The organism is Nocardia sienata NBRC 100364 (assembly GCF_001613205.1).
GTDB classification, from domain to species: domain Bacteria; phylum Actinomycetota; class Actinomycetes; order Mycobacteriales; family Mycobacteriaceae; genus Nocardia; species Nocardia sienata.
On sequence record NZ_BDBX01000050.1, the window covers coordinates 1 to 57,671 of the forward strand.

48 protein-coding genes and 1 riboswitch (1 of these 49 running past the window's edge) are annotated in these 57,671 nt (G+C 69.3%); of the genes, 27 read left to right on the forward strand and 21 right to left on the reverse strand.

Annotated elements, in window-relative coordinates; all coding sequences use genetic code 11:
* Nucleotides 1–474: 474 nt before the first annotated feature.
* On the reverse strand, nucleotides 475–2,946 hold the full coding sequence (locus NS4_RS24450) for a phosphoketolase family protein (protein WP_084487671.1): 2,472 nt from the start codon (nucleotides 2,944–2,946) through the stop codon (nucleotides 475–477).
* Nucleotides 2,947–3,455: 509 nt separating this feature from the next.
* Between NS4_RS24450 and NS4_RS24455 the strand changes: the two genes are divergently transcribed.
* The 6 genes from NS4_RS24455 (at nucleotide 3,456) to NS4_RS24480 (ending at nucleotide 9,624) form a co-directional block, all read left to right on the forward strand.
* Entirely contained in the window at nucleotides 3,456–4,031 is a 576-nt protein-coding gene (locus NS4_RS24455) for an FKBP-type peptidyl-prolyl cis-trans isomerase (RefSeq protein ID WP_063061850.1), read from the forward strand.
* A 305-nt stretch (nucleotides 4,032–4,336) separates the two neighbouring features.
* Nucleotides 4,337–5,728, forward strand: a complete 1,392-nt coding sequence (tig, locus tag NS4_RS24460) for a trigger factor (protein WP_063061907.1) — start codon at nucleotides 4,337–4,339, stop codon at nucleotides 5,726–5,728.
* A gap of 376 nt (nucleotides 5,729–6,104) precedes the next feature.
* On the forward strand, nucleotides 6,105–6,695 hold the full coding sequence (locus NS4_RS24465; RefSeq protein ID WP_063038080.1) for an ATP-dependent Clp protease proteolytic subunit: 591 nt from the start codon (nucleotides 6,105–6,107) through the stop codon (nucleotides 6,693–6,695).
* Between the two features lie 56 nt (nucleotides 6,696–6,751).
* Nucleotides 6,752–7,417 carry an ATP-dependent Clp protease proteolytic subunit gene (locus NS4_RS24470; RefSeq protein ID WP_063038045.1) on the forward strand — a complete coding sequence of 222 codons (666 nt, stop codon included), beginning with the start codon at nucleotides 6,752–6,754 and terminating at the stop codon, nucleotides 7,415–7,417.
* 360 nt (nucleotides 7,418–7,777) lie between these two features.
* Nucleotides 7,778–9,058 (forward strand): ATP-dependent Clp protease ATP-binding subunit ClpX, encoded by a 1,281-nt coding sequence (gene clpX, locus NS4_RS24475; RefSeq protein WP_030523255.1) that lies wholly within the window; start codon nucleotides 7,778–7,780, stop codon nucleotides 9,056–9,058.
* A gap of 101 nt (nucleotides 9,059–9,159) precedes the next feature.
* The gene (locus NS4_RS24480; RefSeq protein WP_157106214.1) at nucleotides 9,160–9,624 is read left to right on the forward strand and encodes a hypothetical protein; all 465 of its coding nucleotides are present in this window, start codon (nucleotides 9,160–9,162) and stop codon (nucleotides 9,622–9,624) included.
* A 15-nt stretch (nucleotides 9,625–9,639) separates the two neighbouring features.
* Here the strand turns inward: NS4_RS24480 and NS4_RS24485 are convergent, their stop codons facing one another.
* Nucleotides 9,640–10,209, reverse strand: a complete 570-nt coding sequence (locus tag NS4_RS24485; RefSeq protein ID WP_063061852.1) for a carboxymuconolactone decarboxylase family protein — start codon at nucleotides 10,207–10,209, stop codon at nucleotides 9,640–9,642.
* 212 nt (nucleotides 10,210–10,421) lie between these two features.
* Nucleotides 10,422–10,799, reverse strand: coding sequence for a nuclear transport factor 2 family protein (locus NS4_RS24490; RefSeq protein ID WP_063061908.1), 378 nt, complete (start codon nucleotides 10,797–10,799; stop codon nucleotides 10,422–10,424).
* Nucleotides 10,800–11,254: 455 nt separating this feature from the next.
* Here NS4_RS24490 and mihF point away from each other — a divergent pair, with 455 nt between their 5' ends.
* Complete coding sequence (mihF, locus tag NS4_RS24495) at nucleotides 11,255–11,569, forward strand: integration host factor, actinobacterial type (protein WP_063061853.1); 315 nt, start codon at nucleotides 11,255–11,257, stop codon at nucleotides 11,567–11,569.
* A gap of 174 nt (nucleotides 11,570–11,743) precedes the next feature.
* Complete coding sequence (locus tag NS4_RS24500; protein ID WP_063061854.1) at nucleotides 11,744–12,181, forward strand: DUF6841 family protein; 438 nt, start codon at nucleotides 11,744–11,746, stop codon at nucleotides 12,179–12,181.
* A gap of 184 nt (nucleotides 12,182–12,365) precedes the next feature.
* Here the strand turns inward: NS4_RS24500 and NS4_RS24505 are convergent, their stop codons facing one another.
* Both NS4_RS24505 and NS4_RS24510 read right to left on the reverse strand, forming a co-directional pair.
* The gene (locus NS4_RS24505; RefSeq protein ID WP_169811809.1) at nucleotides 12,366–12,740 is read right to left on the reverse strand and encodes a nuclear transport factor 2 family protein; all 375 of its coding nucleotides are present in this window, start codon (nucleotides 12,738–12,740) and stop codon (nucleotides 12,366–12,368) included.
* Between the two features lie 171 nt (nucleotides 12,741–12,911).
* A complete protein-coding gene (locus NS4_RS24510) occupies nucleotides 12,912–13,658 on the reverse strand; it encodes a TetR/AcrR family transcriptional regulator (RefSeq protein ID WP_063061856.1) in 747 nt (248 codons plus the stop codon).
* Nucleotides 13,659–13,765: 107 nt separating this feature from the next.
* Between NS4_RS24510 and NS4_RS24515 the strand changes: the two genes are divergently transcribed.
* Nucleotides 13,766–14,938, forward strand: a complete 1,173-nt coding sequence (locus NS4_RS24515) for an FAD-dependent monooxygenase (protein ID WP_063061909.1) — start codon at nucleotides 13,766–13,768, stop codon at nucleotides 14,936–14,938.
* A 135-nt stretch (nucleotides 14,939–15,073) separates the two neighbouring features.
* On the opposite strand, the gene fdhD is transcribed toward NS4_RS24515, so the two are convergent.
* The 3 genes from fdhD to NS4_RS24530 form a co-directional block, all read right to left on the reverse strand.
* Nucleotides 15,074–15,901: a formate dehydrogenase accessory sulfurtransferase FdhD gene (fdhD, locus tag NS4_RS24520; RefSeq protein WP_063061857.1), complete on the reverse strand. Its 828-nt coding sequence runs from the start codon at nucleotides 15,899–15,901 to the stop codon at nucleotides 15,074–15,076.
* Nucleotides 15,898–18,198: an FdhF/YdeP family oxidoreductase gene (locus NS4_RS24525; protein ID WP_063061910.1), complete on the reverse strand. Its 2,301-nt coding sequence runs from the start codon at nucleotides 18,196–18,198 to the stop codon at nucleotides 15,898–15,900. Before NS4_RS24525 ends, fdhD begins: the two co-directional genes overlap by 4 nt.
* 242 nt (nucleotides 18,199–18,440) lie before the next feature.
* Nucleotides 18,441–19,550, reverse strand: a complete 1,110-nt coding sequence (locus NS4_RS24530) for an FHA domain-containing protein (protein ID WP_063061858.1) — start codon at nucleotides 19,548–19,550, stop codon at nucleotides 18,441–18,443.
* A 300-nt stretch (nucleotides 19,551–19,850) separates the two neighbouring features.
* Between NS4_RS24530 and NS4_RS24535 the strand changes: the two genes are divergently transcribed.
* On the forward strand, nucleotides 19,851–20,372 hold the full coding sequence (locus NS4_RS24535; RefSeq protein ID WP_063061859.1) for a GNAT family N-acetyltransferase: 522 nt from the start codon (nucleotides 19,851–19,853) through the stop codon (nucleotides 20,370–20,372).
* 2 nt (nucleotides 20,373–20,374) lie between these two features.
* Here NS4_RS24535 and NS4_RS24540 read toward each other — a convergent pair whose 3' ends face one another.
* Complete coding sequence (locus NS4_RS24540; protein ID WP_063061860.1) at nucleotides 20,375–21,925, reverse strand: glycerol-3-phosphate dehydrogenase/oxidase; 1,551 nt, start codon at nucleotides 21,923–21,925, stop codon at nucleotides 20,375–20,377.
* A gap of 101 nt (nucleotides 21,926–22,026) precedes the next feature.
* Nucleotides 22,027–22,596 (reverse strand): TetR/AcrR family transcriptional regulator, encoded by a 570-nt coding sequence (locus NS4_RS24545; protein ID WP_157106216.1) that lies wholly within the window; start codon nucleotides 22,594–22,596, stop codon nucleotides 22,027–22,029.
* 119 nt (nucleotides 22,597–22,715) lie between these two features.
* Here NS4_RS24545 and NS4_RS24550 point away from each other — a divergent pair, with 119 nt between their 5' ends.
* Both NS4_RS24550 and NS4_RS24555 read left to right on the forward strand, forming a co-directional pair.
* Entirely contained in the window at nucleotides 22,716–24,293 is a 1,578-nt protein-coding gene (locus NS4_RS24550) for an FAD-binding oxidoreductase (RefSeq protein ID WP_063061862.1), read from the forward strand.
* Nucleotides 24,290–25,219 carry a diacylglycerol kinase family protein gene (locus NS4_RS24555; protein ID WP_063061863.1) on the forward strand — a complete coding sequence of 310 codons (930 nt, stop codon included), beginning with the start codon at nucleotides 24,290–24,292 and terminating at the stop codon, nucleotides 25,217–25,219. The genes NS4_RS24550 and NS4_RS24555 overlap by 4 nt, the downstream gene beginning before the upstream one ends.
* Before the next feature lie 9 nt (nucleotides 25,220–25,228).
* On the opposite strand, the gene NS4_RS24560 is transcribed toward NS4_RS24555, so the two are convergent.
* Entirely contained in the window at nucleotides 25,229–25,951 is a 723-nt protein-coding gene (locus tag NS4_RS24560) for an AAA family ATPase (RefSeq protein ID WP_245665687.1), read from the reverse strand.
* A 337-nt stretch (nucleotides 25,952–26,288) separates the two neighbouring features.
* Here NS4_RS24560 and NS4_RS24565 point away from each other — a divergent pair, with 337 nt between their 5' ends.
* From NS4_RS24565 to proB, 9 genes are all read left to right on the forward strand, one after another.
* The gene (locus NS4_RS24565; RefSeq protein WP_063061864.1) at nucleotides 26,289–28,967 is read left to right on the forward strand and encodes a valine--tRNA ligase; all 2,679 of its coding nucleotides are present in this window, start codon (nucleotides 26,289–26,291) and stop codon (nucleotides 28,965–28,967) included.
* 50 nt (nucleotides 28,968–29,017) lie between these two features.
* Complete coding sequence (gene folC, locus NS4_RS24570) at nucleotides 29,018–30,424, forward strand: bifunctional tetrahydrofolate synthase/dihydrofolate synthase (RefSeq protein WP_439955809.1); 1,407 nt, start codon at nucleotides 29,018–29,020, stop codon at nucleotides 30,422–30,424.
* A gap of 37 nt (nucleotides 30,425–30,461) precedes the next feature.
* Nucleotides 30,462–30,881 carry a DUF4233 domain-containing protein gene (locus NS4_RS24575; protein ID WP_063061865.1) on the forward strand — a complete coding sequence of 140 codons (420 nt, stop codon included), beginning with the start codon at nucleotides 30,462–30,464 and terminating at the stop codon, nucleotides 30,879–30,881.
* Nucleotides 30,882–31,014: 133 nt separating this feature from the next.
* The gene (gene ndk / locus NS4_RS24580) at nucleotides 31,015–31,431 is read left to right on the forward strand and encodes a nucleoside-diphosphate kinase (protein WP_063061866.1); all 417 of its coding nucleotides are present in this window, start codon (nucleotides 31,015–31,017) and stop codon (nucleotides 31,429–31,431) included.
* A gap of 405 nt (nucleotides 31,432–31,836) precedes the next feature.
* Nucleotides 31,837–35,562, forward strand: coding sequence for a translation initiation factor IF-2 N-terminal domain-containing protein (locus NS4_RS24585; RefSeq protein ID WP_063061867.1), 3,726 nt, complete (start codon nucleotides 31,837–31,839; stop codon nucleotides 35,560–35,562).
* A gap of 357 nt (nucleotides 35,563–35,919) precedes the next feature.
* The gene (gene rplU, locus NS4_RS24590; protein ID WP_030523233.1) at nucleotides 35,920–36,231 is read left to right on the forward strand and encodes a 50S ribosomal protein L21; all 312 of its coding nucleotides are present in this window, start codon (nucleotides 35,920–35,922) and stop codon (nucleotides 36,229–36,231) included.
* 45 nt (nucleotides 36,232–36,276) lie between these two features.
* Nucleotides 36,277–36,543, forward strand: coding sequence for a 50S ribosomal protein L27 (gene rpmA / locus NS4_RS24595; protein ID WP_063037944.1), 267 nt, complete (start codon nucleotides 36,277–36,279; stop codon nucleotides 36,541–36,543).
* A gap of 233 nt (nucleotides 36,544–36,776) precedes the next feature.
* Entirely contained in the window at nucleotides 36,777–38,234 is a 1,458-nt protein-coding gene (obgE, locus tag NS4_RS24600) for a GTPase ObgE (RefSeq protein ID WP_063061868.1), read from the forward strand.
* 39 nt (nucleotides 38,235–38,273) lie between these two features.
* The gene (gene proB / locus NS4_RS24605) at nucleotides 38,274–39,395 is read left to right on the forward strand and encodes a glutamate 5-kinase (RefSeq protein WP_063061869.1); all 1,122 of its coding nucleotides are present in this window, start codon (nucleotides 38,274–38,276) and stop codon (nucleotides 39,393–39,395) included.
* 40 nt (nucleotides 39,396–39,435) lie between these two features.
* Here proB and NS4_RS24610 read toward each other — a convergent pair whose 3' ends face one another.
* From NS4_RS24610 to NS4_RS24635, 6 genes are all read right to left on the reverse strand, one after another.
* Nucleotides 39,436–40,095 (reverse strand): endonuclease V, encoded by a 660-nt coding sequence (locus tag NS4_RS24610; protein ID WP_063061870.1) that lies wholly within the window; start codon nucleotides 40,093–40,095, stop codon nucleotides 39,436–39,438.
* Nucleotides 40,096–40,120: 25 nt separating this feature from the next.
* The gene (locus NS4_RS24615) at nucleotides 40,121–41,035 is read right to left on the reverse strand and encodes an alpha/beta fold hydrolase (RefSeq protein WP_063061913.1); all 915 of its coding nucleotides are present in this window, start codon (nucleotides 41,033–41,035) and stop codon (nucleotides 40,121–40,123) included.
* A gap of 10 nt (nucleotides 41,036–41,045) precedes the next feature.
* Complete coding sequence (locus tag NS4_RS24620; RefSeq protein WP_063061871.1) at nucleotides 41,046–41,966, reverse strand: hypothetical protein; 921 nt, start codon at nucleotides 41,964–41,966, stop codon at nucleotides 41,046–41,048.
* 209 nt (nucleotides 41,967–42,175) lie between these two features.
* The gene (locus NS4_RS24625; RefSeq protein ID WP_063061872.1) at nucleotides 42,176–42,946 is read right to left on the reverse strand and encodes an ABC transporter ATP-binding protein; all 771 of its coding nucleotides are present in this window, start codon (nucleotides 42,944–42,946) and stop codon (nucleotides 42,176–42,178) included.
* A gap of 46 nt (nucleotides 42,947–42,992) precedes the next feature.
* Complete coding sequence (locus NS4_RS24630) at nucleotides 42,993–44,045, reverse strand: FecCD family ABC transporter permease (protein ID WP_063061873.1); 1,053 nt, start codon at nucleotides 44,043–44,045, stop codon at nucleotides 42,993–42,995.
* Nucleotides 44,042–44,959: an ABC transporter substrate-binding protein gene (locus NS4_RS24635; protein WP_084487683.1), complete on the reverse strand. Its 918-nt coding sequence runs from the start codon at nucleotides 44,957–44,959 to the stop codon at nucleotides 44,042–44,044. Before NS4_RS24635 ends, NS4_RS24630 begins: the two co-directional genes overlap by 4 nt.
* Before the next feature lie 134 nt (nucleotides 44,960–45,093).
* Nucleotides 45,094–45,253: riboswitch (cobalamin riboswitch) on the reverse strand.
* A 129-nt stretch (nucleotides 45,254–45,382) separates the two neighbouring features.
* On the opposite strand from NS4_RS24635, the gene NS4_RS24640 reads away from it, so the two are divergent.
* Nucleotides 45,383–46,120, forward strand: a complete 738-nt coding sequence (locus tag NS4_RS24640) for an SDR family NAD(P)-dependent oxidoreductase (RefSeq protein WP_063061874.1) — start codon at nucleotides 45,383–45,385, stop codon at nucleotides 46,118–46,120.
* A gap of 201 nt (nucleotides 46,121–46,321) precedes the next feature.
* Here NS4_RS24640 and NS4_RS24645 read toward each other — a convergent pair whose 3' ends face one another.
* The gene (locus NS4_RS24645) at nucleotides 46,322–47,110 is read right to left on the reverse strand and encodes an aminoglycoside adenylyltransferase family protein (protein ID WP_063061875.1); all 789 of its coding nucleotides are present in this window, start codon (nucleotides 47,108–47,110) and stop codon (nucleotides 46,322–46,324) included.
* 267 nt (nucleotides 47,111–47,377) lie between these two features.
* Here NS4_RS24645 and NS4_RS24650 point away from each other — a divergent pair, with 267 nt between their 5' ends.
* Nucleotides 47,378–48,739 (forward strand): hypothetical protein, encoded by a 1,362-nt coding sequence (locus NS4_RS24650; RefSeq protein ID WP_063061876.1) that lies wholly within the window; start codon nucleotides 47,378–47,380, stop codon nucleotides 48,737–48,739.
* A gap of 17 nt (nucleotides 48,740–48,756) precedes the next feature.
* On the opposite strand, the gene NS4_RS24655 is transcribed toward NS4_RS24650, so the two are convergent.
* The 3 genes from NS4_RS24655 to NS4_RS24665 form a co-directional block, all read right to left on the reverse strand.
* Complete coding sequence (locus NS4_RS24655; RefSeq protein ID WP_063061877.1) at nucleotides 48,757–49,830, reverse strand: hypothetical protein; 1,074 nt, start codon at nucleotides 49,828–49,830, stop codon at nucleotides 48,757–48,759.
* A 64-nt stretch (nucleotides 49,831–49,894) separates the two neighbouring features.
* Entirely contained in the window at nucleotides 49,895–50,269 is a 375-nt protein-coding gene (locus NS4_RS24660) for a hypothetical protein (RefSeq protein WP_063061878.1), read from the reverse strand.
* A 79-nt stretch (nucleotides 50,270–50,348) separates the two neighbouring features.
* Nucleotides 50,349–51,047 carry an ESX secretion-associated protein EspG gene (locus NS4_RS24665; RefSeq protein WP_063061879.1) on the reverse strand — a complete coding sequence of 233 codons (699 nt, stop codon included), beginning with the start codon at nucleotides 51,045–51,047 and terminating at the stop codon, nucleotides 50,349–50,351.
* A 349-nt stretch (nucleotides 51,048–51,396) separates the two neighbouring features.
* Between NS4_RS24665 and NS4_RS24670 the strand changes: the two genes are divergently transcribed.
* From NS4_RS24670 to NS4_RS24685, 4 genes are all read left to right on the forward strand, one after another.
* Nucleotides 51,397–52,914: a PEP-utilizing enzyme gene (locus NS4_RS24670; RefSeq protein WP_063061880.1), complete on the forward strand. Its 1,518-nt coding sequence runs from the start codon at nucleotides 51,397–51,399 to the stop codon at nucleotides 52,912–52,914.
* A 10-nt stretch (nucleotides 52,915–52,924) separates the two neighbouring features.
* Nucleotides 52,925–53,851: a nucleoside-diphosphate kinase gene (locus tag NS4_RS24675; protein ID WP_063061881.1), complete on the forward strand. Its 927-nt coding sequence runs from the start codon at nucleotides 52,925–52,927 to the stop codon at nucleotides 53,849–53,851.
* A gap of 99 nt (nucleotides 53,852–53,950) precedes the next feature.
* Nucleotides 53,951–55,810 (forward strand): Na+/H+ antiporter, encoded by a 1,860-nt coding sequence (locus NS4_RS24680; RefSeq protein ID WP_063061882.1) that lies wholly within the window; start codon nucleotides 53,951–53,953, stop codon nucleotides 55,808–55,810.
* Between the two features lie 63 nt (nucleotides 55,811–55,873).
* Nucleotides 55,874–57,671, forward strand: the 5' portion of a protein-coding gene (locus NS4_RS24685) for a RecQ family ATP-dependent DNA helicase (protein ID WP_245665689.1). The gene runs 332 nt beyond the window's last position; 1,798 of the gene's 2,130 nt are visible here — the first part of the coding sequence; it begins with the start codon at nucleotides 55,874–55,876; its stop codon lies off the right edge, out of view.

The following is a 57,671-nucleotide window of genomic DNA, read 5'->3' on the forward strand; positions in this document are numbered from 1 at the left end:
CGATGGTCATGGTGTGCTCCGTTCTGTTCCGGCAGTTAGAACTTCTACGGTGAGTCAATGTATGTGGGACCGTAGTTCTATGTGCCGCTGTTTAACGGTACGGTACACGAGTGTTTGGATAAGCGGCTATGCATTTCCCACGATTGGGAAGGGTTGACTGCTCCGCAAGGACGTCCCCCACGGGCGGAGCTCGGCCGGTTCGAACTCCGGCAGCGGCGCCACGCACAGTGCCGCGTGTGAACGGCACAGAGCTCACCGGTCACTAACCGGTTCGGGCGGCCCCGTATCCAGGCCATTCATTCCGAGCGCCGCCACTGTTTCGGTGCGGCCCGCGGTAACGCGGCCGGCGCGGGTTCTCCTTGTCGAAGGGCTCGAACGCGTGGGCATTCGCCGGTGCCCGGTCTATGACCCTTGGCTAGGGGGTGGGGGCGGACGGCCGACCGGATAAACCGATATCGGCTGGTCAGGTTCGTTTCAGGAGGAGGACCGGCCGGGCCAGCGCCAGTTCGCCACCTCGGGAATGTCTGCACCGTGCTCGCGGGTCCAGGCGCGGGCCCGCAGGCGCGCGTCGACCATCTGCTGGCGCAGCCCCGCCGCCTGCTGCCGCAGCGCGGGCACCCGGTCGATCACATCCATCACCAGGTGGAAGCGGTCGAGGTCGTTGAGCATGACCATATCGAACGGGGTCGTAGTGGTGCCGCGTTCCTTGTAACCCCGCACGTGCAGACCCGCGTGATTGGTGCGGCGGTAGGTGAGCCGGTGGATCAGCCACGGATAACCGTGGAAGGCGAAGATCACCGGGGCGTCCCGGGTGAACAGGGTGTCGAATTCGCTGTCCGGTAGCCCGTGGGGATGCTCGTCGGCCGGTAGCAACCGCATCAGATCGACCACGTTCACCACCCGCACCCGCAGCCAGGGCAGCTCCGCACGCAGGACCGCCGCGGCGGCCAGGGTTTCCAGGGTCGGTACGTCACCGGCGCAGGCGAGCACCACATCGGGGGTGGTGGCCGGTTCGTCGCGATGGCCCGCCCACTCCCAGATACCGATACCCCGGGCGCAGTGCAGTGCGGCCTCGGTGGGCCCGAGCCAATCCGGTTGCGATTGCTTACCGGCCACCACCACGTTCACATAGTGCCGGGAGCGCAGGCAGTGGTCGTACACCGACAGCAGAGTATTGGCGTCCGGCGGCAGATACACCCGCACGATCTCGGGTTTCTTGTTCAGCACGACGTCGAGGAAACCGGGGTCCTGATGGGTGAAACCGTTGTGGTCCTGCCGCCAGACATGCGACGACAGCAGATAGTTCAGGCTCGCCAGCGGTTGCCGCCACGGCACCGCCGCGCTCGCGTCCAGCCATTTCGCGTGCTGGTTGAACATGGCGTCCACGATGTGGACGAATGTCTCGTAGCAGGTGAACACCCCATGTCGGCCCGTGAGCAGATACCCCTCCAGCAGGCCCTGGCACATATGCTCGGACAACACTTCGATCACCCGGCCACAGCGATCCAGCTTCTCGTCGTGGGCGCCGACCTCGGCCTGCCACTTGCGGCCGGTGACCGCGAGAATGTCCTGCAGCCGGTTGCTGGCCAGCTCGTCCGGGGCGAAGGTCAGGAAATTGTCGGGGTTGCGCGCGGTGACCTCTCGCAACCAGCCGCCGAGCACCCGGGTCGCCTCGTGCGTGGTCTGCCCCGGTTCGGCCACGTCGATCGCATGACCGCGCCAGTCGGGCAATCGCAGATCCCGCACCAGCGCGCCTCCGTTGGCCACCGGATTCGCGCTCATCCGCCGGTCACCGGCCGGGACGAGCCGGCACAGTTCCGAGACCGGGGCCCCGGTCTCGTCGAACAATTCCTCGGGCCGGTAGGAGCGCAGCCATTCCTCGAGCACCGCCCGATGCGACTCGTCCTCCCGGGCGCCCGGCAACGGAACCTGATGGGCGCGGAACGTGCCCTCCACCGGATCGCCGTCCACGATCGGTGGTCCGGTCCAGCCTTTCGGGGTGCGCAGCACGATCATCGGCCAGTGTGGGCGGGTGGTATCGCTGCCGTCCCGGGCGGCGCGCTGGATCTGCGCGATCCGCTCCAGACAGGTATCCATGGCGGCGGCCATGTCCTGATGCACAGGGGCCGGTTCGGCGCCGGCGACGATCAGCGGCTCGTAACCGTAACCCCGCAGCAGTGAGACCAGCTCGTCCTGCGGAATACGGGCCAGCAGAGTCGGATTCGCGATCTTGTACTCGTTCAGGGCGAGAATCGGCACGACCGCACCGTCGCGTGCCGGGTCGATGAACTTGTTGCAGTGCCAACTGCCCGCGAGCGGGCCGGTCTCGGCTTCGCCGTCACCCACCACGCAGAACACGGTGAGATCCGGGTTGTCCAGGGCGGCCCCGAACGCGTGCAACAGCGAATAGCCCAGTTCGCCGCCTTCGTGGAACGAACCCGGAGTCTCCGGCGCGCAATGGCTGGGAACCCCGCCGGGAAAGGAGAACTGGGCGAACAACGCGCGCATGCCCTCGCCGTCGTAGGGCACATGGCTGTAGAACTCGGAATAGGTGCCCTCGAGCCAGGCGCAGGCGTTCGGACCCGGTCCGCCGTGCCCCGGCCCGGCGACGAACACGGCGTTCAGATCGCGTGCCAGGATGGCGCGATTGGCGTGCACCCAGACCAGGTTCAGCCCCGGCACGGTGCCGAAATGGCCGAGTAACCGGGGTTTGATGTGCTCTGGTGCCAATGGTTCGCGCACCAGCGGATTGGCCATCAGGTAGATCTGCCCGACCGACAGGTAGTTCGCAGCCCGCCACCACGCGTCCAGGGCTTCCAGCTCCTCGGCATCCAAGGGGCCGGGGGCCGCCGACAGCACATAGGGCCGGGGGGCGACGGATTCGCCACCGTGACTGCCCACATTGTCGGCACTGGTGTCCCCGCCTGCACTGGCCAACTGCGTCATACGCCTAACCTCCTGGAGGTCGTGGTCGCGCCGGGCTACCGCACGCCGAGTGCGGACTGCCACCACGATAGCTGGAGGTGTGCCATACTGCCCTCGGTTCGCCGATGGCGGCCGGCGGAACTTTCTGCTCTCGTTCGCGCTTACCCGTACAGCGAAGCGGAAACCGGTGCCGGTGCCGGGATCCGGCGGCTCCGATCCGCGCGGCGGCTCTACTCCGGCTCGGCACCGGGCCCGGCGACACTTCGGCCGGCGGCTACCGGACCGTGGACACCTCTGCCGATCGCTGCCACGCGACCGGGAGCTGCCGATCTCGCCGTCGGTCCTGCGGAGGTCGTTCATCGACAACTCGCGGTGGGTTGCCGGCGCCGAGCGGCGGGGTCTGGGGAAGAGCCGAGATCTCGCCGGGCGCGCTACCCGATCGGGGCCGGGTCCGCGGAGCCGAGGAGTTGCCGCGGGCCGAACCGGCTCTTCGTGACAGTGCCCCGGCAACCGGCGGTAGGGTGCGGCACATGCAGACAATCGGCAGGATCCTCGCCGTCACCGCCGTCGCCGCGGCCGCCTTCGGTCTCAGCGGATGCGGCTCCGACGACTCCGGCGGCACCGCGACCACCTCCACGGCGGCCGATTCGTCCGGAGCCCCGGGACAGGTCGCGCCCGCCGAATCGAAGGGCCGCGAATGCGCGGCCGACGATATCGACGTGCAGGGCGGGTTCGGCGAAGTCCCGCAGATCACCCTGCCCGACGACTGCGACCCGCCGAAACAGCTCATCACGAAGGACCTCGTACCCGGTTCGGGCCCCGGCGCCGCCCCCGGACAGCAACTGACCATGAACTACGCCCTGGTCACCTGGTCGGACAAGCAGAAGCTGGACTCCTCGTTCGACCGCGGCGAACCCTTCGAACTCACCCTCGGCGACGGTATGGTCATTCCCGGTTGGGAACAGGGACTCGAAGGCGTGCGGCAGGGTGCCCGCCGGTTGCTGATCATCCCGCCCGACCTGGGCTACGGCGCGGGCGGCAACGGAGTGAAGCCGAACGAGACGCTGGTCTTCGTCACCGATGCCGTCTCCGTACCCCAAGGATGAGGCGCGCCGGCGTGGTACTCGCCGGCATCCAGGATCGGTCGCATCATCGCGCGGGCGCCGACCACACGGCGCCGGAGGCACCGCCGAGAACACAGCACCGGACTGCACGGCGCGTGACCCGGTCAACTACCCTGGTCGGGATGCGTATCCCGGGCGCGTGAAACCGCAGGTGCTCGCCGCTTCGGACGGTACGCCGAGGGCGCGTCCCCGCGCGCCGTCGCCAGACCACGCGCCATCATCCGGCCACCAGCACAAATATCGTGCGGGCCGGCGAACACGAACCGACGAGAACAAGGAGCATGTCCGTGAAGAGCACCGTCGAGCAGCTGAGCCCGACCCGGGTCCGGATCAATGTCGAGGTGCCCTTCGAGGAGCTGAAGCCGGACTTCGATCGCGCCTACAAGGCCCTGGCCAAGCAGGTGCGCATTCCCGGCTTCCGTCCGGGTAAGGCGCCGGCCAAGCTGCTCGAGGCGCGCCTGGGCCGCGGCGCGGTACTGGAGCAGGTCGTCAACGACGCCCTGCCCGGCCGCTACAGCGAGGCCGTCACCGCCTCCGAGGTCAAGGTCATCGGGCAGCCGGAGATCGAGATCACCAAGATCGAGGACGGGCAGGAACTGGCCTTCACCGCCGAGGTGGACGTCCGGCCGGAGATCACCCTGCCCGAGGACTACAGCACCATCGCCGTGACCGTGGACGCCATCGAGATCACCGATGCCGATATCGATGAGCAGTTGCAGTCGCTGCGCCAGCGTTTCGGCACCCTCACCGGTGTCGAACGTCCGGTCCAGGACGGCGATTTCGTCTCCATCGACCTGTCCGCCACCGTCGACGGCGAGGAGGTGCCGGAGGCCGCGACCACCGGTCTGTCGCACGAGGTCGGTTCGGGTCAGCTCATCGAAGGTCTGGACGAAACCCTGATCGGGATGTCGGCCGGGGAGTCCAAGGAATTCACCTCGACCCTGGTCGCCGGGGAGCACGCCGGCCGGGAAGCCACCATCACGGTCACCGTCGGTTCGGTCAAGGAGCGCGAGCTGCCCGAGGCGGATGACGAATTCGCCCAGCTGGCCAGTGAATTCGACACCATCGACGAGCTGAAGGACGATCTGCGTTCCCGCGTCGAGCGGGTCAAGAAGGTGCAGCAGGCCGGCGATATCCGCGACAAGGTGCTCGAGCAGCTGCTCGACAGCGTCGAGGTGCCGCTGCCCGAGGCTGTGGTGAAGGCCGAGATCGACGCCGTCGAACACGACGCCATCCACGGTTTCGACCACGACGAGGCCAAGTTCGCCGAGGCGCTGGCGGCCCAGGGCTCGAGCCGGGAGGAGTTCGACGCCGATACCTTGGAGGCCGCCGAGAAATCGGTGAAGACCCAGCTGCTGCTGGACGCGGTCGCCGAGGCCGAGGGCACCCAGGTCGGCCAGGAAGAGCTCACCGAGCGGATCCTGTTCCAGGCCCAGCGCTACGGGATGGCGCCCGAGCAGTTCATCCAGCAGGTGCAGCAGGCCGGCCAGCTCGGCGCGGTATTCGCCGATGTCCGCCGGGGCAAGGCTCTGGCCGAGGTCGTCGGCAAGGTGACGGTCACCGATTCCGAGGGCAACAAGGTCGACACCGACGAAATGTTCGGTACGGCCAAGGAATCCGACGCCGCCGATGAGGCGACCGCCGAAGAGCCGGCCGCCACCGACACCGACGCGGAGTAATCCACGCGAGTGCGGGTAGAAAGCCCTGAGGTCTAGGTGGTGTTGGCAGTCCGGAGACAGAAGATCGACGATCGCTGTCCTCGGCCCACCAAGGGTCGCGGCCCGTGCTGCCCATTTGCCGAAGGTGCTCAACGGCCGCACCTGCGGAGGGTCGACCGCACATTGCATGCGCCGAAGGCGCGAGTCTCGGGCGCGCAACAGCAGGACCGAGGGGGCCGCAACCCCCGCGCCGCCGGAGGCGGCGCCATGATATTGCGCTCTGAGCGAATCAGGGTGGTACCGGGAGTTCGGTGCCGCCCTGCTTCGTTAATGTTTGTGACAGCAACGAGCCGGCGAGAGAAGGCAGGTATCCGTGACAATCAATAAAGCCGAGGTCATGACAGCTCCGACCGCTGGGCTCAATCTCAGCGATTCGGTGTACGAGCGCCTGCTGCGTGAGCGCATCATCTTTCTCGGCACCCAGGTCGACGACGACATCGCGAACAAGATCTGTGCGCAGATCCTGTTGCTGTCCGCGGAGGACCCGACCAAAGATATTTCGCTCTACATCAACTCGCCGGGCGGGTCGGTGAACGCGGGTATGGCGATTTACGACACCATGCAGTACGCCGAATGCGATATCGCGACCACCGCGATGGGCCTGGCCGCGTCCATGGGGCAGTTCCTGCTGACCGCGGGTGCGCCGGGTAAGCGTTTCGCACTGCCGCACACCCGGATCATGATGCACCAGCCGTCGGCCGGTATCGGTGGTTCGGCCGCGGATATCGCGATCATGGCCGAGCAGTTCGCATACACCAAGCGTGAGCTCAACGAGTTGCAGGCGATGCATACCGGTAAGCCGGTGGAGCAGATCAACGCCGACGCCGACCGCGATCGCTGGTTCACGCCCGAGCAGGCGCTGGAGTACGGCTTCATCGACCGTGTGATCACCAACGCGCGCCAGGCGGGCGGCACGGGCAGCCACTAGGGCGCCGGCGGCGAATCCGTCCAGCGGACAGCTCACTCACAGACTTGGAGACGAATATGGCCAATCCGAACGATCCTCGTGGCCTCGGCGGTATCGCCCCGGCGGGCCCGCAGTCGCGCTACATCCTGCCGTCGTTCATCGAGCATTCGAGTTTCGGCGTCAAGGAATCGAACCCGTACAACAAGCTGTTCGAGGAGCGCATCATCTTCCTCGGCGTGCAGGTCGACGATGCGTCGGCGAACGACATCATGGCGCAGCTGCTGGTGCTCGAATCGCTGGATCCCGATCGCGACATCACGATGTACATCAATTCGCCGGGTGGTTCGTTCACCTCGCTGATGGCCATCTACGACACCATGCAGTACGTGCGCGCCGATGTCGCGACCGTCTGCCTCGGCCAGGCGGCTTCGGCGGCGGCGGTGTTGCTTGCGGCGGGAACCCCGGGTAAGCGGGCCTGCCTGCCGAATGCCCGCGTGCTGATCCATCAGCCGTCGGTCGAGGGCGGTATCCAGGGGCAGGTGTCGGATCTGGAGATCCAGGCGGCCGAGATCGAGCGGATGCGCCGCTTGATGGAGACCACCCTGGCCCGGCACACGGGTAAGGACGCCGATGTCATCCGTAAGGACACCGACCGCGACAAGATCCTGACGGCCGAGGAGGCCAAGGAATACGGGATCATCGATACGGTGTTCGACTACCGCAAGCTCAGCGCCCAGAAGTGAGGCGCTTCCGGGTCCGGCGCGCCGTGTGAGCGGTTCGCCGGACCGGCCGGGCGGCGGGGCCCGGCCCAGGTGGATTCCCGCTGCGGCGTTGCGACACACCCCGGATGGTTCGGTGTCCGGAAAATGTGCCGTGACGCGGTATCCGCGTGAATCCCCGCACAACCCCGACGAGAAACCTGCCCGAGTTGTCGACCTCCATCGCACACACCGGGTACGGTCAAACCCAGGGACCTTTGTTCCCGGTTGACAGCACCGCCCTTCGATCCGGGTGATCGAGCCGGATTTTCTCCACCGCAGGCGGCGGTCGGCTGGAAGCTGGACGGATGGTTGCACGCGAACAAGGAAGTAGGGACCCACGAGATGGCGCGCATCGGCGACGGCGGCGATCTGCTCAAATGCTCGTTCTGCGGAAAGAGCCAGAAGCAGGTCAAGAAGCTCATTGCGGGACCAGGGGTGTACATCTGCGACGAGTGCATCGATCTGTGCAACGAGATCATCGAGGAGGAGCTGGCCGAGTCCAGCGAGGTCAAACTCGATGAGTTGCCCAAACCCGCGGAGATCCGGGATTTCCTGGAGAACTACGTGATCGGGCAGGATACGGCCAAGCGCACGCTGGCTGTCGCTGTGTACAACCATTACAAGCGTATTCAGGCCGGCGACAAGGGCCGTGATGCGCGCGGGGAAAGCGTCGAGTTGGCGAAATCCAATATTCTGATGCTCGGCCCCACCGGTTGCGGTAAGACCTATCTGGCACAGACGCTGGCGAAAATGCTGAATGTGCCTTTCGCGATCGCCGATGCCACCGCGCTCACCGAAGCCGGTTATGTCGGTGAGGACGTCGAGAACATTCTCCTCAAACTCATCCAGGCCGCCGATTACGACGTGAAGCGCGCCGAGACCGGGATCATCTACATCGATGAGGTCGACAAGATCGCGCGCAAGAGCGAGAACCCGTCGATCACGCGCGACGTCTCCGGTGAGGGCGTGCAGCAGGCGCTGCTGAAAATCCTGGAGGGGACTCAGGCGAGTGTGCCGCCGCAGGGTGGGCGCAAGCATCCGCATCAGGAGTTCATCCAGATCGATACCACCAATGTGCTGTTCATCGTGGCCGGGGCGTTCGCCGGTCTGGAGAAGATCATCTCCGACCGCACCGGGCACCGTGGGATCGGTTTCGGCGCCGAGGTTCGGTCCAAGGCCGAGATCGACACCACCGATCACTTCGCCGAGGTGATGCCGGAGGATCTGATCAAGTTCGGTCTGATCCCCGAGTTCATCGGCCGGTTGCCGGTGGTGGCGTCGGTGACGAACCTGGATAAGGATTCCCTGGTCAAGATCCTGTCCGAACCCAAGAACGCGCTGGTCAAGCAGTACATCCGGCTGTTCGAGATGGACGGCGTGGATCTGGAATTCACCCGGGACGCGCTCGAGGCCGTGGCCGATCAGGCCATTCTGCGCGGTACCGGTGCCCGCGGGCTGCGCGCCATCATGGAGGAAGTACTGCAGCAGGTCATGTTCGATATCCCGAGCCGTGACGATGTGGCCAAGGTCGTCGTCGACGCGGATACGGTGAACGACAATGTGCTGCCCACCATCGTGCCGCGCAAGCGGGAGCGTCCGGAGCGCCGCGACAAGTCGGCCTGAGGCCACGCGTATTCGCTGCGATACGCGTCGGGGCCGGCCCCGAGTCGGCCCACATCACTTCTCGGTGACCCCTCGACATTCGTGCGAGTGAGGAGCAGGTCATGGCGACACAGCTGCTTGCGCGGAGTATCCGATCCGGGCGCCGTGGTGACGCCGATACGCCCACGCGGTGGAGCCGCGTGGGCGTATCGCTGTCAGGGGCAGCGGCGGTCCTGGTCTCGTTGGTGCTCACGGCCCCGTCGGCGGGTGCGGCCGTGCGCGAGGTCAGTGTGACCCCGGACCTGAACGCCGGTATCCGGACGAACTACGGCACCGGGTGCAGCTACACCGTGCGAGCCTGGCTCACCGAGGCGGTGACCGCGGTGACCTTCCTCGACAACGGGGCCCCGTTCGCCACGGTCGGGCCGGACGGCGGTGGGCTGGCGCTGGTGCACTGGGTGCCCGCCTACGAGGGTGATCACACCCTGCAGGCGGTCCAGCCGGCCGGGGCGAACGAGCGGGCGCCGTATGTACGGGTCTTCGTCGGCCGCGGCGAGCACATCGGCTACGCCTGCTGGGTCATCTGAGCCGCGGCGCCGGTCTCACGCCCAGGGCACGCGGCAGGAATCGGTGCCGAATCCCTGCGCGGTGATGCCGAGGGCGTGGTTGTTGCGGGCCCGTGAGTTCTCCAGCGCGATCTGATAGGTCAGTTCGACGACTCCCGCCCGGCCGAAGCGGTTCTCCAGGTCCGCGACCTGCTCGTCGGTAACGGTCATCGGGGTGGCGGTCATGGCGTCGGCGTAGGCGATGGCCGCGCGTTCGTCGTCGGTGTAGTGCGGTGAGGTCTCGTAGTCCGCGATGTGCTGGAGCCGCTCGATATCCAGGCCGTCCAGCCGTTGCAGCATGGTCCCGAAATCGACGCACCAGGAGCAGCCGATGGTCCAGGCCGTGCGGTAGACCGCGATTTCGCGGATATTGGCCGGCAGTTTCTTCGACGCTTTCTCGGCGAGTAGTTCGTGTACGCCACCGGCCACCAGGAGGCCGGTGTGATGCGCGCCGACGGCGAAGGGTTCGGGGACTTCGCCGAACTGGCGTTTGGCGAACCAGTACAGCGCCCTGGTCAGTAATCCCGCGTTGTGGGGGGCCACGGCCGGAATGCGTGTTGTGCTCATCGGGTCTCCTCTGAGGTGGGGTTCGTTTCCCTGCAACTCGGACGAGACAGCGGCCCGCGGCGTAACGCCCCGGAGCGCCTACTGTGACCGAGCGCACCCGTGCCCTGTGCTCAGGGTATGCCGGGTGCGCGGCAAGGGCCAGGCCGGTGGTGTGGCGGCTCCGGGGTGCGGTGAGGTGGCGGCTCAGCGCAGTCGAGTCGCCACCTCGCGGCTCATTCGGGTTCGACGGACATATCGTCGGGCCCCCAGTAGGCGCGCATCCGGACGATCCGGCCTTGCGCGTCGAACTCCATGGTGTCGATGGGACTGAGCGTCATGCGCTGCCCGCCCGCTCTGGTCACCAGAGTGAACACGAAGGCGGCGTGGTTTCCGACGATCCGCACGGTCTCCGGGGCGAGGCTGGTCTCCCGTTCCAGGCTCGCGATCACGTCGTAGAACTCGCGGATGGCCTGATGGCCCTGTTTGGGCTCGGTGCCGATCGGGTCTTCGACCACGGCATCGGGAGCATAGAGATCGACGATTTCCGCGGTCGGTCCCGAACCGACCAGTTTTACGTACTGCTCGACCACGTCGCGGATCTCCCGTGCCATCACCACTCCTACCAAAAATGAAACGTGTTCTAGGTTCGGTAGCGTAGCAGTGGTGAGTGCGTTCCATCGCCGGATCGCGCCGCGAAAGGATATTCGCATATATGTCCGCCACTTCGGTGTGGCGGAAAAATACCTGGTAGCCGCGTCGGCCGTGCAGGGCGGGCGGGTATCTCCGCTGATCCCTCGGTTCGCCGTTGAACCGCCGCCGTGCAGGTGTGCGTCTGTTCTGAATTTCGCCGCAGCGGGTTCGAGTGTTACGTGTTTCAGCTGTTCTTTCGTGTCGGAACCCATTGGCCGGTCCTCCGGTTTCCGGGCTCCTACCGGGCGATCGAATCAGAAAACATTGCTATGACTGCAGGTCCGGACGGTGTGTCGATCGGTCGGTGTCGGTATTGTGATGTTGAATCGACCCGGTCAAACCAGATGTTCGAGCGATGAGTGAAAGCGGAGGAGATATGGCACTGCCAACGATGACCGCGGAACAACGCACGGAGGCTCTGGCCAAAGCGGCGGCGGTGCGCAAGGCGCGCTCCGAACTGATCGGTCAGGTGAAAGACGGCAAAGTCTCTGTCGCCGACCTGCTGCGCAAGGCCGATACCGATGAACTGGTCAAGAAGACGAAGGTGGTCGCCGTGATCAAGGCGCTGCCCGGTGTCGGCCCGGTGAAGGCTGCCAAGCTGATGGACCAGGCGGATATTCCGGAGGATCGCCGGATCGGTGGGCTGGGCGCCCGTCAGCGGGCGGCGCTGCTGGAGGCGCTGGCCGGCTGAGGATGTGGAGCGTTCGATGGTGGACGCTCCGAACTCCGGTGGTGGCCGAGCCGGTCGGTGACACGACCGGCGTGGCCCGGCGGGTGGCTGTCGCGAACCGCCGCACCCGATCGGGCACGTCGATTCCGGGCGGTTCGCGGCCTTGGTGGGGGGAAGTGTGGATACCGTGGCGATATGGCCATCCGCGAAGAACTCGAATCGTTCCTCGACGAATACCAATCGACGCTGAGCGCTTACGACGCCGAGCGCACGGCGGCCCTGTGGGGAACTCCGGGCACCATTGTCAGTGACGCTTTCGTCGGTGCGCTGCATTCGCGGGAAGAGATGGCCCAGGGGCTGGCGCAGGCTCATCCCATTTATCAGATGCTGGGTCTGGCGCGCGTCGACCACACCGTGGTCGATTACGCGGAACTGACCGATTCACTGCTGCGGGTGCGGGTGCGCTGGCATTTCTACGACGGCGACGACGCTTTGCTCACCGACAGTGACTACGAGTACCTGCTGCGGCGGGACGACGACGGGTTGCGCACCTATGTGGCGGTCGCCATCGACGAGGCCGAGAAATTGGCCAGGGTGGCGGCGGACCGGGGCGTCCGGCTGCCGGGTATGTGAGCGCCGCGCTCTTGCCGGATCCGGGTACGCCGCCCCTGGGGCCTGTTTCGAAGTGAGACGGCTGCACGGTAGTGGCCCGACAGCGATCGGTGCTCCGGAACCGGCGAGAGGTCGTGGGGGTGGGGACGCTCCCGAGCGCATCTGTTCACAGACTCGGGACCGTCGCAGCCCAGGACCTACTTCATCAGATGTCCTGGATATCCTCGGGTGACCAGTAGGCCTTCATGGAGGTAATGAGTCCCTCATCGTTCACGGTGAAGACGTCCACTACTCGCACCCGTTTCGGGTCCATTCCGTCGAGCAATAGCTCGAATTCGAACGGGACTGCGGCAGCGTCGGAATGCGAACCTCGGATCGGGCCGCGCTGGACGACGCGGATCCTCCCGGCGGCGGTCGCGTACCGCTGGAGAAGCGCGTTCTTATCCGAGAGCGGTTCGGCGCCGACAGGGTCTTCCCAGATGAACTCGTCGGCGAACAGGTCCACCACCTGCTGCGGCTCGTCGCCTTCTATCGCCTTCAGATAGGCCTCCGCGGCTGTGACGGCCTTACCGTAGTTCATTGCAGCATCCTTCCGTTCGCCGACATCGAGACCGTACCGGCGCGGGTCCGCCACGCCGGCGCGAAGACCACGGTCGACACCCGGGTTCCGTCTCCACGTGAGCTCGGCGCAGGTTGTGGCGCGCATGGGCATCTGGGCGAGAAGCAGAGCTGCCGGGTGTTGTCGGCGCTGTCACGGCCGGGACGGAATCTGGTCGCCGGGCGTGCCGCGTTCGGCGAGCAGGGCCGCTATTCCGTCGAGAATGCGCTCCGTGCCGAATTCGAGGGCGGTGTCGCGTTGCGTGGCCGCTGCTCCGGCGACCGGCGGAGGTTCCGATACGGCCGCGATCAGCCGCGGGAATCGGTCGCCCGCCCACTCCAGGGCCGCGGCCATCGCGCCGGTGAATTCCTCCTCGGTGGCGCCGGGGCCCACGACCTGCTGGGCCAGGCTGCGCACGTGTCCGTTCAGTACGACGAGTGTGTCCAGTCGCTCCGGGCCGGTCAGTGCGATATCCGCCATCGCCTCCAGCGCGGCCTCGGTCCAGCCGAGTTCGTTGGGGCCCATCGGCCGCGCTCCGGCGAGTAGTTCCATCACCCACGGGTGGCGGCGGTACCGCTCGAAGGTCAGCAGCGCCCAGGACCGTAGGCCGGTACGCCACCGTGGGGATCCCGAGGTGTCCAGGGACGGCAGGCCGGTCAAGGCCTCCTCCACCATCAATGCGGTGAGTTCCGCCTTGCCCGGTAGATGGCGGTACAGCGACATCTTGGTATAGCCGAGGCGATCGGCCAGTCGCTGCATGGAGAGGGCTGCCAGGCCTTCCGTATCGGCCAACTCGACCGCCGCGGTGACGATCGCGGCCCGGGTGAGGGTCGGCTTTGGGCCTCTGGTCGGGCGCCGGTCGGTTCCCCAGAGCAGCTCGAGCACGGTCGGCGTCGCCATCGGGTCCCTTTCCGGAGTGGATTGACGTGGAACTGTGTCTACCATACGCTGATTAGCGTCCGCCGGAAACAGTTTCTGGTGAACGCAGATTGTGGATGGAGTTCGTCATGCAGAACCGCACCGTTCTCGTCTCCGGGGCGAGCATCGCCGGCCCCACGCTCGCCTACTGGCTCGATCGCTACGGGTTCGATGTCACCGTGGTCGAACGGGCTCCGGCCCCGCGCCCGGGTGGGCAGGCCGTCGACTTCAAGGGATCCGTGCAGCGCACGGTGCTCGAGCGGATGGGTGTCCACGACGAGATCCGGCGGCGCAGTACCGGCGCCACCGATATGGTCTTCGTCGACGCCGACGGCCGGGAACAGGCCCGGATATCCGGTGACTTCACCGGCGGCGACATCGAGATCCTGCGGGGCGATCTGGCTCGGATCCTCTACGCCCCGACCGCTCAGCGTTGCACTTATGTATTCGGTGACTCGATCAGCGCGCTGCGGGATACCGGCAGCGGTGTCGAGGTCGAGTTCGAGCACGGTCCGGCACGCCGCTTCGACCTGGTGTTCGGCGCGGACGGCATCCATTCCCGGGTCCGCCGGCTGGCGTTCGGGCCGGAGGAGAAATTCGTCGGGCACCGCGGTTACTACTACGCCATCGCAGGGGAACCACTCGCTGCCGAACCCGGCGACGGACCGCGGCGGCGAGTGTCCCACGCGTACAGCGCGCCGGGCAGGCTCGCGGTCCGCGGTGGGCCCAAGGCGCAGCAGATGTACATGTTCGCCTCCGCCGTCCGGGAATTCGCCGACGAAGCCGAGAAGCGGCGCGTGCTGGTCGAACACTTCGCCGGGATGAACGCACCGGTCGCCGAAATGCTCGCCGAACTGCCCGGACACGACGACTTCTACCTCGACGCGCTGGCCCGGGTGCGGATGCCCAGCTATGTATCGGGCCGGGTGGCCCTGGTCGGCGACAGCGCCTACGGCAATACCCTGGCCGGCTTCGGAACCGGTCTGGCGGTGGTGGGAGCCTATGTGCTGGCGGGTGAACTGGCCGCCGCGGCGGGTGAGCACACCGTGGCCTTCCCCCGGTACGACCGGATCATGCGCCGATACGCGAAACTCGGGGGCAGCAGCAGCCCGGGCCCGTTCCTGGCGCCGAAAACGGCTGCGGGCCTGCGGTTTCGCAACTGGTTCCTGGGCTCACGCTGGTTCGACCTGATGGACAAGTTCGCCGGCGACGCCAAGGACGATATCGAGTTGGCCGACTACGCCGGTGTGGTCGCGCGGTAGCGAGTACGGCTTCCGGCCCGCACACTCCGTGCCGAGGGGCGCGTCTCGCGGAATCTCGACAAACCTACCGTTGGCGCCGAGCCGGGCCCTACCGTTCGCGATCGGGGAAGGTGCCGAGGCCACCCCCGGCCCGGGTCATCCGGTGGCGCCGATACCGCGGATCCGCTCCGGATGGGTATAGATGTTCATGGTCTCGCCGCGTACGAACCCCGCCAGGGTGAGACCGGACTCGTCGGCCAGGTCGACCGCCAGCGAACTGGGCGCCGAGACGGCGGCGAGGATCGGGATACCGGCCAGGACGGCTTTCTGCGCCAGTTCGAACGATGCGCGCCCACTCACCACGAGCACGAGATCGGACGCCGGAACACGGTTCTCGCGCAGCGCCCAGCCGATCACCTTGTCCACGGCATTGTGCCGGCCGATGTCCTCACGGACCACCAGGCCGGTCCCGTCGGCGGTGAACAGGCCTGCTCCGTGCAGACCCCCTGTGGCGTCGAATACCGACTGATGGGCACGCAGGCGATCCGGCAGCGCTGCCAGTATCTCCGCATCGAGCAACGGTTGCGGTGCCGGCAGCGGATACCGGCTGCGCATCCGGACCTCGTCGAGCGCGGTGCGGCCGCACAGCCCGCAGGCACCGGTGGTGAGGAACGGACGGTCCGGGAGCGCGATCGGGGCGCGCAAGCCCACGTCCAGCACGTTGTAGGTGTTTCGCCCCTCGTCGTCGGTTCCGGCGCAGTAGCGGGCGCTGTGGATATCGGCGGCCGCGCCGATCAGGGTTTCCCCGAACAGGAAGCCGTGCACCAGGTCGATATCGTGGCCGGGCGTACGCATGGTGACGGTGAGCGACTCGCCGCGTACGCGGATCTCCAGGGGCTCTTCCACCGCCAAGGTGTCGGGACGGACGATCTCCCCGGACGGGGTGATGCGCCGCATGCGGCGGCGGGCGGTGACTCTGCTCATCGCCGGTGGGTATGGGGTTCGAGCCGGACGGTGACGGCTTTCGACACCGGGGTGTTGGAGCGGGCGGCCACATGGTCCAGCGGCACCAGCGGGTTCGTCTCGGGATAGTAGGCGGCGGCATTGCCGCGCGGAGTGGAGTAGGCCACCAGCCGGAAACCTTCGACCCGCCGATCGACGCCGTCGGTCCACTCCGAGACCAGATCGACGAGATCGCCGTCGCTGAAGCCCAGGTCGGTGATATCCGCGGCGTTCACCAGCACCACCCGGCGCCCGTGGTGGACCCCGCGATAGCGGTCGTCGAGACCGTAGATCGTGGTGTTGTACTGGTCGTGACTGCGCAGGGTCTGCAGGATCAGCCGCCCCGGTGGAACCGGCACCCAGCGCAGCTCGTTCACCGCGAAATTGGCTTTCCCGCTGGCGGTCCGGAACTCGCGGGAATCGCGCGGCGGATGCGGCAGGACGAAACCGTTGCGTTGCCGGACCCGGGTGTTGTAATCGGAGCAACCGGGCACCACCCGGGCAATGGCGTCGCGGATGAGGTCGTAGTCACCGCGGAACCGGTCCCACGGCACCGGATGGTCCGGACCCAGCAGTTCCCGGGCGAGTTCGCAGACGATGGCGACCTCGCTGCGCAGTTGCGGCCCGACCGGTTTCAGCCTGCCGGTGGACAGGTGCACCATCGACATCGAATCCTCCACCGAGACCTGTTGCCGCACCCCGTTCTGGATGTCCAGGTCGGTGCGACCCAGGGTCGGCAGGATCACCGCGGTCTCCCCGTGCACGATATGGCTGCGGTTCAGTTTGGTGGAGACCTGCACGGTCAGCGCGCACCGGCGCAGCGCCGCTTCGGTGACCGCGGTATCAGGAGTGGCGGAGACGAAATTGCCGCCCATACCGAAGAAGACGCGGGCGTGGCCGTCGCGCAGTGCCCGGATGGCGGCGACGGTGTCGTAACCGTGCGCCCGCGGGCTGGTGATCCCGAACTCCCGGTCCAGGGCGGCCAGGAAGGATTCGGGGGCCTGCTCCCAGATACCCATGGTGCGGTCGCCCTGCACATTGGAATGCCCGCGCACCGGGCACAGGCCCGCCCCCGGCCTGCCGATCATGCCGCGCGCGAGCAGCAGGTTGGCCGCCTCCTCGATCGTGGCCACCGCGTGCGTGTGCTGGGTGAGTCCCATCGCCCAGCACACGATGGTGCTCGTCGAACCGGCCAGCAGTGCGGCGGTACGTTCGAGGTCGTCGCGGGAGAGTCCGGTCGCGGTGAGCACGGTGTCCAGATCGACGGCTCGGATATGCCGCTCGTAGTCGGCGAAACCGGCGGTGTGCGCGTCGACGAAAGCCCGGTCCAGCACGGTGCCGGGAGCCCGGTCCTCGGCCTCGAACAGCAGTTTCGCCAGGCCCTGGAACAGCGCCATATCGCCGCCCAGGCGGATCTGCAGGAAATCGTCGGCGATATCCACGCCGGTGGTCAGGCCCCGGACGGTCTGCGGATCGCGGAAACCGATCAGGCCGGTCTCCGGCAGCGGATTGATCGCGATGATGCGCGCACCGGCCTTCTTCGCGTCGGCGAGGGCGCTGAGCATCCGCGGATGGTTGGTACCCGGGTTCTGGCCGGCGACCAGGATCAGGTCGGCGGCCGCGAAATCGTCGATGGTCACCGAACCCTTGCCGATACCGATCGCGCCGGTCAGGGCGGTGCCCGAGGACTCGTGGCACATATTGCTGCAGTCGGGCAGGTTGTTTGTTCCGAAACTGCGCACCAGCAGCTGGTACAGGAACGCCGTCTCGTTGGCGGTACGGCCGGAGGTGTAGAAGACGGCCTCGTCCGGCGAGTCCAGGCCGCGGAGGTGCTCGGCGATGAGCCGGTAGGCCTCGACCCAGGAAATGGGGGAGTAGTGGGTATCGCCGGGTCGCAGCACCATCGGATGGGTGAGCCGGCCCTGCCGCCCCAGCCAGTACCCGGACCGTTGCGCGAGCTCGTCGATCGAGTAGCGGGCGAAGAACTCCGGCCCGACCGTCTCCAGTGTCGCTTCCTCGGCGACGGCCTTCGCGCCGTTCTCACAGAATTCGGCAGGCCGGCGGTGACCGCTGGGCTCCGGCCAGGCGCAACCCGGGCAGTCGAATCCGTGCACCTGATTGACCCGGGCCAGGGTCCGCGCGGTGCGCACGACACCCATATCGGAAACCGCCCGTCGCAGCGCCACGGCCACCGCCCGGATCCCGGCCGCCTGCTCCTTCGGCGGGTTGACGGTCAGTCCGGACTCGTCGAAATCGTCGGTCGGGGCGTTGCGGTGCATACCGACCATTGTGGGGTGTGCGGTGGACAATCCATAGAGCGGGAGCCGTTGAGCACTCGTATGTGCTGTGAGCCTGCTGAGGTCGGCCGCGGTTTCGGGGTGCGGTCGGGCGAACCGCCGACTTCGAGAGGCGGCAGTCCTGTGGCCCACTCGGCTGTGGGCACGTACGTTCCGCACGCGTTTCGTCTATTGCGGATGTTCGGCTCGCGCGTCCGGGCCCCGAGGGGCGGCGGGCGCCGGGATCAGGTGGCGCCGCCGTGGTAGGTGAGGACCTGTTCGCTGATGCGGATCCGGCCGCCGGGTGGGAGTTCGGTCGGGGACTGGCTGATCCGGGTCCAGCGTGGCTCGCCGGGGGTGGAGACGAAGGTTCCGGCGGCGGTGCCGGCGTCGCGGAGGAAGACCTTGCCCGCATCGACCGATAGGTAGGCGTGGACCCGGGAGATGTGGCGATCGCGCTGCAGGACCAGTGGAGCGGCGGTTTTACGGCGAACCGATTCGTCGACCGAGGGGCCGCGGCCGATGACGTAGGCGCGGTCCAGCGGGTAGGCGGTACCGTCCTCGGCCACCAGGGTCGGCGGGGCCGGATCGGCTTGGTCGGCGCTGTGCACGCGCGTGTGCGGACGGGGCCGGGCCGGTTCCTTGCGCAGGCGGATCGGTTCGGGATCGACGCGGACAGGCGTCGGCGCGGGCGTCCACGCCCGGGTACCGGGCAGCGGTTCCGCGGCGCGGCTTTCGGCGAGACCGGTCCGGGGCCCGGAGTGCAATTCGGGTTCCGGCTCGCTCGCGGCGAGCCCGGCCGGTGCCGTGGCGACGGGTACGTAGGGGGTCGCCGCTTTTTTCGCCGGGGTGGTGGCCCGGTTCTGGGTCTTGGCGCTGCGGCGTACCGCGGCCTTGATGACGAAACCCCCGCCGGGCACCACTCCGGCGCGCAGATCGGTGCGCGGATACGGCGTGATCCGGCCGTCGGTTCCGGGGCCCACGGTCAGTGTGCGGACCGGGTCGCGCACGATCTCGTCCACCCAGGTGAAGGCCCGGGCGCCGACGAGCCGTCGGGAGCCCTCGGCCCCGGAGATCATCGCCGATACGGTGCCGCGCAGCAGGACCAGGGTGCCGTCGGCGGTGGGTGCGACGAGCCCGAACGGGGGCGGCTCCGAACCGGTACCGAAGACGACCGCGGCGAGCCGCTGGGCGATGGCCGCCCCGGGATGTTCGGCGTCCGCCACGGCTTCGACCGCGCCGAGTATCCGCTCGGTGGACGCGTTGGCGCCCACGAGATAGATCACGACGTCACCGAACCGCGCGACCAGGCCCTCGCCCGGTGCGATACCGATAGTGGACGTATCAACGCGCACCCGCGGCTCCTTCCTGGCGCACCACCGGATCCAGCATAGATGCGATTCCGTTACCCGGCTCATGAGATGGTGACGACGGATCGCCGGGGTGAGCGGGGGAACTGCGGATCGCCGCACGGAACAGAGAGTAGAGAACGTTATGCCGCTCAGCGCATTGGACGAACGTATCGCGATGGTCCCGGTCGACCTACCGGCCGCGCGGCCGGCGCCGTCGGTTGGCTACCGCGCGCAGGCCGGGCGCGCTGTCGCGGCTCATCGCTGCTCGTCCGGCTCGCCGGATGTCCTGCGGGCGGGTGCGGCGTGATCCGTGCGGCGTGCGCCCGGGATATCCCGGTGCTACAGGAGATCGAGGTGCGGGCGGGGCAGCCGTTCGCGGCGGTGGGGATGGACGCGGTCGCCGGTGACGAGCCGCTGCCGGCCGAGGTGCTGGGGGAATTCGTCCTGGATGAGCGAGCCTGGGTCTGGGAGACGCCGGACGGGGAGCCGGTGGGTTATCTCATCGCGAGCGTCGTCGACGGTAACGCCCATATCGACCAGGTATCGGTACTGCCCGAATACCGCGGGGCGGGAATCGGCCGGCGCCTTATCGACCGCGCGGTGCGCTGGGCCGCCGCCCACCGGTTGCCGGCGATAACGCTCACCACATTCACCGAAGTGCCGTGGAACGGGCCGTACTACCGGCGGCTGGGTTTCCGCTATCTCGATCCGGCCGCCGAGACCCCGCAGCTGCACGCTCTGCGGGCCGCCGAGATCGCGCACGGCCTCGACCGCTGGCCCCGGTCGTGTATGTGGGCCGCGGTCGAGACCTGGGAATACGCCTGAGTTCACGCCACGGCGGCCACCGCGGCCTCGGCGGCGGCCAGGGCGGCGGCCCGCTCGGTGGGGACCAGTCCGATCCGGGTGCGGCGGTCCAAGAGGTCACCGGCGTCGAGGGCGCCTTCCTGCTCCAGCGACCACCTGAACTCCGCCGCCAGCACATCCGCGCCGGGCGCGACCGGGACGGCCAGATCGGGGTCGGCGGCCGTCAGCGCGACTACCGCGGGGGCGTCGGCACCGTAGCGCTCGATCAGGAGCTGCGGTGCGGCCAACCGGTCCCGGGCCGCCCCGGCGACCGCGCCGGCCAGCGGCAGATTCTTCGTCCGGCACGGGCCGGCGCTCAGGCGCGCTCGGGCCACGGCGGCGTCGACGGCGTCCTGCGCCATCTTGCGGTAGGTGGTGAGTTTGCCGCCGACCACCGTCACCAGCCCGCTCGGCGCGGTGAGGACCGCGTGCTCCCGGGAGATATCGGCCGTGCTGCCGCCGGCCGTGCGCAGGAGCGGCCGCAGGCCGGCGTAACTACCGCGGATATCGGTGTGGGTCAGTGGGATGCGCAGCACCGTGTTGACCGTGTCGAGCAGGAAGTCGATCTCGGTGCCGGTGGGCCGCGGTTCGTCGGGGACGGGTCCGGGCGCGTCCTCATCGGTCAGGCCCAGATAGACCCGTCCGTGCGGGGCGGGCAGGGCGAAGACGAAACGGCCGACTGCGCCGGGCACCGGCACGGTCAGCGCCGCGGTGAGCCCGCCGAAGGCGGCGGCGTCGAACACCAGATGGGTGCCGCGGCTGGGACGCAACTCGATACTCGGATCGACCTGGTCCGCCCAGACGCCGGCCGCGTTGACCACGGCCGCGGCGTGGACCTCGAGGCTTTCGCCGGTCAGGGTGTCGCGCAGGACGGCCCCGGCGCCGCCGACCTGTTCGGCGGCGACGCGGGTCAGCACCGTCGCGCCGTGCGCGGCCGCGGTGCGGGCCAGCGCGACCACGAGTCGCGCGTCGTCCACCAGTTGCCCGTCCCACGCCTGCAGGCCGCCGCGCAGTCCGTGCTGCCGCACTGTGGGTGCCAGGCGAAGTGCTTCGGCCCGGGTCACCCGCCGCGACCGCGGTAGCAGTGCCCCCGGCGTGCCCGCACCCACCCGCAGCGCGTCGCCGGCGAGGAAACCCGCTCGCACCAGGCCCCGGGTGGACAACCCGATCCCGGGCAGCAGCGGGACCAATTGGGGGAGCGGCCGGACCAGGTGCGGAGCATTGCGGCGCAGCAGGATTCCCCGCTCCACCGCGCTCTCGTGCGCGATGCCGATCTTGCCGCTCGCCAGGTAGCGCAGTCCGCCGTGCACCAGTTTCGAACTCCACCGGCTGGTGCCATGGGCGAGGTCGTGGCGTTCTACCAGGACGGTGCGTAGTCCGCGGGCGGCCGCGTCGAGCGCGACGCCGGCGCCGGTCACACCGCCCCCGATCACCAGCAGGTCGATATCCGGGTTGTCTCCGAGGGAGGTGAGCTCACGGCGCCTGCGGTGCGCGTTGAGCGCGGGCCCGGCGGCGGGGGAGGGGTTCTCGGCCATCTGTTTCTCGGCACGGCGCCCGCCGGAGAGACGGAACCGAAGGCGGGGACGGTTCGCCGCTTCCGGATGCGCCGGGCGCTACTCCTTCCTGGAAGGTGGGATCACGGGGCGAGATAGGTATCGAGAGCGTGCCGGAGTTCGGCGTCGAGCGCGGATCCGTCGAGCAGATGGGCGACCGTGGCCGCCGACTGCACCGCGGATTGGGTGATCAGCAGCACCATGGCCGCCAACCGGCCGGGGTCGCCGGTCCGCACCGACCCGTCCGCCTGACCGTCCCGGATACCGGCGCCGAACAGGTCGAGCAGTTGACGCTGGTTGCGGCCCAGCCGGCCGAAGACGTAGGTGAGCATGAGGTCGGTATCGGTGCGGAAGATCTTGCCGAACAGCGGGTTCGACCGGACCTCCGCCGCGCCGGTCACCACGCCGGTGACCAGCCGCTCCCGGGCCGGGCCGCCGGTCGGCACGGCGGTGGCGATGATCTCGTGCAGTTCACGCACCAGTAGTTCGGCGATCAGGTCGCGGCTGTCGGACCATCGGCGGTAGACGGTCGGCCGGCTCACGCCCGCCCGGCGGGCGACCTCGGCGAGCGTGGTGCGCCGGACGCCGAACTCCGCGACGCATTCGCGAGCCGCGTCCAGGATCGTCTGCTCGACCGCTGCGCCGGATGACACGGACTCGACCTCGTCTCCACTCGGGTTACTGCTTGACACTGCATGTCAAACTGTAACGCATGACAGGTGAGCAAGGCGAACGTCCGGTGAACTCGGCGTCGAGCGGGCGGCGACCGGATATGGTGTGGGACGCCTGGGGTGTTCCCGCCGGGCACACACCGCTGCCCGAGCAGATCCGCGGCCTGCTGACACAGGTGTTCGGAATCTCCGGGGAGCCGGCGGCGCGTCGTGATGAGGGCGAGGTGCCGCTCCGGCCGTCGGTCCTGTCCCCGGACCGGCGGGCCGGTCTGGCAGACCTCGTCGGCGCCGGCCATCTCTGCACCGAACCGGTCACCCGGCTGCGGCACGCCGGCGGCAAGAGCACCCCCGACCTGCTGCGACGCCGCGATCCGGCCCCGCAGGACGCACCGGACGCGGTGGTCTATCCCGCCGACCACGACGAGGTGGCGGCCGTCCTCGCCTACTGCTCGGAACAGGGCATCGCCGTGGTGCCCTTCGGCGGCGGCACCAGTGTGGTCGGCGGGCTCGACCCGGTGCGCGGCGCGTTCGACACGGTGATCGCGCTGGATCTGCGCAGGCTGGATGCCCTGCTGGACTGTGACCCGGTCTCCGGCACCGCCACCTTCGGCGCCGGGGTCACCGGCCCGCGTGCCGAACAGTTGCTCGCCGAGCACGGGCTCTCGCTCGGGCATTTCCCGCAGAGTTTCGAATTCGCCAGTATCGGCGGATTCGCCGCGACCCGGTCGTCGGGTCAGGCCTCCGCGGGGTACGGCCGGTTCGACGATATGGTCCAGCGGGTCCGGGTGGCCACGCCCACGGGAAGTGTGCTGCTGGGCCGGGCGCCCGCCTCGGCCGCCGGACCCGATCTGCGTGAGTTGTTCGTCGGCTCGGAGGGCGTGCTCGGCGTCCTCACCGAGGTTACGGTGCGGGTCCATCCCGTCCCGGAGACCACCACCCATATGGCCTGGTCGTTCCCGGATTTCGAGACCGGAGCCGCCGCGTTGCGCGCGGTCGTGCAGGCGGGCGCGGCGCCGACGGTGCTGCGGCTGTCCGACGAAGCCGAGACGGGGCTGAATCTGGCGCGGGCCGGAAATGTCGGCGGCGCCTCGGTTTCCGGTTGTCTCGCGGTGACCACGTTCGAGGGCACCGCCGCCCACACCGCGGCCCGTGGCGCCGAGGCCGCCGCGGTACTGCGCGCTACCGGTGGTACCGAACTCGGGCCGGAACCGGCCCGGGAGTGGCAGCACGGCCGTTTCGCGGCCCCCTACCTGCGCGACGCGCTCCTGGATGTCGGGGTGCTGTGCGAAACCCTCGAGACCGCGACCACCTGGAGCGCGCTGGCGGATCTGAAGGCGAAGGTGACGAGAGCGCTCACCGATTCGCTGACCGCCCAGGGGGCGCCCGCCTTGGTGATGTGCCATATCTCGCACACCTACCCGGCCGGCGCGTCGCTGTATTTCACGGTGGTGGCCAAACTGCTCGACGACCCGATCACCCAGTGGCGGGCGGCGAAAGCGGCCGCCGGGGACGCCATCGCCGGCGCCGGCGCCACCATCACCCATCACCACGCGGTGGGCGCGGATCACCGCGCCTGGTTGCCCGACGAGATCGGTGACCTGGGTGTGCGGGTATTGCGCGCGGTGAAACGCGAGATCGACCCGGCCGGGATCCTCAACCCTGGCAAACTGCTGCCATGACACGCCGCAACGAAGCGGATGCCCGGGAGGTACGTACGGTCGCCGTGGTGACCAACCCCGCTTCCGGGCAGGGTAGGGCGCGTGAGTCCGCTCGGACCGTCGTCGAGCGGTTGCGCGCGGACGGCGCGGAGGTCGTCGAGATCCACGCCCCCTCCGCCGCGCGGACCCGTGAACAGGTGCGCGAGGTGGTGACCGGCGGCGCGCCCGACGCGGTCGTCTGTGTGGGCGGTGACGGCCTGGTGAACACGATCCTGGATCCGCTGGCCCGGTCCGGCGTTCCGCTGGCCCTGGTTCCGGCGGGCACGGGCAACGACCTGGCACGCGAACTGGGCATTGCCGACGAGCCCGCCCGCGCCGCGGAACTGGTCCGATCCGGGCGGGTGCGCGCCATCGACCTGGGCCGGCTGGAACCCGCCGGACACGACCCGATGTGGTTCGCCACCGTCGCGTGCACCGGCTTCGACGCGCGGGTCACGCTGCGTGCCAACCGGATGCGCTACCCGCGCGGCCGCTCGCGCTACACCGTCGCCGCGGTCGCCGAGATCGCGCACGGTATCGCGGTGCCCTACCGGATCGAACTGGGCGGTTCGCCGGCGGAGGCGATCACCACGGAGGCATTGCTGGTCGCGGTGGGTAACACCACCACCTATGGCGGCGGCATGCTCATCTGCCCGGACGCCCGGTGCGACGACGGTCTGCTCGATGTGACCGTGGTCGGCAAGGTTTCGCATCTCGAGATGCTGCGGATCCTGCCCGCGCTCTCGGCGGGCCGGCGCATCGATCATCCCGCGGTGAGCCAGTATCGGACCGAAATACTGAGTTTGCGCGCTCCCGGCGCCCCGGCCACCGCCGACGGTGAACCCGCGGGCCGGCTGCCGCTCACCGTGCGCGTCGAGCCCGGGGCGCTCACCGTACTGACCCCTTGACGGCGGTGGTCAGGCGGCGAACCGGACCCGCAACCGGTCCACGCCCGTCCGGTCGACCACCACGACCGAGGCGGGCGCGGGCCGGGGAGCGGTTCCGGCCGCCAGCCGCTCCAGCATCCGTCTCCAGCGCCACACGTGCCAGCGGAACGACAGCAGCCCGACCCGCCGCCCCCGCGCATACTGCCCGGCACGGGCGACCGTCGCCGGCACATCCAGCAACACCATGTGCAGTTCGCGGCCGTGCCGGACGGCCCAGCGGGTCAGCATCCGGCGCGTGAAACCGACGGTGCCGCAATCGTGGATCACCACGGGACCGCGGTGATCGCGCAGCGCGACCCAGATGCGGCCGAAATGCACCACGTGTACCACCGGCCGCCACAGCGGGTAGGGCAGCCAGGCCAGCCGGCGCCGCCACGCGTTGCGGGCATGGATGGAATCGAGCACCACCGACTGGTCGGGACCGGGTATCGCGTGCTCGGCGTCGGGGTCGGAACCGAACAGCCGGCGCAACGCGGTGCTCTTGCCCGCACCGGGGATTCCGGCGAACAACACGGCCGCGCTCGCCGGGTATCGGAGCTCCCGCGTCGGCCGGCCCCGTAGGTCGTCGACGGCGCGGGGCCGGACGATTTCCGAATCCGATTCGGGGAAGATGGATTCCGCGGGGTTGAACGGTAACGAGTCGAGCGGGGGGTTCACCCCGTCCAGGGTCCCCAGTCGAACCGATTTCGGCAAGAATGTCTCCTTTGTCCGCTCGAGGTCACAGCTTTCGGCCGGGGCCGCACACCGCGGCGCGCCGGGCGCCGGGCTGAGAATTCCGGTGCTCAAGCTGAGAATTGTTTATGGATTAGGAGCACAGGCCGGGATCGGCGGTAGTCTTACTGCTGTAGGCGGAGTCTTCGGTGTCCCTCATCCACCGAAGGCTCCGCCTCGGCTATGTCCACCACCTTTCCCGAGGTCCGGTGCGGTGGCCCGCCCCCTCGCTCCCGTCTGCCGTCGATCGCACCGTTGCAGACGGTCGGGCCGCACCCCGCGACACCGGCGGTGCCGCCCTAGACACTAGAATCGCGGCGTGACCAGCGCAGCCCCTGACAACACGCGTAATCGTGCCGATGCCCTCCCCAAGAGCTGGAATCCCGGCGAGGTGGAGGCCGACCTGTACGAGCGCTGGGTAGCCGCCGGTTACTTCCGGGCCGACCCGCACAGTTCCGCGCCCGCGTACTCGATCGTGCTGCCGCCGCCCAATGTGACGGGCACTCTGCACATGGGTCATGCGCTCGACCACACGCTCATGGACACCTTGGCGCGTCGTAAGCGGATGCAGGGTTATGAGGTGCTGTGGCTGCCCGGGATGGATCATGCCGGTATCGCCACCCAGACGGTGGTGGAGAAGCAGCTCGCCGCGGACGGGAAGACAAAAGAGGATTTCGGACGCGAACTGTTCGTGCAGAAGGTCTGGGACTGGAAGCGGGAATCCGGCGGCGCGATCCAATGGCAGATGCGGGCGCTCGGCGACAGCGTGGACTGGTCGCGGGACCGGTTCACCATGGACGAGGGCCTGTCGCGCGCGGTCCAGACGATCTTCAAGCGCCTCTACGACGCGGGTCTGATCTACCGAGCCGAGCGGCTGGTGAACTGGTCGCCGGAACTGCGTACCGCCATCTCCGATATCGAGGTCAAGTACGAGGATGTCGAGGGCGAACTGGTGTCGCTGCGATACGGCTCGCTCGACGATGCCGAACCGCATGTCGTGGTCGCCACCACCCGGGTGGAGACCATGCTCGGTGACACCGCCGTCGCGGTGCACCCGGAGGACCCCCGGTACCGCGAGCTGATCGGTACCACCCTCGAACATCCGATCACCGGGCGGCAGATACCGATCATCGCCGACGACTACGTGGATCCCGAATTCGGTTCCGGCGCGGTGAAGATCACGCCCGCCCATGACCCGAACGACTTCGAGATGGGCCTGCGGCACAACCTGCCGATGCCCACGATCATGGACGAACGCGGCCGGATCGCCGATACCGGTACCGAATTCGACGGGATGGACCGCTTCGAGGCGCGGGTGAAGATCCGCGAGCGCTTGGCCTCCGAGGGCCGGATCGTCGCCGAGAAACGACCCTACCTGCACAGCGTCGGGCATTCCGAGCGCAGCGGCGAGGCGATCGAGCCGCGGCTGTCCATGCAGTGGTGGGTGAAGGTCGAATCGCTGGCCAAGGCGGCCGGCGACGCGGTCCGCAACGGCGATACCGTCATCCACCCGGCGAGCCAGGAACCGCGCTGGTTCGACTGGGTCGACGATATGCACGACTGGTGTATCTCGCGGCAGCTGTGGTGGGGCCACCGCATTCCCATCTGGTACGGGCCCGAGGGCGAAATCGTGTGCGTCGGCCCCGACGAGCAGGCCCCCGAGGGGTGGGTGCAGGATCCCGACGTCCTGGACACCTGGTTCTCCTCCGGGCTGTGGCCGTTCTCCACGATGGGCTGGCCGGACGCGACTCCGGAGCTGGCGAAGTTCTATCCCACCAGCGTGCTGGTCACCGGGTACGACATCCTGTTCTTCTGGGTGGCCCGGATGATGATGTTCGGCACCTTCGTCGCCGACGACGCCGCGGTGTCCACCGGTAAGGGCGGGGCCTATCAGGTGCCGTTCGAGGATGTGTTCCTGCACGGTCTGATCCGCGACCAGTTCGGCAAGAAGATGTCGAAGTCCCGCGGCAACGGGATCGACCCGCTGGACTGGATCAAGAACTACGGCGCGGACGCGCTGCGCTTCACGCTGGCTCGCGGCGCTCAACCCGGTGGTGACCTCTCGGTCGGTGAACCGCACGCCCTGGCTTCGCGCAGCTTCGTCACCAAGCTGTTCAACGCGACGAAGTTCGCGCTCATGAACGGTGCCCGCCCGGGTACGGTGCCGGCACGGGAGACGCTGACCGACGCCGACCGCTGGATCGTGGACCGGCTCGACGAGGTGCTCGCCGAGGTCGACGCCGCGTTCGACGCCTACGAGTTCGGTAAGGCCTGCGAGGCGCTCTACCACTTCGCGTGGGACGAACTCTGCGACTGGTATCTCGAACTGTCCAAGGTCCAGTTCGCCGAGAGCGAGGAGCGGGCCGAATCCACCCGGGTCGTGCTCGGGTCGGTGCTGGACGCGGTGCTGCGGCTGCTGCACCCGGTGATCCCGTTCGTCACCGAATCGCTGTGGCAGGCGCTGACCGGCGCGGAGTCGGTGGTCGTGGCGGCCTGGCCGCAGCGCACCGGCACGCCCACCGATACCGGGGCGGCGCGGCGGATCGCCGACCTGCAGCGACTGGTCACCGAGATCCGCCGGTTCCGCAGTGATCAGGGGCTCAACGACAAGCAGAAGGTCGCGGCACGGGTGCTCGGCCTGGACGCGGCAGGTCTGGCGCATCTGTATCCGGAGGTGAGCACTCTGGGCCGGCTCACCGAGCCCGGTGTGGATTTCGCGGCGACCGCTTCGGTGGAGGTGCGGCTGGGCGGTACCACGGTCACCGTCGAGGTCGACACCTCGGGCACCGTGGACCTCGCGGCCGAGCGGCGTCGCCTGGAGAAGGACCTGGCGGTCGCGCAGAAGGAACTGGCGGGAACCGAGGCCAAACTCGGTAACGAGGCTTTCCTGGCCAAGGCCCCGGAAGCGGTGGTGGACAAGATCCGGGCCCGGCGCGAGGTCGCCGCGGCAGAGGTGGAGCGGATCGGGGCCCGCCTGGCCGAGCTGAGCGGCAAGTGAGCGCCCACGGCGACGACGGCGAGCCGGAGCCCCGGGACGGGGGCTCGCGCCTGGGTACCGGGCCGTCACCGGTGGATCTGGCGGAGATGGCGCTGGTCGAGGCGGAACTCGACCAGCGCTGGCCGGAAACCAAGATCGAACCCTCGCTCACCCGGATCGCCACGCTGATGGATGTGCTGGGTTCGCCGCAGCGCGGGTTCCCGGCGATCCATGTCGCGGGCACCAACGGTAAGACGTCGGTGACCCGGATGATCGATTCCCTGCTCACCGCCCTGCACCGCCGGACCGGCCGACTCACCAGCCCACATCTGCAGTTGGCCACCGAGCGGATCAGCATCGACAACCGGCCGATCTCCCCGGCCCGCTATGTCGAGCTGTACCGGGAGATGCAGCCCTATATCGAGATGATCGACGCCCAGTCGGCGACCGCGGGCGGCCCGGCCATGAGCAAATTCGAGGTGCTCACCGCCATGGCCTACGCGGCGTTCGCCGAGGCGCCGGTCGACGTCGCGGTCGTGGAGACCGGTATGGGCGGCAGCTGGGACGCCACCAATGTGATCGACGCGCAGGTCGCGGTGATCACCCCCATCGGCCTCGACCACACCGACTACCTGGGTCCGGACCTGACCTCCATCGCCAAGGAGAAGGCCGGGATCATCAAACGCGCCCCGGAGTCGCTGGTCCCCACCGATACGGTCGCGATCATCGCCGAACAGGATCCCGAGGCGCTGGAGGTACTGCTGCGCCGGGCGGTGGAAACCGACGCCGCGGTGGCACGGGCCGGTTCGGAATTCCAGGTGCTGAGCCGGCGGATCGCCGTGGGCGGGCAGCAGCTGGAACTGCAGGGGCTCGGCGGGGTCTACGACGAGATCTTCCTGCCCTTGCACGGCGAGCACCAGGCCCACAACGCGGCGCTCGCGCTGGCCGCGGTAGAGGCGTTCTTCGGTGCCGGCGCGCAGCGGCAACTGGACATCGACGCGGTCCGCGCCGGTTTCGCCGGGGTCACCAGCCCCGGCCGCCTCGAGCGGATGCGCAACGCGCCCACCCTGTTCATCGATGCCGCGCACAACCCGGCCGGTGCGACCGCGCTGGCCGCCACCCTGACCTCCGAGTTCGATTTCCGCAAGCTGGTCGGGGTGGTCGCGGTGCTGGCCGACAAGGACGTCGGCGGTATCCTCACCGCGCTGGAACCGGTTTTCGACGAAATCGTGGTGACCACCAACGGGTCCCCCCGGGCGCTGCCGGTGGATCAGCTCGCCGATCTGGCGGTCCAGCGGTTCGGCGACGAGCGGGTGGTCACCGCGGACTCGCTGCCGGACGCGCTCGAAACCGCCGTCGCGCTCGCGGAGGAGGTCGGGGCGTCCGGTGAGATGGTCTCCGGCGCGGGTGTGGTGGTCACCGGGTCGGTGGTCACCGCCGGTGCGGCGCGCGCCCTGTTCGGGAAGGATCCGGCGTAATGCCGAGGACCGGCCCCCGCCGACGACGAGGAACAGCATGAGTGAGCCCGAAGCGCCGAAGCCCGAGGCGAGGACCCCGGCTCCGCCCGATCCCTGGAAGGGTTTGCGTGGGGTGATGGCGGGCGCCCTGGTACTCGAGGCGATCACGGTGCTGCTGGCGCTGCCGGTGGTCGCCGATATCGCCGGTGGTGTCACCTGGGTATCGGGTACCTATCTGGTGGTACTGGCCCTGGTGATGATCGCCGGTGCGGGTCTACAGCGCCGTTCCTGGGCGGTCCCGTTCAACCTGGGGTTGCAGGTGCTGGTGCTGATCGGCGGGGTCTTCCATCTGTCGATCGCGGTCATCGGCGTGATCTTCCTCGCGGTCTGGGCCTTCATCCTGCTGCTGCGCTCGGATGTGAAGCGGCGGATGGACGAGGGGACATTGCCGAGCCAGCGCACGTCCGGCGGTTCCTGACCGAGTCGGCCGGGCCGTGTACCGATCGTCTGTCCATGTCGGGTCCGACCTGGTGGGCGTATCGCTACCTGCGGGTAGGCCGGAGGTGGACTGCGGTTGGGCCGCGTCCGGCGGCGCCCATTAGGCTGACCGCGTGACAGAGCAGACGTTGATTCTGATCAAACCGGACGGTGTGGCCCGCGGCTACGTCGGCGAAGTACTGAACCGGATCGAGCGCAAGGGTCTCACCATCGCGGCCCTCGAGCTCAAACAGGTGACCGAGGAAGTGGCCGCCGCCCACTACGCCGAGCACGCGGAGAAGCCGTTCTACGGCTCGCTGATCGAGTTCATCACCTCGGGCCCGGTCGTCGCGGCCGTCCTGGAGGGCCCGCGCGCCATCGCCGCCTTCCGGCAGCTGGCCGGCGGGACCGACCCGGTCGAGAAGGCCGCGCCCGGCAGTATCCGTGGCGATCTGGGCCTCGAGACCCAGTACAACCTGGTCCACGGATCGGACTCGCCCGACTCGGCGAAGCGCGAAATCGCCCTCTGGTTCCCCGAATTCCCCCTCTGATCACTGTCCGGTGACGGGCTGACCGGACCCGTGCGAGTGCCTCGCGCAGCGCCATGGCGAACACCTGGCGCACGGTGTGGGATACTGGTACATGGTTGCGCTCCACAGTGGGCACGACCGGATGACACACTGCGGAACGATGCCGCCATCGCTGCCGCGGACGTACAGCCGGATTCATGGGCTGCGTCTGCCCGGCGCGCTGGACGAGCGCTCGGACCGCGGAGTTCAGCCATATGCCAGGCGCCGCGTGGCCAGTTAGCCCGACCGACGTTCGATAGTGGAGATAACCGGGCACGCGGGGCGAGACAATTGACCTCGCGCCAACCGCGCGAGGCGGACGGAAAGCGTCCCCGCGACGGCCGCGTCACTCGATGAGGAACGCGCCCGGGGGCCCGAGGAGACTTCGTGGCCGATCAAGAGCCGCTGGACACAACATCACAGGACGACGATCACTTGCCGGAGCGAATCCGAGTACATGCCCTGGCCAAACGGCTCGGTGTGACCAGTAAGCGCATCCTGGCCAAACTCAGCGAACTCGGGACCGAGGCCCGTAGCCCGCAATCGAGCGTGGACCGGGCCGTCGCGGAGTCGGTGCGCGAATCACTGACCGCTCCGCCCGCACTCGCCCCGGCCGAGCCCGGGCTGTTCGAGCCCACCGGCACCTCGGCGGGTCCGGTCGGCACCGGGGACGCCGCGGCCCCGCCGGCGACCGAGGTCGCCGCGGCTGCTCCGGCCGAGCCGCGGCCGGCCGCCGCCGCGCAGCCGGGTACCGGCTCCGGGCAAATCCCTGGCATCGGCGCCGAACCGGTTGCGGCCGGTGCCGCCGAGCAGACGCCCCAACCAACGGCCGAACCCGGCGCCGGAGCGCAACCGGCGACTGCCGCCGATTCCGGGAATCCCGCCACCGAAGCTGGCTCGTCCGCCGACGAGACCGATACGACGGAGTTGTCGGCCTCGGCCGAGATCTCCGCAGCCGCGGGCGACGCCGCCGCGAGTGGCACCCCGGCCGCGCCGGTGACCCCGCCGCCCGCATTCACAGCCGTGGTCGGTCTGTTCGCCAGCCCGGTGCCCGAGGAGCCCGCCTCGGCCGAACCGATCGTGTTCGAATCAGCGGTCGTCGCGGCCCCGCTGTTTCTCTCCCCGGACGCCGCGGCGGCCGAACAACCGCGCCGCCGCCGTAAACCCGAACCCGAACCCGAACCCGAACCCGACTCCGGCGCCGAGGCCGATTCGGACGCCGAGACCGGCGCCGATTCCGAGGACCGCTCCGAGCAGGGCGACTCCGACGACCAGCCGCGGCGCCGCCGTCGCGGCCGGCGCGGACGCGGACGCGGACGGGGCGAGCAGGCCACCGATTCCGAGGACGTCGATTCCGAGGACGACGCGGGTGCCGACGCCGAGCAGGCCACCGATACCGACGACAGGACCGCCGAGCCCGGCGAGACCGACGAGTCCGAGGCCGACGAGTCCGGCGATGGGGGCGAGGACTCGGAGAGCGGGTCCAGCCGCCGTCGCCGGCGCCGTCGCCGCCGCAAGGTCGCCGGTGAAGCCGGCGACAGCGAACCGGCCGATGACGATCCGCCCAATACGGTCGTGCACGAGCGGGAACCGCGGAACAAGACCCGTACCCGCGCCACCGTCGACGAAGTGCAGGGCATCACCGGGTCCACCAGGCTCGAGGCCAAACGGCAGCGCCGGCGCGACGGTCGTGAGGCCGGTCGCCGCCGACCGCCGATCCTCACCGAATCGGAGTTCCTGGCCCGGCGGGAGGCCGTGGACCGGGTGATGGTCGTGCGGGAGAAGGAGTTCCCGGGCCATCCGTCCGCCACCCAGGTGGCCGTGCTCGAGGACAACATCCTGGTCGAGCATTTCGTCACCAGCACCGGATCGGCGTCCATGGTGGGCAATGTCTACCTGGGCAAGGTGCAGAACGTGCTGCCCAGCATGGAGGCCGCGTTCGTCGATATCGGCCGGGGCCGCAACGGCGTGCTATACGCGGGCGAGGTCAATTGGGAGGCCGCCGGGCTCGGCGGTAAGGAACGCAAGATCGAGCAGGCGCTCAAACCCGGCGACCAGGTGCTGGTCCAGGTGAGCAAGGACCCGGTCGGCCACAAGGGTGCCCGGCTGACCACCCAGATCAGCTTGGCCGGCCGCTTCCTGGTGTACGTGCCCGGCGGTACCTCCACCGGGATCAGTCGCAAACTGCCCGATACCGAGCGCAAACGGCTCAAGGAGATCCTGCGCGAGATCGTCCCGGCCGACGCCGGCGTCATCATCCGGACCGCCTCCGAGGGTGTCAGCGAGGCCGAACTCACCCGCGATGTGGAACGCCTGCAGACGGCATGGCGCAAGATCACCGCGGCCGCCGACAACGAGTCGAACGCACCGAAAACCCTTTACGAGGAGCCGGACCTGCTCGTCAAGGTTGTGCGCGATCTGTTCAACGAGGACTTCTCGAAGCTGGTGATCGAGGGCGAGCGCTCCTGGAACACCGTCGAGAACTACATCGGCACCGTCGCACCCGATCTACTCGCCCGGGTCTGTCGGCACGAGAACAACGGCGTCGACGTCTTCGAGACCTACCGCATCGACGAGCAGCTGGCCAAGGCTCTCGACCGCAAGGTGTGGCTGCCCTCGGGCGGCACCCTCGTGATCGACCGCACCGAGGCGATGACGGTGATCGACGTCAATACCGGTAAGTTCACCGGCTCCGGCGGCGGCAACCTGGAGGAGACGGTCACCCGGAACAACCTGGAGGCGGCCGAGGAGATCGTGCGGCAGATGCGGCTGCGCGATATCGGCGGCATGATCGTGGTCGACTTCATCGATATGGTTCTCGAGTCCAATCGCGACCTGGTGCTGCGCCGTCTCACCGAGGCCCTGGGCCGGGACCGCACGCGCCACCAGGTCTCCGAGGTGACCTCGCTGGGCCTGGTCCAGATGACTCGTAAGAAGCTCGGTACCGGATTGGTGGAGGCGTTCTCCAGCACCTGCGAGCATTGCCACGGCCGCGGCATCCTGGTGCACAGCTACCCGGTGGAGCCGTCGGGTTCCGACGAAGGCGGGGCCGGCCGCGGCCGGGAGTCGGGTTCGCGGCGCCGTCGCAATCGGGACAAGGCCGCCGCGACGCCCCCGGCGCCGCAGCCGTCCACCCCGGAACTGCCGGAAGAGGACGCGGCGGCCAAGCGGGCGCATCCCGTGGCACTGGCCATGGCCGCCCACCATCCGGACACCGATCAGGGTGAGCCCGCGGAGGCCACGAAGGAATCGACCGAACAGGCCGCGCCGCAGGCCGGGGAGCCCGCTACCGTGGGTGGACCCGGCGGTTCCGGTGCGGCGCCGGAAGCGGTTGCGGCCGGTACCGGTGAAGAGGGCGCGGCCGTGGCCGAACCGCGGCGCCGCCGCACCCGCGTCCGCCGGTCGGCCGGAGCCGCCGGTACCCCGGCACAGACGCCGGCCGCGGCACTGAACGGCAGCGGTACGGCCACCGAACCCGGGGGCACCGAACCGGCGGCCACCGAAGCCACCGCGCCCGAACAGGTTGCTTCCGAACCCGCGCCCACCGAAGCCACGGCTGCCGAACAGGTCGCCTCGGCACCGGCGGCGGCCGAGGCCACGGCAACCGAGCGGGTCCCCTCCGAGGCTGTTGCGGCCGAAGCGGCTGCCACCGAACCGGACGCGGCCGCGGCGAGCGGAACTCATGCGCCGGAGCCGGAGACTCCACAGGAAACCCCGGTCGGTGCCGACACCGAGGAGGCTTCCCCCGTGGCGGCCACCGCGACCCCCGCCGCGGACCGCAACGGTACGGCCGCTACGGCCAACGGTGCGGCTCATGCGGCGGAGTCCGCCCCCGCCCCCGCTCCGGCGGCGGCTCCGGAACCCGCCGCGGCGAGCCCCGCCGGTGACGGGGGCACGGAAACCCGCAGCAGGCGGCGCCGGGTCGCACGCTCGACCTCCGCGCCGGCCGCGGACAGTACGGGCGCGGTATTCGTCCTGTCCGCCGCCGAGCAGCCCGCCGCCCCGGTGACCGATTTCACGGCCGAGCCGCCGGAGGTCGAGGTGCCGGTTCGCCGGGCCCGCCGCCGGGCCGCGGGTCGTCCATCCGGACCGCCGGTCGACGAACAGAACTGAGTCACCGTGCCGGGTGCCCGGCCCGCGATTCGCGGGCCGGGCACCCGCGCGTGGGTCCGGCCGGGGTTGTGGTATCCGAACGGTGGCCGTCCCGGCACACCGCTTTCCGCATCGCGGCGGGTCCGCCGGGGTGTGCGGCGGGGACCGGTTTGGTCGCATGTACCGGCATCCTGTAACCTTGGCAGTCGCTGCCCGGTGACAGCATGTGCTGTTCCGTGGCCGGTTCCCGATACCGAGAGCCACCAGTAGCCGAGGCGGCGGATTACCAGACCAGTCGTGCGGTGGACCCCGGTGCGAAACCGAGGTACGACCGTGTGAACGAGTGCCGAGCACTAGAGGAAGAAGGGCAGCCGACCGATGGCAACGTACGCGATCGTCAAGACCGGCGGAAAGCAGTACAAGGTCGCGGTCGGTGACCTGGTGAAGGTCGAGAAGATCGAGGGTGCGCCGGGCACCTCCGTGGCACTGTCGCCGGTGCTCGTCGTCGATGGCGCCGAGCTCACCACCGCAGCCGACGCGCTCGCGAAGGTTTCGGTGTCGGCCGAGGTGGTCGAGCAGACCAAGGGCCCGAAGATCCGCATCCACAAGTTCAAGAACAAGACCGGCTACCACAAGCGCCAGGGACACCGTCAGCCGCTGACGGTCCTGAAGGTCACCGGCATCAAGTAACCACCCCGCAGGGCCGCGCAGGCCCGCGCTGAAGGAGTATCAGCAATGGCACATAAGAAGGGCGCATCCAGCTCCCGGAACGGCCGCGATTCCAATGCCAAGCGGCTCGGCGTGAAGCGTTTCGGCGGGCAGACGGTAAAGGCCGGCGAAATCCTGGTGCGGCAGCGTGGCACCCACTTCCACCCCGGCGTCAATGTCGGCCGTGGCGGGGACGACACCCTGTTCGCGCTCGAGGCGGGTGCCGTCGAGTTCGGCAGCAAGCGGGGTCGCAAGACCGTCAACATCGTGGTCCCGGAGCCGGTCGAAGCCTGACCGGCTGACGACTCCACCACAGCGAGCGGGTCAGGGTGACAAACCCTCGGCCCGCTTTTCGCGTTTCCACCCCCGGTGCCGCCGCCCCGACCGGGCCACGGTCCCGTTTCCGGTGCTGCGCCTTCCCGAATCATGGAACGCACCGCCCGCCCACCCCCTGAACACAGTGTTCATCCCACCCCCGAACACCGTGTCCATCCCACCCCTGATCCCCTGAGGAGGATGATCCGGCCATGGCCAAGTTCATCGACCGTGTCGTTCTTCATGTCCGTGCCGGTAAAGGCGGGCACGGCTGCGCGTCGGTGCACCGGGAGAAGTTCAAACCGCTGGGCGGACCCGACGGCGGTAACGGAGGCAACGGCGGGGATGTGATTCTCGAGGTGGACGCCAATGTGCACACCCTGCTGGACTTCCATTTCCATCCGCACGCCAAGGCCGGTAACGGCAAACCGGGCGAGGGCGGTAACCGGGACGGGAAGAAGGGCGGGGAGCTGCTGCTGAAGGTCCCGGACGGAACCGTCGTGCTGGACGCCGACGGGGAGGTTCTGATCGACCTGGTCGGGCCCGGTAACCGGTTCGTCGTCGCCAAGGGCGGCCGGGGCGGTTTGGGTAATGCGGCCCTGGTGTCCCGGGCCCGGAAGGCACCCGGTTTCGCGCTGCTCGGCGAGGAGGGGGAGGCACACGATGTGGTCCTCGAACTCAAGTCCGTCGCCGATGTGGGTCTGGTCGGGTTTCCGTCCGCGGGGAAGTCGTCGCTGGTCTCGGTCCTGTCCGCCGCCAAACCGAAGATCGCCGACTACCCCTTCACCACGCTGGTGCCCAATCTCGGCGTGGTGAACGCCGGCGATACGACGTTCACGATCGCCGACGTCCCGGGACTGATCCCCGGCGCCAGTGAGGGCCGCGGTCTCGGCCTGGACTTCCTCCGGCACCTGGAACGTTGCGCGGTACTGGCGCACGTGGTCGATCTGGCGACGCTGGAACCCGGCCGCGATCCACTCTCCGATATCGACGCTCTCGAAGCCGAGCTCGCCGCCTACAAACCCGCCCTGCGCGGTGACGTGAGCCTCGGCGATCTCGCGGACCGGCCGCGGGTGGTGATCCTGAACAAGGTCGACGTGCCCGAGGCGGAAGATCTCGCGGATCTGGTCACGCCCGAACTGCAGGAGCGGGGCTGGCCGGTGTTCCGGATCTCGGCGGTCGCCCATTCCGGTCTGCGGCAGCTGACCTTCGCACTCGCCGAAATGGTGCAGGCCTACCGCGACGCCCACCCCGCGGCCGCCCCGAAGCGGCCGGTGATCCGCCCGGTCCCGGTGGACGATTCCGGGTTCACCGTGCGCGCCGACCCGGACGAGCCGGGCGGGTTCATCGTGCGCGGCACCCGGCCCGAACGCTGGGTGCGCCAGACCCAGTTCGACAACGACGAGGCCGTCGGTTATCTCGCCGACCGCCTGGCGCGGCTCGGGGTGGAGGACGAACTGGTGCGGCTGGGTGCGGAGCCGGGTGCGCCGGTGACCATCGGCGAGGTGACTTTCGACTGGGAACCGATGATCGCCGCGGGCACCGATATGGTCCCGACCGGCCGCGGTACCGATATCCGGCTCGAACAGACCGATCGGGTCAGTGCGGCCGAACGTAAGCACGCGTCGCGGGTGCGGCGCGGTCTGGTGGATGACGAAGGCGAGGAGTAGGCAGGTGAACCAGGGCGACCACGGAGCAGGGGCACGGCCGTGACCCAGGTTTCGTCCGAACTCAGTGATGCCCGGCGGGCGATCGCCGGGGCCCGGCGGGTGGTGGTGAAGATCGGCTCGTCCGCGCTCACCAGCCTGACCGGCGGACTCGATATCGCCCGGCTGGACCGGCTCGCCGATGCCATCGAGGCCCGGATGCGGGCCGGTTCCGATGTGGTCGTCGTATCGTCCGGGGCGATCGGTGCGGGCCTGGCGCCGCTCGGCTTGAGCAGGCGACCCCGTGACCTCGCGACCAAACAGGCCGCGGCCAGTGTCGGCCAGCTCGCGCTGGTCCATGCCTGGGGTACCTCGTTCGCCCGGTACGACCGCACCGTCGGTCAGATCCTGCTCAGCGCCGACGATTTCGCCCGCCGGGAACATCACCGCAATGCACAACGCACTTTGGACCGGCTGCGCTCGCTGGGCGCGGTAGCGGTGGTGAACGAGAACGATACCGTCGCCACGGAGGAGATCCGGTTCGGTGACAACGACCGGCTGGCCGCGCTGGTGGCCCATCTGGTGGGTGCCGACGCGTTGTTCCTGCTCTCCGATGTGGCCGGGCTCTACGACGGTGATCCGCGCAAGGGCGACGCGAATTTCATCGGTGAGGTGCGCACCAGTGCCGATCTCGACGGCGTGATCGCCGGGAGCGGCGGCGTACTCGGCACCGGCGGGATGGCCTCGAAACTGTCGGCCGCGCGGCTGGCCGCCGACGCCGGCGTCCCGGTGCTGCTGGCCGCGGCCGCCGAGGCCGCCGAAGCGCTCGGGACCGGTACGGTCGGCACCGCCTTCGCCGCCCGGCCGGTGCGGTTGTCGGCGCGCCGGTTCTGGGTCCGGCACGCCGCCGACAGCCGAGGCACGATCCTCATCGATTCCGGAGCGGTCGAGGCGGTGGCCAATGCCCGGCGCTCGCTGCTCGCTGCCGGGATCGTCGGGGTCCGCGGCCGTTTCCACGGCGGCGACGTGGTGGATCTCGTGGGCCCGGATCGCACGGTCGTGGCGCGGGGAGTCGTGGAATACGATGCCGCCGAACTGGCGACGGTGCTCGGTCGTTCGACCCGGGAACTTCCCGACGGTATGCAGCGCCCGGTGATCCACGCCGACGACCTGGTTCGCGTCTGACCGCCGGGACGGCCTCGCCGATGCGGGCCCGGTCGCCGGGTCAGGCGATACGGCCCAGATGATCGGCTGTGCGAGTGGTTTCCGGTAATCGGTAGCGCGGGGCCAGCCGCAGCACCAGCGCGCAGGCGGAGTCGAGGGTGAAGCGATGTCCGACCGAGACGAACAACGGTTTGACTCCGGGTTGGGTGCGCAGGGCACGGCCGACTGTTTCCCCGTCCACGGTGACCGGGCTCCAATCACCGCGGACCGGGCCGGGCTCCTGATATTCGCCGGAGGATTTCTTCGCGACACCGATACTCGGCAGATCGGTGAGTACACCCAGATGCGCGGCGAGACCGAAGCGGCGGGGATGGGCCAGGCCGTGACCGTCGCAGACGAGCACATCGGGCTCCACGCGCAGGGCTTCGAGCGCGCGGGTCAGCGGCGGTATCTCGCGGAATGCGAAAAGACCCGAAATATAGGGGAACTCGACACGCTCCCGGACGACCGCCTGATCCACCACGGCCAGCGAATCCATTTCCAGCACCGTGACCACGCCTATCGCGATATCGGGATCGCGATAGGCGACGTCCAGTCCGGCGGCGTGCCGGATCGGGCCGTGTTCATCGCCCACCCGTACCCGGTCCCGCAGTCGCCGCTGCACGGCGACGGCCTCCTCCGCACTGACCGCCCATTCGTGCATCTGCCGGACCCGCACCATGCCGGAAGCCTATCCGGCCCCGGCGCTAGAGCTGCGCGAGGAACCGGTCCACGCGGGCCGCGATCTGCTCCGGCGCCTCGCCGTTGATGGCATGCGAACGGCCCGCCCACACCTCGACCTGGGCCCCGGGGACCTGCCGGGCGCGTGCCGCGGCGCGCTCGGGGTTGTGGATGATGCTGTTACCCGCCAGGATCACCAACAGCGGGATTCCGATGGCGCGCAGTTGTTCGGTGGTCAGCTGTCGCGGTTGGGTGGCTCGCTGGACGAAATCCCGCATCCCCGAGGCGATCAGACGTGCCTCGGGAACCGAGTCGTCGGCCTGCACGCCACCGGAGATCCAGCTCAGCAGCCACTGCCGCACCTTCGATGGCAGGCCCGGCACGACACTGCCCAGCGAGATCACGATCATCTTCCAGGTGATCGGGGCGAAGGTGACGGCCGGATCGAGCAGGACCGCCGAGGCCACTCGCTGCGGCCGGTGCACGACGGTCTGGGCGGCCAGCCACCCGCCGATGCTCACCCCGAGCAGATGGACCCGTTCGGCGCCGAGTTGCTCGATGGCCTCGTCCAGCCAGGCGGCCTGGTCCTGCGGGCCGGTGAGAGGCGCGGTCTGCGCGGTGGCGCCCGGTTCGCCGAGACTGTCCAGTGACCAGACGGTGCGCTGCGCGGTCAAGCTCTCGATATTGGCGCGCCACATGGGAGTCGATGCCTGCCGGCCCGAGAGCAGCACTATCGGTTCGGCGGTGCGCGGCCCGAAACGATAGGCGGTGACCCGGCCGAACGCGGTGGTCAGTACCCGGGTCTCGTCGGGGACGGGCAGCGTCGCCATTCCGTCGCGATAGGCGGCGACGAAACGTGCGCGGGCGGCCGCGTCGGCGAAATGGCCGAGGCCCTCGGGTTGTGGTGCGATGGGAGCGTTTTCGGGGAGGACACTGGTCACCGCCCCGAGACTACCGGCGGCCCCGGTGCGGCGATCGGCGCGCTCGGGCACCGAACTCGGGACCTACCGCGTAGGTGCGCAACCGTTCGGCGGCCCGTTCGTCGGCGAGTTCGACACGCAGGTGGGGGTTCTCGTGGTAGAAGCGGATCAGCCAGTACGTGGCCGCCGACCCGATCGAGAGTTTCTCCGCGTGGATACGTTTCGTGACCCGGCGACCGGGTTTGCGGCCGGGGCGGGAGAGCCGGATGGTGCCCTTGGAATTGTTGCGCGAGACCACATCGATCTGCTCGACGGAGGTCCAGCTCACCATGTTCGCGACCGAGGTCTTGGTGGGCAGCACGATATGCATCGGTGTCAGTACCAGCCGGCGCATCTCCGGTCGCCGTGCGTAGACACAGAGATAGAGCAGGACCAGTACGGCAGCGATGAGAGCCACCCACGCTGGAATCGGCGGGTGCGGGTTCAGGCTTAGTGTGCCGGTCCAGGTGCCGATACCGAAGATCGCGCACAGTGCCGCCAGGCCGAGGAAACAGACCACCAGGGCGACCTCGTAACCGAGGGATCGGCGAATCACCAGCGTGTCCTGATCATTGGCGAATCGCGCGCCTTCGATCCGGATCCGGGAGCGGCCACGCGAGGTCGCCGAGAGCATCGGCAGGTAGGAGGCGACCCAGGCGGCGGCCGCGATATGGATCGCCGGCTGTAACGGTTGCCCGGAGTCCAGCGCGAGCGCGGCCTGTGCCAGCAGGAATGTGGCGAGAACGGCTACGAGGAACACCGCCGGATAGGTCCAGCCGTTCAGATTGCCCCACAGTTGCGGCGGGGGCGGGAAATAGTCCCGGTCCGGGGCCGGTCGCGGATCGGCCACCGCGTCCGGCCCCGCAACGGCCTTCGGCTTCTCGGGGGATACGGTGTGCGGCTGGCGTGTCATCGGTACTACCTGTACTTCAGATTCGATCGGGTGCCTGCGATGATATCGGCAATCGAAGGGCAACTGCCCCGTGCACTGTGTCGTCTGTGCGCCACCGTCAGCAGCAGCCACGGACACGCACTCGCGTCTTGCGCTTCTGTGTTCGCGCGGTGGGAGATTCGACGGTGGCCGCGACGAGCGACGGTGGGAACCGGTTCGGTGACCCGGCTTCACCGGGTGGCTCCTGCGGCGCGGCGATAGCGGACAACGGGCACACCGTCGTCGACCGTGATGGTCGCGGCCACACCGTAGACGTCGCGCACGAGGCGTTCGGTCAGCGTTTCGGCGGGAGTGCCGTGCGCGGCGATCCGGCCCCGGTCCAGTACCAGCAGGTAGTCGCAGAACATCGCGGCGAGATTGAGATCGTGCAGGGCGACGACCGTGGTGAGCGGCAAGCGCGTGACCAGATCGAGGATATCGAGCTGATGGGCGATATCGAGGTGATTGGTCGGTTCGTCGAGCAGCAGTTCACCGGGCTCCTGGGCAAGCGCCCGGGCGATCTGGGTGCGCTGCCGTTCGCCACCGGAGAGGGTGCTCCAGTAGCGGTGTGCGTGGCCGGTGAGTCCGGTGTCGCGCAGCGCCCGGTCGATAGCCGGCTCCTCGTCGCCGTCCTGGCCGAACAGGTCGCGGTGCGGAATGCGCCCGAGCCGCACCACATCCCGCACGGTGATATCGACTTCGGTGTGGGCGTGCTGCCCGACCATGGCGATCCGGCGGGCCAGCGGGCGGCGGCCGAGGCGGTGCAGCGGAGTTCCGTCCAGGGTGACGCTGCCGTGATCCGGCCGGGAGACACCGGCCAGCAGGCGCAGCAGCGACGATTTGCCGGAACCATTCGGTCCCAGCAGACCCACTGTCTGCCCGGGTTCCGGGCGGACGGTCACCGCGTCGACGACGAGGTTGCCGCCTCGGGTCCAGGACAGATCCTGTGCGTGCAGTGTCATCGCGCGCTCCACGGCCGCGGGATCGGGTCCTCGGCCACCCGGCCGGTCACGGCGCGCTCCGGGTGCGGAACAGCAGAAGAGCGAAAGCGGGGACACCGATCAGTGCCGTGACGACACCGACCGGGACCTCCTGGGGCGCGAACACCGTCCGGGCGAGCGCGTCGACCCAGACCAGCAGGATCGCCCCCAGCACCGCGGACACCGGGATCAGCCGGCTGTGCCGGGGCCCGATGAGGAAACGCGCCGCGTGCGGTAGCACCAGGCCGATGAAACCGATCGCTCCGGCCGCGCTGACCAGTACCGCGGTCATCAGCGCGGTGATCACTAGCAGGAGCAGCCGGGTCCGGCCGACCGCGACGCCCAGGGTCGCCGCGGTCGACGAACCGAAGGTGAACGCGTCCAGTGCGGAGGCGTACCACCGGCACAGCGCCAGCCCGACAGCGCAGACGGCCGCGGTTGTGCCCACATCGGTCCAGCCGGCGCCCGCGAGTGAACCCAGCAACCAGAACAGGATGCCGCGGGTACGTTCGGCGTCGGCCGAGGACAGTACGACGAACGAGGTGAGCGCGGAGAACAGCTGAGTTCCGGCGACCCCCGCCAGGATCACCTTCGCGGTGCCGCCCCCGGCTCCCGCGGCCAGTACCAGCACCAGCCCGAACGATACGAGCGCACCGAGGAAAGCGCCGGTGGACAAGGAGATCAGACCGCCGCCCACCCCCAGCACCGCCACCAGAACCGCACCCGTCGAGGCGCCGGAGGAGATCCCGAGCACGAACGGATCGGCGAGTGGATTGCGCAACAGCGACTGCATGACCACCCCGCACACCGCCAGCCCGGCACCGCAGACCGCGGCGAGCAGGGTGCGCGGCAGCCGCAACTGCCAGACGATGCCTTCGCGGATCGGGGAGACGACAGCCGTGCCGAGACCGAGTTTCTCGAACAGCACGGCATAGACCTCGCCGACCGACAGCTCGGCCGGACCGATCGTGATGGTGAAGGCCATCGAGACGACCAGCACCGCCGCCCCGAACACCACCAGCGCCGCCGTGGCGGGCGCGCGGGCGAGCCGGACGGTGGTGCTCGGTGCCGCGGACCTCACGAACCGTAACCCCACCGCTCCAGGGCGTCGGCGACCTTCTCGATCCCGTCGACCGTCCGGATCGAGGGGTTCAAATCGGCGCCGTTGACCACGATGTAACGCCGCTCGCGGACCGCGGTCAGCTTCGCCGTCACCGGATTCGATTCCAGGAACGCGATCTTGCTGTCCAGGGCGTCTCCGGCGAGGCTGCGCCGGCTCAGGTCGGCCAGGACCAGGGCGGTGGGGTCGCGGTCGAGCAGGGTCTCCCAGCTGACCTGCGGCCATTCGTCGGTGGTGTCGTCGAATACATTCTTCGCGCCCACCGCGTCGGTGATGATCCCGGACGAACCACAGCAGCCCGCGACGTAGGGCGTGGAGGTGTCGGCGAACCAGTAGGCCAGTGAGACCCGCTGTGCGGCGATCCGCCCGGACGCGGCCGCGTAGCGGTCGCGCAGTTCGGTCACCAGCCGCTCACCGCGGTCCGCGACATCGAAGACGGCGGCCAGGTCGCGGATCTCCCGGTACACCGAGTCCATGGTCAGCGGTTCGGTGCGGGCGCCGTCGGCGTTGACGCTGATATCGGTTTTGCCGTCGCAGTCGGTCGGCGAGAGGTAGGTGGGGACGCCCAGCTCGGTGAACTGCCGTCGCTCGGCCGCCCCGCCGGGACCGAGGGTGCCGCCGAAGGACGCGGCGACGAAATCCGGTTCCTTGTCCAGTACGACCTCGAAAGAGGGCTTGTTGTCGGCCAGTCGCGGCACCCGCGCATTGTCGGCGGCCAGGTTGTCCCGTACCGGATCGGTCCAGGTGGCGGTGCCGGCCATGCGATCGGCCAGGCCGAGTGACAGCAGGATCTCCGCCGACCCCTGATTGAGCGCGACCGCCCGCTGCGGCGGCGCCGCCACGGTGACCTCGACGCCGCAGTTCTCGATCGTCATCGGATAGCCGGCGGCGGACCCGGCGGCCGGACCGGCCGAGTCGGGCGCACCGGCACATCCGGCCAGCAGGAGGGTGGATACCACGGCGGTGACCGCCAGGGAAAAGGACCGCGTCACGGCGTGGACTCCTTGCGTCTGGGCCTGTGCGCGAGGCCGGGAACCGAGCTCGGCGGATGAGTGATCGGACTCCACCACGCGGGTGTCACCGTTGCGCGCCAGTCCCGGATTTCCACCGGGTTCCCTCATCACGCCGCGACCGCAGTGCGGCCGCCGACCATGCTATCCGACAGTGAACTGGACGTTCGACCCGCTCGAACCGGCGGACCGGCCGCGGGCGAACGCGACGGCGATTTCCTGCCAGCGCGCACCGCATGTCCTCCCCGATGCTCATAGGGCACGAACGGAAATCACGGAAGGAACGACATGACGGAGAAGATCGTGGTGGTCACCGGGGCGACCCGCGGAATCGGACGCGCCACCGCGACGGTGTTCGCCCGCGCGGGCTACCGGGTGATCGTCACCGGGCGCCGCGCCCCGGCGGTGGAAGCCGTGGTGGGCGAACTGCGGTCGGTGGGAGCGGCGGCCGAGGGGGAAATCCTCGACGTGTGCTCGGTGGACAGCGCGCGGTGCCTGCACGATTCCCTCGCCGAACGGCACGACCACATCGATGTGCTGGTGAACAATGCCGGCATCCTGCCCGAGGCCACTGCGACGGGCACGGTGAACTTCGCCCATCCCGGCGCCTTCACCGAGACATTGATGACCAACACCTTCGGTCCCGTCAATGTGATCGAAGCGCTGCTGCCGCTGGTGCGCCGCGCACCGGCCGGGCGGATCGTCAACATTTCCACCGAGACGGGCTCGCTCACCGAGCAGCGGAACCCGGAGTCGGCGTACTACTCGATGGTGGTCCCGGGTTACCAGGCGTCGAAGGCGGCATTGAACAGCATCACGATCGGCCTGGCGAAATCGCTGGCCGATACCGCTGTCCGGGTGATCTCGGTATGCCCCGGTTTCGTGGCGACCGAATTGGCTCCCGCGGCGGCCGACGCGCCGACGACGCCGGAGCAGGCCGCCCAGGTCGTCCTCGCGGCGGCGGAAGCGCCGGAGGCGTCGACCGACGGTTCCTTCGTCGGCGCGCAGGGGGCCATCGCCTGGTAGCGGAGCCGGGGCTCGGGTGTGCGGTGTCCACACCGGACACCGCACCCGATTCCCGCAATCGACCTGCACAGCGCGATTGCGCGGACGAGACCGGCCGGCGTCCGTGTACAGCCGGTCTCCTGCCGTCGGCGGGGTGATGCCCGGTCCGCTCCGGTTCGGGCACCCGTCCGCGTTCCGGATGCCGGTGTCAGGGTGGAGTTTTCAGTGCTGTTTCCGCCCGGCGGCCGTGATCGACGCCGCGGCATACCGCACGAACGCCGCGACCTCGTCACGCCGGCCGGCCCAATCATCCACCGCCGTACCCAGATAGCCGTCGCGCGCGCGGCGCAGCAGCGCGGCGTGGGCGGCCGGGGCGCGGGCGGCGAGACGCTGCGCCGCTTCGGCTTTGGAGACCACCGCCCCGGTCTGCGCGGTGACCCACATCCGGGCCAATGTCAGGACGGTATTGCGCTCGTCACCGTCCACGCCGGCGATCAAGGCGGGCAGACTCTCCGTGATCGCGCGGACCAGATCCTGCGGCGGTACCGGCTCCAGTAACCGGTCGGCGGGCGGTCCGGCCAACGCCACCGACGAGTCGCGGACCATGCCGAGCAGGATGGCCAGATCGGGGTCGGGCGCGGGCGGCTCGACCGCACCGCGCTCGAACTCCGCCCGCAACCATTCGCCGTACACGAACTCGCCGCGCGGCGGGAAGCGCCACGGCACCACGGCCTCGCGCGCCACCACCGTCAGCTCCACCGGCCGGGCCTCGCCCGTGCGGGGCCACCGCCCCGACTGCCGGAGCAGTCTCTCGGACAGACGCGCACGCAGTTCGTCATCGAGGGTCGCGGCGGTGACAGCCAGGAAATCGAGGTCGCTGTCGTACTGCAGACCGCTGGTCACCGCGGACCCGTACAGGTACAGACCGAGCAGGTCGGCACCGAGCAGATCGGTGACGATTCGCGTGATCGGCGCGGTCACCGCGGCGAGATCGGCGGCTGGAGTGGGCACGGATCCACGATAGGCAATGGGGTACCGGCAGCGTCCGGGCATTCGGTCGGGGCCGAGGTATCGCACTTCGACGACAGGGCCCGCCACCGAGTACTTTGTACTCCGCGAGGCCCCTAGGTGGTGCGCGACGTCGTGCGTAGGGAGGACAGCGGAATCGGGGTTGTCACGGAGGTGCCCGGCCGGGCAGGTGGTCTAGGTTCGAGTGGAGGTCCGGCTCGGGCCGGTCGGGGTGGGTCGTCGGACAAATCGGGACAGCGAGGTCGTGGTATGGGTGCGGTTAGGACGGTCACCGGTTCCGAGCGAGAGCTGTCCGGACCCGAGGACCCGCAGCCGGTGCGGTGGTCGTGGCCCGCGCGGGTGGCGTTCCGGTTCGGAGTCGTCTACAGCGTGATCTTCTGCGTGATGATCGGGCAGATACTGTTCGTGTTCGCGGGGTTCACCCACAAGTTCCTACCCGATACCGCACCGATGTGGCCGCTGCTGGCGGCGGAGTCGGTGCTGAAGTGGGTGGGACAGACGGTTTTCGGTATCGATGTGCAGTTCCACCGCTACTCCGGCAGCGGCGACCAGGCCATCATCTGGGTGATGGTGTTCACCGCGCTGGTGGTAGCGGCCGTGGCGGCGGTGCTGTGGTCGGTGCTCGACCGGCGGCGCCTCGCGTACCCGCGGGCCGGCGCGTGGTTCCTGACGATCCTGCGGTTTTGTATCGCCGGGCAGATGCTGTTCTACGGTATCGCCAAGGCGGTGCCGACCCAGATGCCGCCGCCGCCGTTCTCGGCGCTCATCCAGCCCTACGGTCAGCTCACCCCGATGGCGGTGCTGTGGCTGCAGGTGGGTAGCGCGCCGGTGTACGAGATCCTGCTCGGGGTCGCGGAACTGATCGGTGGCCTGCTGCTGCTGGTACCGCGCACGGCCACCCTCGGCGCGATGCTGAGTGTGGTGAGCATGGCGCAGGTGTTCGTGCTGAACATGACCTTCGATGTGCCGGTCAAGATCCTGTCGTTCCACCTGCTGGTCTTCTCGCTGGTCCTGCTCGCCCCGCAGGCCCGCCGATTCGCGGATTTCTTCCTGCTCGCCCGCCGTGCCGATCCCGCCCTGCAGCCACCCTTGTTCACGAGCCCGCGCGCTATACGGATCGCCGGGTTCGCCCAGGCGGCGCTCGGTATCTGGCTGGTTGTCGGAGTAGCGGTGCTCGGCTGGTCCAGCTGGCGGGATTACGGCGGCGGTGCGCCCGAGCCCGAGCTGTACGGGCTGTGGGAGGTGACCGAGTTCCGGATGGACGGCCGGCCGGTACCCCCGCTGCTCACCGATCCGGACCGCTGGCAGCGGCTGGTGATCGAAGCCGAGGGCGTGGTGTCGTGGCAGCGGATGGACGGGGCGTTGGTGACGGTGCCCGCACAGATCGACGGGACCGCGCACACTCTCACGGTTGTCGCTCCGGCGGGTACCGACCCGGCGAGCATGCCGACCGCCGACTTCGTCTATGTCCGTCCGGAATCCGGCGTCCTGCGCCTGGACGGAGAGCTGGACGGCCGGCCGGTGACCATCGCGCTACGAGCGGCCGACCCCGATGCCTTCCCCCTGAACGGTCCGCGGTTCCACTGGGTGCAGGACTATCCCGCTCAGTAGCGCACCCCGGGTCCGCCTCAGGATTGTGGCGGAATGACTCCGGGCTGGTCGGGGGCGCGCTGTCCGGGTACCGGTCCGGTGATACCGGGCTGCCCGGCCGGATCGGAGAGCGGTACCGCGGTCGGATTCGGCGGCGCGGGGGGCTCCGGCTCGGCCGGATCCGCGGGAGCGGGCGGTTGTTCGGCGGCGGGGGGTTGGACGGGTGGTGCCGGGGGTGGCGGCGGTGCGGTACCCCCGGGAGTGGACTCCGCGGGGGGCGCCGAGCCGTCGGTCGGCTGCGGAACCTCGGGTGCCGATGGCCGCGGGGCTCCGCCGCCGGGTTCGGGAGACGGCGCGGGGGTGCCCTCCGGAACTGCGGGTCCCTCCGGCGTGGGGGCCGCCGGGGCCGAACCGCTCAGCGGCACCGGCGCCGGCTCGGCGGTGCCCCCGGACTCGGTGGCCTCGCCGCTGGGTGCGGGGGGATCTTCCACAGCCGGTGCCGACTCCACGCCGACCGCGGAATCGGTCTGAGCGCGGGGCGCCGGCGGCGGACCGAGCGGGGGCAGCGGGCCGGGAGCGGCCGGCGGTTCGGGCAGCGCGGGCACCGCGGTACCTGCCGCGAGATAAGCGGGCTTGTAGACCATGTTCATGGTGAGGATCGCTTCCTGGCGCAGCACCTCCTGCACCATCTGCGCGTCGATCACCTTGGCCGCCTCCAAGAGCCGGGCCAACGCGCCGACCGGGCCGGAATCACCGGGCGGCACCACCGCGATCTTCACCGCTTCCGCGGCCGCGGCCACCGCGCCCAGGCGCAACCCCACCTGACCGAGCACGCCGGCCAGTTCCTCCACCGAATCGGCGAAACTGCGGGTGCTGGCGAAGGCGGCGTCGGCGGCCTCACCGTCCCATTCCATTGCGTTCATCACCCGGTCCGCACCGGCGCGGGTCAGCGGCAGCGAGGTCTGCAAGGTGGTGGCGGCGTGCATCCAGGTGCCGGAGACCCGCAGGATTTCACCGGCATCGATCTGCTGGGTGGCCCGATAGATGTCCTCATGGCGCATGGCCTCGAAATGCTCCATGGCGCTGATGTAATCGGGATCATTGCGTGTCACAAGGCCTCCTTCGAAGCAGGTGCCTGCGGTACGGGGCGGCCGAAACGTCGGCGGGGGTATCGCCTCATCGGTCGAGCCGCGCTTCGAGGGCGCGTACCGCGGCGGCGTTCGCGGCGTCGGCCTCGTCGTAGAGCCCGCCGCTGACCAGGAACGCTTCCTTCATCCGGTAGGCCGCTTCGATGTAGTGATCGAGCAGGGCGGCCGCGTCGCGTGCCTTGTGCCCGAACCCGGCCTGTAGCTGCTGCGCCGAGACCAGACCCCCGAAACCTTGTGGATCGGAGGCGTCTTCCAGGCGCTGCCGCAGATGGATGAGCCGATCGGCCTGGCGGTCGTAGAGTTCCGCGCAGCGGCGTGCCGCCTCCGGATCGAACTTGACCGTTCCCGCGTGGGCTGCCTGGCGGAACCGGACGATCTCGGCGCGGCTGTCTTCGATCTTCATGACGCGTACCCCTCCGTCGGTCAGGCCCAGCGTAGCCGGAACCGGTGGCCCGGGGCAGCCGCTCCGGCGCGATATCGGCTCAGCCGGGAATCCGCTTCTGCAGATGCGCTGCCAGTTGTTCACCGGATGCGGGCACCATGTGCACGAACTCGTCCGCCTTGAGCAGGTAGCGGCCGTCGTTTTCCACATCGAGCCAGGTGTAGTGCAGCGGCGGCGGCGAATTCGGCCGGTCCAGATGTGATTCGATCCGGATGTGACCCTCGGCGGTATGCCGGGCGCACAGCAGTTTCCGGATCAGCGGTGCGGCACGTTCTTCCTGGATCACGGTTTCGGTATCGCGTACCGCCGCGGCCGAGGCGGTACGGGCGGGGTGACGGCCGGCGGGCGCCTTCGGCAGCAGTGCCGCCATCCGGGCCCCGAGTTTCGTGCTGTGCCCGATCGAGAGCTGGACCGGCCCGCCGAATTCCCGGGTGCGGCCGGGGGCCTGGACTGCCAGGACCGCGCGGTCGTAGACGACGCAGCCCAGTACGCGCAGTTCCCGGCCCGGTTCGGGCGCCCCGCCGATGGCGATCACCCGGGTCTGCGGCAGCGCGAGAATGCGCAGGCAGGCGTCGAGATCGGGGTCGGGTGGGAAGCGCTGGGCCAGCTCGGCGCGCAGGAGCCGGGCGTCGCGCTCGGTGCGCGGCGATTCGAGTACCCGCAGCGGATAGGGGATCCGGTCGAGATCGGCGCGACGCCATACATGCGCGAACTCGTCGGGGGTCAGGCTCCAACTCACGCGGTATCACATCCTCACCGAAACCTGCGCGGGCCTTCTCAGCCTATCGGTTGTTCGGCCCTACCCCGACCTCGGCACGGCCGGGACCGGTGACCGCGCGGTCGGACACAAAATCCGAATACGCGGTGGAGGAGGTCGTTCTCGGGTTTACTCGTCGGCACGGACGACGATGTCCTGTTGTGGCAGACCGGGTTGGAGGTCGGTTCTTGCGGGTGCTCGGGACGGACGACACCGAGACGGAGATCGTGGCGCGGCGTGGTGCGGCCCGCCGGCCGTGCGTGCCGGATGCGCGACTACCGGCGTGGACAGCGACCGGCGCCGCGGGCGCTCGCCTTCGCGGGAGCCGGCGATGGCGGGGGTGATCCGGGGCGCGGGCGAACCGGTGGCGCCGGGGGAACCGAGGATCTGGGACGATGCCGCCACCGCAGAGGTCTTCCCCGGGACCACCGCACCGCTGACCTTCACTATCGCCGCCGGACTGCTCGGACGGGTGTGCCGCGAATACGCGCGTTCGCTCGGTGTCCCGGAAGACCAGCTGGCGCAGACGGATACGTGGACGCCATACCTGCTGGGCAGTTTCCATGGACGGGTCTATCTCGATCTGCTGCACTGGTACCGGCTGGCGGCCGTCGCGCCCGGTCATCGGCTGAACCGCCGCGGGTTGGAGGCGGTCCTGGGCGCGGCCGACCCGCTGCTCGACGAGATCGCGGAAAGTCTGCGGCCCTTCACCTTCGAGTCGCGGGGACGCCGGATCCGGTCGCGAATCCGGACGACCGGGGTCTTCGTGCACCGGGTATTGCGGATGGAATCGATGATGCGGGAGTTCTGCACCGAATTCGACCGCGTCTGTGATCGTTACGAGGCGATGGACTACGTGCACGGGGAGCACGCCTACGCGGAGTATCGGCGCCTGGACCGGGAGCTGGTCCTGCTGTGGGGCCCTGCGACGGTGCTGGACGCTCTCGCGCTGATCCTCACCGGCGCTGTGGTCGCGCTGACGGAGGCCTATCTGCCCGAGGCGCCCGCGGCGTTCCGGTACGCGGCGCTGCGGCCTCCCGCGGATACCGCATCACCTCGTGTCCCGGAACACCCGGCCGTCGGGAAGCCGGTTGCCACCGGAGTCGACCCCGACGCCTACCTCGACCGGAGGCTGGGCGGTCCGCGTCGATGGCTCTACGATCTGATACGGGTGCGCGCGGCGCGCTGTGCCGCGCACCGGGACGCCATCCGGTCGAGCCGGATCCGTGCGGCGGGTCTGGCCGAGGCCATGATCCGGGTGATGGCCCGCGACCTCGCCGGGCGCGCGATCCTCCACGACCCCGCCGAGGTCCGCTATCTCACCGTCGGCGAACTGCGCGACTGCTACGACCGGGTGCCGATACCGGATCTGCGGGCCCGGATCGCGGCGCGGAAGGCCGCCCACGCCGCCGGCGAGCTCTCGGCTCCGGTACGTTTCAGTACCGAAGGCTCCGATTTCTCGGATACCGAACTGACAGAACAGGGTTGGGCGCTGCGAGCCCGGATCACGGCCGCGCGCGACGGTGAAATTCTCACCGGCACCGCGTCCGCCGCGGGCGTGGCCGAGGGGACCGCGGTGGTGGCGGATCGATCGACCGACCCGGCCCCGGGGATTCTGGTCACCGAGAGTGCCGATCCGCACTGGGTGGCGGCGCTACCGTCGGCGTCGGCCCTGGTGATCGAACACGGTGGCCCGCTCACCGCGGTGGCGACCGTCGCCCGGGGGCTCGGAGTGCCCACGGTGGTACGGGTACCGGGATGTACCGCGAAACTGCGGACCGGTATGCGGCTGCGGGTGGACGGGTCCGCGGGTACGGTGACGGTTTTGTCCGGGGCGGGCCGAAGATGAGGTGGAGTAGATGACCGATTCGCACACCGCGCGAACCACCGCGCCGCCACCGCCGGACCCGCTCTCGGTTCTGCTGTCGGCGCTCACACCGGTCGAGGACAAGGCGGCCGCCTACCTCGGTGATACCTATGTGCTCGAATGCGTCGACCAGCTCCGGCGGCTGCGGATCGATCCCGCCGCGTTCGCGTCCCGTCATTCGCTACTACTGCTGACGCCCGGCGCCATCGTCGCCCGGGCGGTGGATCCGACGCTGAAATGGCTGTCCGGCAACGGCTTCCGCGTCGTCGATGCGGAAGCCGTGCCGCTGAACCGCCATCTGGTGCGCGCACTGTGGCGTTACACCTGGCACACCGCCTCACCGGAGCGGCGCCGGCTCACCGATCTGCTGGCCGGGATATCCGAGGCGCTGCTGCTGGTCGTCACCGGACCCGACGGTGACCTCCCGGCCCCGGTGCGGCTGGCCGATGGCTCCGGTCCCGGCGACCCGACGCAGCGGCGCCCGGGACAGCTGCGCTACCTGCTCGGCCGGCGCAGGACAGTGCTCGACCCCGTGCACACTCCGGAAGACCCCGCCGATGTCGTGCGGGAACTGGCCGTCTTCTTCCCCGAGACCCGCCGTGCGGAGGTGATCTCCCGGGCCTACACCGGTGCCGACAGCGCCGAGACCGCCCGCAACCTCGCCGATGCCCTTTACGCCCGGACACCGTGCCGGTCCTTCGACGAGACCGTCGCGCTCGACCGCATCCTGCGCGATCTCGATCGGGTGGGCGCCCCCGCGCCGGCGGATTTCGACGCCGGGTCCGCCGGAGCCCGCGCCGCGATGCTGACCCGGGCCCTGGCGTCCGGACTCGATATCGACGCGTGGTCGGCGATCGTCCTCGGCGCGGAGGTGCTGCCGATGGGGGCCGAACCCGGACCACAGGCCCTGCGACCGTGACCGCGGCCGACCGGCGGACCGGCTCGCGCTGACCCCGGATCGTGCCGGAAGTGCCGACGAGCGTGTCGGCGGTAAGCGCCCACCTGCGAGAATTCCCGAATGCACATCGCGATCGGCCTTGTTGTCCTGGTGGCCTCGGCGGCGGCCGTGGCGGCGCTGGCGCGCCGGGTCGGAATCTCCGAACCCCTCGCCCTGACCCTGGCGGGGGTCGCCGCGTCGTATCTGCCGTTCGTTCCCGAGGTGCACCTGGAACCGGAGATCGTCCTGCTCGGTCTACTGCCGCCGCTGCTGTACACCGCGGCGATCCGTACCTCGCTGGTGGATTTCCGGGCCAATATCGGCGCGATCGCGCTGCTGTCGGTGGGGCTGGTCCTGTTCAGTACGTTCACGGTGGCCGCGGTCGTCTGGTGGCTGCTGCCGGTGCCGTTCGCCGTGGCCGTGGCGCTGGGCGCGGTGGTGGCACCGCCGGACGCCGTGGCCGCGACCGCGGTGGCGCGGCGGATCGGGATGCCGCGGCGGATCGTATCCATCCTCGAAGCGGAGTCGCTGTTCAACGACGCCACCGCGCTGGTGGCGTTGCGGACCGCGATCGCGGCGTCGGCAGGAGCGGTGTCGGTGTGGAATGCCGGCGGTGATTTCCTGCTTGCCGCCGGTGGCGGCGCGGTGGTGGGGATCGCGGTCGCCTATGCGCTCGCCCTGCTGCGCCGGCGGATCACCGATCCGGTCCTGGACACCACCCTGTCCTTCCTGGCGCCGTTCCTGGCCTATCTGCCGGCCGAGGAGATCCACGCCTCGGGCGTGATCGCCGTGGTCACCTGCGGGATGATCCTGGGGCACGGGGCGCCGGTGTGGCAGAGCGCGGCTTCACGTACCGCCGAACGCACCAACTGGGGAACCGTGCAGTTCATCCTGGAGAGCGCGGTGTTCCTCATCATCGGGCTGCAGGTGAACACGATCGTCCGGGACGCGTGGGCGAGCGGGCTGGACCACGGCACGCTGATCGTGACGGCGATCGCGGTCCTGCTGGCGGTGATACTGGCCCGACCGGTCTGGATCTTCGGCTATGCCCTCCTCGAGCGGGCGTTCGGGCGATCGCCGGCGCCCGCGGCCCATTCGACGGTGGTCTCCTGGGCCGGGATGCGCGGGGTGGTGACCCTGGCCGCCGTGCTGCTGCTGCCCGCGAACACTCCCCAGCTGCCGGTATTGAAACTGCTGGCCCTCGTCGTCGTCGCGGGCACCCTGCTGCTCCAGGGCACCTCGCTGTCGTGGCTGGTCCGCCGATTGCGGCTGCGCGGGCCGAGCCGTGCCGAGGATGCGCTGCAGAAGGCGAATCTGCTGACCCAGGCGTCCAACGCGGGCCTCACCGCGCTGGACGCGGCGATCGGTCCGGACACCCCGGAAGAGGTCGTGCACTCCCTGCGTGACCGGGTGACGTGGCGGACCAATGCCGCCTGGGAGCGGCTGGGCCGGCCGGAATCCGAGCTGGCGACCCCCACCGCCGAATACCGCCGGTTGCGGCTGGTGATGTTGCGGGCCGAACGGGAGACGGTGCTGCGGGTCCGCGACTCGGGCGCTGTGGACTACGAGATCCTGCAGCATGTACTGGCCCGGCTGGACCTCGAGGAGTCCATGATCGACAGGTTCGACGAAGGCGACGAGGAGGAGCGGCCCGAGCCGCTGGCGGTCCCCGGCGGCGCGGCCGAGGACTGCGCGCATCTGCAGGCCGCCCCGTTGGTGTGCGAATCCGGCGGGCCGGATGTGTGTGCGCAATGTGTGGCGGAGGGTCTGACGTGGGTGCATCTGCGCATGTGCTTGACGTGCGGAAATATCGGCTGCTGTGAATCCTCACCGGGAAACCACGCGGCCGGCCACTACACGTCGACAAGCCACCCGGTCATACGCAGTGTGGAGCCCGGCGAGGCGTGGCGCTGGTGCTATGTGGACGAACTCCTGGGCTGATCTCGATAGAGCCGGCGGTGGGCGGACCGGCCGCTGTCGGTGGCCTGCGGCAGTATGGGCGCCATGTCGACAGCACCGGGCAGCACCATGGGCGGGGCCGGCGAAGTCGCCGGCGAACTACGCGAGCACGCGGAGGCACTGCTGCGGGAGCTCGCCGGGCCGGGCGCCCGTTTGCGGGAGGACCAGTGGACCGCGATCGAAGCGCTCGTGGTCGGTAGACGCCGGGCCCTGGTGGTGCAGCGCACCGGCTGGGGTAAATCGGCGGTCTATTTCATCGCGGCGAAACTGCTGCGCGCGCAGGGTCGCGGGCCCACCGTCATCGTCTCGCCGTTGCTGGCCCTGATGCGCAACCAGGTCGCCTCGGCCCGGCGGGCCGGAGTGGTCGCGGCCACCATCAACTCCGGCAATGTCACCGAATGGGACGAGATCCACCAGCAGGTGGCGGCCGGTTCGGTGGATGTGCTGCTGGTCAGCCCCGAACGACTGAACAACCCCGATTTCCGGGATCAGGTGCTGCCCCGGCTCGCCGCCGACGCCGGGCTGGTGGTCATCGACGAAGCGCACTGTGTCTCCGACTGGGGCCACGATTTCCGCCCGGACTACCGCCGCATCCGCACATTGATCGCCGACCTCGGCGCCGACGTACCGGTCCTGGCCACCACCGCCACGGCCAACGACCGGGTGGTGACCGATGTGGCCGGGCAGATCGGCACCGACACCCTCGTCCTACGCGGGGATCTCGACCGTGAGTCACTGCATCTGTCGGTGGTCCGCTTCGACGACGCGGTGGAACGCACCACCTGGCTCAGTAGTCGGCTGGACCGGTTGCCGGGTTCGGGAATCGTGTACACCCTGACCGTGGCCGGCGCCCACGATCTCGCCGATGTACTGAACTCCCACGGCCACAAGGTCGCCGCCTACACCGGCCAGACCGACCCCACCGAACGTGAAGCCCTCGAGGCCGCCCTGCTGAACAACGAGGTCAAGGCGCTCATAGCCACCTCCGCGCTGGGTATGGGCTTCGACAAGCCCGATCTGGGCTTTGTCGTCCACGTGGGTGCGCCGTCCTCGCCGATCTCCTACTACCAGCAGGTCGGCCGCGCCGGGCGCGCGACCGAACGCGCCGAGGTGATCCTGCTGCCCGGTCCCGAGGACACCCGCATCTGGAGCTATTTCGCTTCTGTGGCCTTCCCGAGCGAACATGTGGTGCGTTCGGTCCTCGAAGCGCTGGACCGGGAGCGTCCGCAGTCCACCGCCGCCCTGGAACCCCTGGTCGAACTGAACCGCTCTCGGCTCGACATGGTGCTGAAGGTACTCGACGTGGACGGCGCGGTCCGCCGGGTGCGCGGCGGCTGGCTCGGCACCGGTCGGCCCTGGACCTACGACGCCGACCGGTACGAACGGCTCGATGCCGCCCGCACGGCCGAACAGCAGGCCATGCTCGACTACCAGCGCACCACCGGCTGCCGGATGGAGTTCCTGCGCCGCCAGCTCGACGATCCGGCGCTGCTCGCCGCCGCGCCGGGTACCGGCGCCTGCGGTCGCTGCGACAACTGCACCGGCGAGTATCGCGAAACCACCGTCGACACCGCGGCGGTGGCCGCCACCCGGGCCCGTCTCGACCGGCCCGGTATCGATCTCGCGCCGCGTAAACAGTGGCCGACCGGGATGGCGAAACTGGGTGTGCCCCTGTCGGGCAAGATCACCGAGGGCGCCGAGACCGGGCGGGTGCTGGGCCGGCTGAATTCGCTGGGCTGGGGTCGGCGGCTGCGCCCGATTCTCGACGGTACCGACGCCCCGGTTCCCGACGAGGTGGTCGACGCGTGCATTCCGGTACTGCGGGAATGGGACTGGGCCGTGC

Bases quoted from the DNA above. Each gene is read 5' to 3' on its own strand.
- NS4_RS24450 (WP_084487671.1), bottom strand. From the start codon at position 2,946: ATGACGCAGTTGGCCAGTGCAGGCGGGGACACCAGTGCCGACAATGTG.
- NS4_RS24455 (WP_063061850.1), top strand. From the start codon at position 3,456: ATGCAGACAATCGGCAGGATCCTCGCCGTCACCGCCGTCGCCGCGGCC.
- NS4_RS24465 (WP_063038080.1), top strand. From the start codon at position 6,105: ATGACAGCTCCGACCGCTGGGCTCAATCTCAGCGATTCGGTGTACGAG.
- NS4_RS24470 (WP_063038045.1), top strand. From the start codon at position 6,752: ATGGCCAATCCGAACGATCCTCGTGGCCTCGGCGGTATCGCCCCGGCG.
- clpX (WP_030523255.1), top strand. From the start codon at position 7,778: ATGGCGCGCATCGGCGACGGCGGCGATCTGCTCAAATGCTCGTTCTGC.
- NS4_RS24480 (WP_157106214.1), top strand. From the start codon at position 9,160: ATGGCGACACAGCTGCTTGCGCGGAGTATCCGATCCGGGCGCCGTGGT.
- NS4_RS24485 (WP_063061852.1), bottom strand. From the start codon at position 10,209: ATGAGCACAACACGCATTCCGGCCGTGGCCCCCCACAACGCGGGATTA.
- NS4_RS24490 (WP_063061908.1), bottom strand. From the start codon at position 10,799: ATGGCACGGGAGATCCGCGACGTGGTCGAGCAGTACGTAAAACTGGTC.
- mihF (WP_063061853.1), top strand. From the start codon at position 11,255: ATGGCACTGCCAACGATGACCGCGGAACAACGCACGGAGGCTCTGGCC.
- NS4_RS24500 (WP_063061854.1), top strand. From the start codon at position 11,744: ATGGCCATCCGCGAAGAACTCGAATCGTTCCTCGACGAATACCAATCG.
- NS4_RS24505 (WP_169811809.1), bottom strand. From the start codon at position 12,740: ATGAACTACGGTAAGGCCGTCACAGCCGCGGAGGCCTATCTGAAGGCG.
- NS4_RS24510 (WP_063061856.1), bottom strand. From the start codon at position 13,658: ATGGCGACGCCGACCGTGCTCGAGCTGCTCTGGGGAACCGACCGGCGC.
- NS4_RS24515 (WP_063061909.1), top strand. From the start codon at position 13,766: ATGCAGAACCGCACCGTTCTCGTCTCCGGGGCGAGCATCGCCGGCCCC.
- fdhD (WP_063061857.1), bottom strand. From the start codon at position 15,901: ATGAGCAGAGTCACCGCCCGCCGCCGCATGCGGCGCATCACCCCGTCC.
- NS4_RS24525 (WP_063061910.1), bottom strand. From the start codon at position 18,198: ATGCACCGCAACGCCCCGACCGACGATTTCGACGAGTCCGGACTGACC.
- NS4_RS24540 (WP_063061860.1), bottom strand. From the start codon at position 21,925: ATGGCCGAGAACCCCTCCCCCGCCGCCGGGCCCGCGCTCAACGCGCAC.
- NS4_RS24550 (WP_063061862.1), top strand. From the start codon at position 22,716: ATGGTGTGGGACGCCTGGGGTGTTCCCGCCGGGCACACACCGCTGCCC.
- NS4_RS24555 (WP_063061863.1), top strand. From the start codon at position 24,290: ATGACACGCCGCAACGAAGCGGATGCCCGGGAGGTACGTACGGTCGCC.
- NS4_RS24575 (WP_063061865.1), top strand. From the start codon at position 30,462: ATGAGTGAGCCCGAAGCGCCGAAGCCCGAGGCGAGGACCCCGGCTCCG.
- rplU (WP_030523233.1), top strand. From the start codon at position 35,920: ATGGCAACGTACGCGATCGTCAAGACCGGCGGAAAGCAGTACAAGGTC.
- rpmA (WP_063037944.1), top strand. From the start codon at position 36,277: ATGGCACATAAGAAGGGCGCATCCAGCTCCCGGAACGGCCGCGATTCC.
- obgE (WP_063061868.1), top strand. From the start codon at position 36,777: ATGGCCAAGTTCATCGACCGTGTCGTTCTTCATGTCCGTGCCGGTAAA.
- NS4_RS24610 (WP_063061870.1), bottom strand. From the start codon at position 40,095: ATGGTGCGGGTCCGGCAGATGCACGAATGGGCGGTCAGTGCGGAGGAG.
- NS4_RS24620 (WP_063061871.1), bottom strand. From the start codon at position 41,966: ATGACACGCCAGCCGCACACCGTATCCCCCGAGAAGCCGAAGGCCGTT.
- NS4_RS24625 (WP_063061872.1), bottom strand. From the start codon at position 42,946: ATGACACTGCACGCACAGGATCTGTCCTGGACCCGAGGCGGCAACCTC.
- NS4_RS24635 (WP_084487683.1), bottom strand. From the start codon at position 44,959: ATGACGATCGAGAACTGCGGCGTCGAGGTCACCGTGGCGGCGCCGCCG.
- NS4_RS24640 (WP_063061874.1), top strand. From the start codon at position 45,383: ATGACGGAGAAGATCGTGGTGGTCACCGGGGCGACCCGCGGAATCGGA.
- NS4_RS24650 (WP_063061876.1), top strand. From the start codon at position 47,378: ATGGGTGCGGTTAGGACGGTCACCGGTTCCGAGCGAGAGCTGTCCGGA.
- NS4_RS24660 (WP_063061878.1), bottom strand. From the start codon at position 50,269: ATGAAGATCGAAGACAGCCGCGCCGAGATCGTCCGGTTCCGCCAGGCA.
- NS4_RS24670 (WP_063061880.1), top strand. From the start codon at position 51,397: ATGGCGGGGGTGATCCGGGGCGCGGGCGAACCGGTGGCGCCGGGGGAA.
- NS4_RS24675 (WP_063061881.1), top strand. From the start codon at position 52,925: ATGACCGATTCGCACACCGCGCGAACCACCGCGCCGCCACCGCCGGAC.
- NS4_RS24680 (WP_063061882.1), top strand. From the start codon at position 53,951: ATGCACATCGCGATCGGCCTTGTTGTCCTGGTGGCCTCGGCGGCGGCC.